We start from the raw sequence: 56667 nt of genomic DNA, 5'->3' as shown, positions 1-56667 counted from the left end.
CCACGCGCAGCAGCGCGTACTCGAAGACGTCCCGCTCGCTCACCTGCCCCCCTTGATGCCGTCGATGCCCTTGATCCGCTCGTGGATGACGCCGGCGCGTGCCAGGAGCGGCCGTGCGTAGGCGCGGCGCAACGCGTCCACGGAGTCGAAGCCCGGCTCGTCCACCAGCCAGGCCTCGGGGATCTCGGCGGTGACCTCGGCGAGCAGGTCCTCGGTGACCAGCGGGGCCAGCTCGGCGGCTGCCGAGGCGATGTCCGGCCCGAAGGGGGCGAGCGCGTGGTCGGAGATGTCGTACGGCTTGGCGGCGGAAGCCTCCGCGCCGGGCCAGTTGTGATGCCAGATCATCGTGGCGCCGTGGTCGATGAGCCACAGATCGCCGTGCCACATCAGCAGGTTGGGGTTGCGCCAGGAACGGTCGACGTTGTTGACCAGGGCGTCGAACCAGACGATCCGGCCGGCGTCCTCGGCGCTCACCTCGAAGGCCAGCGGGTCGAAGCCCATGGCACGGGAGAGGAAGTCCATCCCGAGGTTCGGGCCGCCGCTCGACTTCAGCAGTTCCTGGACCTCCTGGTCCGGTTCGGCGAGCCCCAGGACCGGGTCGAGGCCGATCGTCACCAGGCCGGGCACCCGCAGGCCGAGCCGGCGGGCGAGCTCACCGCAGACGACCTCCGCGACGAGCGTCTTGCGCCCCTGTCCGGCGCCGGTGAACTTCATGACGTACGTCCCGAGGTCGTCGGCCTCGACGAGTCCCGGCAGCGAACCGCCCTCACGCAACGGCGTGATGTAGCGAGTCGCGGCGACCTCTTTCAGCACTTTCCCAGGCCACCAATCTCTTCAACCTTGCAGTACATGGCCGACCTCGTAGGGGCTCAGCAGCGGGAATCACCTGTCAACAGGCCTGGGGAGAATCTGGGGAGTTTCGGCCGGCCTGCCGATCTCCACGCTCCCCAAGCAGTCCGTCGATTGCGGTGCGCCCCTTGCTGCCGGCCTCCGGCATGAAGTGAGCATAGTAACCGAGGGTGATCGCGGGCGAAGAGTGCCCGAGCCACCGTGCCACGGTCACCACGGACTCTCCCGCCTCCAGCATGATCGAGGCGTAGGTATGCCGCAGCACGTGGAAGCCGTCCTTCGGCGCCGCCTCCCACTGCCAGTTCTTCGCCCCCTCGGCGCGCGGCGGGATGATTCCTGCCTTGGCCAACGCGGGCTTCCAGGTGTAGGTGTTCCAAGTGTTCACCGCAATGGCGTTGCCGAATCGTGCAATGAGCAGCAGAGCGAACTTCTTCCCCTGCCCTCCGCCTCCGGCCTTCCCCACGGGAGCTCTGCCTTCACCGGCGGAAACGCCTCGACATGGCGCTTCAGCTCCTCGGCCACCGAGGAGGGCATGTCGACGACACGGGTCTTCTTTCCCCTTCGGCAGGGCGAAGTACAACCTGCCCCTGATCGCCTGGACTCGGCGGCGGACATGAACCACTCCTCTCACGTAGTCGACGTCCTGCGGGCTCAATCCGAACACCTCGCCCTGACGAAGCCCGCATCCCAGACCGAGGACGACGGTTATCCGATTGCGCGGGTTGATGACGCCGCGGACCCGCATCGCCGTCGCCGACGGCCAGGCATCGCGTCGCTCCTGTGGCGCCTTGGGCCACCGCACGGACTTCGCGTGCATGGGGTCCCCGGCGAGCCGCTTGTCATCAACGGCCGCCTCCAGAATTGAGGAGAGTCCGGACAGGATGCCGCGCTGGTGGTCGACCGAGGAGACGGTCGACTCCAATCGGACAGGGGGTGCGGACGGGCACGGCGGGCGAACCGATCGGCCGAAGTGGATCGCCGGTACCCGCAGCCTGCCCCGCCCGTCACCGCCCCGGCCCCCGCAATGACCGGTGCAAGAGGCCACTTGGACAGGGAAAACGCAACTTCGACATGGCTCGCAGAGGCAGCTACCTTCACCTGGTCTTCGGTGGTCGCCCACGGTCGCACAGGGGTTCCTTCAGGCTGAGCCAGCCGCGACGGGACGAGTCGGTCATGCCCCACAAACCCTCGCCCCCATGCGCAAGCCACCGAACCGGGTCCACGCCAGGCAGCCCCAACCAGGGAGAGACGCATGCCCCATCTTGCTCTGTACACATTCGGCGTCCTGAAGTCACCTCTCGCCGATCCCGCACCTCTCACGCGCGAGTTCTACGACATTGGTGAGGCCGTCTACCGGAAGATCAGTCAGCACCCCGGATACCTCGCTCGTGCCGAAGCGGCAGACGGTGACCGGGGCATGCTCTTCGAGGCGGACTGGGGTGCATGGGGAGAGTTCGCCGTACCGACCTGGTACGGCAAGGGCCGTACGGTGGAAACCACCGCCCTGGCCGCGACCCTCTCACTCTGGACCGACCTGCGCCCCGCCTTCGACGCCGTCCACACCGGTCTGCACCGTGAGGCACTGAACAGGCTTTACGACTGGTTCGAGAGGACAGGACACCCGAATTACGTGTGCTGGTGGGCCTCCGACGGCGTGACACCCACCTGGCAGGACGGGGTTTCCAGGCTGGAACACCTCCACGACCACGGCTCCGCGCCGCACGCCTTCACCTTCCACCACTCGTTCGCCCCGGACGGAACTCCGACCAGGATCAAAGGCATCGGGCCGAAGAGCGACCAGGTTCGCTGACAAGGAAGCCCGAACGACTGGGTTCGCTGTCAAACGCCTCGATTGAATGACGGCGAACAGATGCGTCCGCGCTACGGCGGATCCGCCAGTACCTGGGGGCTTCGCCCGCTACCTCGCGAGCACCGATGAGCACCAAGACGCCATCCTGCCCACCAGCGGCTTCGCCGGCACCCCCGAAGACGCCCTCGACTGCGCCTGCGGCCTCTACCTCACCGACCCCAGCATCTGACCCCGCACCACACACAACACAGGCTCCACAGTCAACCCCCGAAGGATTTACGGAGCCGACCACTGAGTGCCTCGAACATGGCGTGCCATCGCTCGCTGTCCATGTTGGGGCCCGCGGCCACGGGGTGATCCTTCATCGTCTTCACGAACCACGATGATCACCGGTGGCCGCACGCGTACCCGGCCTCGCAGGACCATGACTCACGCGGTGGGCATCGCCTCCACCAAGGCAAGATCACGATCTACGGCTGGAGTACTGGAACCGTTGGACGGCGTCGACGTTTCCGACGAATTCGAGAATGGCCTTCGCCAGTTCGTCGGGAGCCTCCATCGCGGCGTAGTGGCCGGCCCCGGTGAGAGATACCGAGCTGACCTCGGTCGCCGGCGCGGCCTGCGTCATGGTGACGGCCGTGAAGGAGCGTCCGCCGGCGCCGACCGCGAGCACAGGTACGGTCAGGCCCGGCGCGTCGGCGAGAGCCTTGATCTCGGAGCCCTCGCGCAGCATCGACCGGTAGAGGCCGATCGCTCCTCGCCAGCCGTCGGGCCGCGCGTAGCTGCGGACGAATTCGTCAATGTCGGCGTCGGTGCTCGCATCCGGGGTCGCGCTCGTCGCCGAGAATGCGAACTGTCCCAGGAACTCGCGCTCGCGACCGGCCAGCAGCATCTCGGGAATGCCGGGCGCGGCGAGAACGCCGATGTACCAGGCGCCACCGTGGGTGATGTCGGCCAGCGCCTCCACGCCGAACCCGGGCAGTCCCGTCTCGATCGCGATGAAGCTGAGCACGTCCGGCGGGTGCGTGGTCGCGAGTCGGAACACAGTCGCTCCGCTGATGTCCTGTCCGGTGAGATGGACCGGGCCGACGTCGAGTTGTTCGATCAGAAGGTGCAGGTCCTCGGCCGAGGTGGCGCTGTCGTACTCGCCCGGCCCGTTGCCGGAGTCGCCGAAGCCGCGCAGATCGACGGCGAAGACACGGTGGCGCTCGGCAAGCAGCGGGATGAGCCTGTGGAAGGCCCACCAGGTCTCGGGGAACCCGTGGACCAGCAGGATCGGGGTTCCGCTGGTTCCCGCCGCGACGTAGTGCAGCGTGGTTCCGTTGGCCTCGACGCGGTGGTGCGTGATCCCCGGGAGCGTGGCACCGGCCGGTGCGACCTTCATCGTGACCCCCTATTTCGACAACCTTGTTGTCTATGACATTAGCCAACCAGGTTGTCGTTGTCCAGTGGTCGTATTCTTCTTCCATGCCACGATCCGGCGCTGACCTCGCACTGCTCCTGCTCGGAGGCTTCCGCTCGCTGGCGGACGCCGCGCACGCCGAACTGGCCCGCCGCGGCTACGAGGACGTGCGTCCCGTCCACGACTTCGCCATGCGAGCCATCACCGCCGGCGCGGACAACGCTTCAGAACTGGGCCGACGCCTATCGGTCTCCAAGCAGGCGGCAGCGAAAACCATCGCGGTGCTGCAGGAGCGCGGATACGTGGCACGCGACACGGACCCCCTTGACGCCCGCCGCAAGCGCCTTCAGGTCACCGCACTCGGCTTCGAAGTACTGCGACAAGGCGAATCGATCTTCGACGAGTTGCGCGACCAGTGGGAACGGCAGATCGGTACCGCCGAACTCGCGAGCCTTGAGACGCACCTGGCCACACTGGTCGGCGCCCTGCCCGTGCGCCTGGATGCACCAGGCTGGATTGCGCACGACCTCGGCGGGCCGGCCTGAAGCGTGTTGCACAAGGCCGGGATATTGCAGGTCAGGGCCTGATCATGGTTGTTCTGGTCACGCGGTCAGGGCGAGGTTGTGCATGTGGGCGACCGCTTGGACTGCGTGGTGGAGGCCGTCACCGTGCTGTCGGCAGTCGCGGAGGATCTTGTAGTTCTTCAGCCGGCCGATCGCGTGCTCGACGCGGGCACGGACCCGGCGATGCTCCGTGTTGCCGGCTTCCTCGCCGGCCAGCAGGGGCCGGCCGGGTCGTTTGCGGTGCGGGACGACCAGGCCGGTGTTGATGTAGGCCCCGTCGCCCAGCACGGTGACGCCTTCGCAGTGCCGGGCCAGTCCGGAGCTCCGCCAGACCTGGGCGTCGGCCCGGTTCCCCGGGGCCGGCCGGGCGGTGGCCACGACCAGGCGGGTGTCGGCGTCGATGACGACCTGCACGTTCGCGGAGAACCGGTAGTTGCGGCTCGAGGCGCCGACCGTCCGGTCGCACCGAAGGCATCACCGGTGCCCACCGGGACCCGGCCGCTTCGACCGGATACTCGGCGCATCTTGCCGGAGCCGCTTCACAGCCCGTGCCCGTCAAGGACGGTCATCAGTTTGCGCCTGCGCTTCAGCTCCGCCCGCAGACCGGCGAGATACGGGGTGAACGCGTCCTCCGTCCCCAGCGCCCTGTGGCAGGAGCGGACGTCGAGCAACAGCCTCGCCAACCGCTCATAGACCCGTTCCCCGGTCGGTTCTTTCAGGAGCTCGACCAGCCGCAGGTACACCCCGAGCGCGTCGGCCGGTCGCGTCTCGCGCGACAGGTCGGCGAGCTGCTGCCACTGCCGGTCGTCGGCACGGCCGGATGCCTCCCGCCAAGCCGTGTCCAGGTCGCCGTCGTCGAGCAGCGCGTCGATCAGTACAGGCCCTCGGTGCCAGCCGCTGCGCTCCTGAGGAGCGTCCTCGCGCAAAGCGGCCAGCGCCGCCGCCCGTTCGGTCTCCCAGCGGCCCGCCGACCGGGCAGCAGCGCGCAGTTGCCGGTAGGCGGCAAGGGACCGCTCGGCCAGGAAGCGGTCCCGGCGGATCGCGACGGTCTCGGCCTCCCTGCCCGCGCGCGAGTAACGGGCGCACGCGTAGTCGACGAGGCGGCCGTCGACGTGAGCCTCGCCGGCTGTGTCCCGCAGTCCGCGTTCCGCCCACGCGAGCGCGTCCTCAGGGCGGCCGGCCGCATCCAGTTCCTCGGCGATGCGCAGATGCGTGGCACCGGACGGCACCAGGTCCTGCGCGTACAGAGCGACCAGCGCGTCCACATCGCCTTCGGCATGGACCAAGCGCTCCATCAGATATCTCTCCGCCCAGCCACGCGGGCTGCGCCGCCGAGCCTCGGCCGCCAGCTGCCGCAGGCGGGCCACCCCCGTGTGCCCCAGCACATCGGCGTAGTCGAGCGGATCGAGGTCCGTCGCATCGTTCCAGTCACCGAGCACGTGGCCGACCAGCCACTCGGCCAGCCTCTCCGGGTCGGGGCGCGCGACTGAGCAAGCTTCCAGATGGGCCTCGGCCACCGCGGCCACGGCCTGCCCGACCACGCCGTCCGAGTCGTCGATCTCCCCATACGCCTCGCCGAGCGCCCGGATCGCCTCCTCGGCCAGGCCGACCGCGCACGCCGACTGCCCACCGGCGCTCAGGGCGCGCAGCGCGTCCGCCGCCTCCTGCACCTGCCGCGCGTACCCAGGGGCGGCGTCGTACTCGACGTACCCGTAGCGGGCGAAGGGCCGCGGGTCGAGCAGAGCCAGGACCCGGTCCCGGACCGTGCCCAGGTCTGAGCGCGCGGCCGCGGCCCGCAACTCCAGCCGCCGACGCAACTCCCGGTCGCCGGCGACCTGTTCCCGCACCAGAGCGAGGAGTTCGTCCCGGGACAGCGCCGTGAGCCACGCCTCGAGGCCGGAGGCACGCGTCCGGGCGGCGGCCCGCTGACGCGGGATCTCCTCCGCCTGCCGCAGGACGGTCAGCCCCACCGCCACGCAGTGCTTGCAGAAGTTGCCCTCCTGCCCGTACGGGCAATCGCACCGCCCCAAGACCCCGATGTGTCCGCCGAGGGTGAGCTCCACCTCGTAGCCGTCCGTACCCTGGACCACGGCAGTGACCGAATCGTCGCCCACGTCCAGCCCGCTCACCGCGTCCAGATATCCCAGTCCCCGCTCGAAGGACCGGTCCCCGGCCAGGGCTCGCAGTTCGTCTTCACCGAATCCCACCGGTTTCCGTGCCATACCGGTATTCAACCGCTCCCCCAGCGCGGGCGGGGCAACATCCGCCGACCGCCGACGGTGATGACGAAGTGAACCTTCCCGCCCTGCTCCTGCCTCCGGCCCGCTCCCCGGCCTGGCCCGCTGCCGGCGACGGCGACCCAGGCCGAGCCGGGGCTGTACCCGCAGGCGGCCGTGGACGGCAGCCCGGCCACCGTCCGGTCACCCGCTCGGCGCGCGTCGTCCCCACTGTCGGTCTGGGACGCGGGGTGCACGTCGGCACGGTCCGGCCGGCTTGGCGGAAGCGGCCAGTGTCGTCCATCGTCGAGGTATCGGCGGACTGCCGGTCCTGGCACCGGACGGACCGGAGCCCGGTCCGTTGCGTGCGGGTGAGCATGCGCGGGGAGGCGGTGCGCCGACCGAACTGGACGTGAAGAAGTGACGGCCGTCTCGCCGACCCGGTTCAATGTGACGCTCGTTGCCATACCTTGGGCATATGGCGCTGCATCACCACAGTGACCGTCCGTGGCGTGTGAGGGTGGACGACGAGGAAGGCGCGCCCTGTGGCGCAGGAGTGCTGCTCGACGACCGGCATGTGCTCACCTGCGCACATGTGGTCCGGTACGCCGGAGCGGCACCAGGGGGCACCACGTCTCACGTGCGGATCAGCAGTGTGGCATGCCGCCCGGAGTGGACCCGCACCGCGCACGTGGCCCCGGACACGTGGGTGCACGACCACAGCACCCAGCGCGGCGACGTGGCGCTGCTCGAACTCGACGAACCGGCCGGCTGCGGCACGCGGACCAAGCTGTGGAAGGCACCCATCTCCGGTGGCACGGTCCAGGTGTACGGCTTTCCCCACGACGAACCGTTCGGCATGGGGGCGGACGCGCGGCTGGCGGGATCGGGCCACCGGCAGGGCGAGTGGGGCCTGCTGAAGCGGATGCGCGAAGGCGACCCGTGGATCGAGCGGGGGTACTCGGGCGCCGGGGCGATGGCGGTGGGCGGCGAGTTCGACGGTCGCGTCATCGGCATCGTGGTGGCCGACTACGTCAACGGCGACGCGAAGGCGGCCTGGATGCTGCCGACCGAGACGATACTGACCTATCTGCCCGGGATCGAGGAGTTCACCGACGGTAGCCGCAGCAACGAACTGAGGCCCTCGCCGCCTGAGTTGCCCGGAGACGTGCTGGGCGACCCGCTGCGCCTCGCGCTCACGCAGGAACTCACGCGACTGCTCGACAGCGACTGGTCCGGCACCGTCGTCGTCGGCACCGGCGGCACGACCGCCGTGGGCGACTCCTGGCTCGTCCGTCTGGTGCGCACGGCCGATCCGGCGGCCCGGGCCGGCGTCACCGACGCCGAGCTCACCGGCGCCCCCGGGGACACCGTCCTCGGGCTCGGCACCATCGACGCGGCCTACGACGCGCGCGGCAGGTCGGTCGCCGACGTCAGCGGGTACCTCACGGGCCGGTTCGGACTCCCCGGCGGGGACCCCCAGGAGGTGCGACGACAACTGCTGCGCCGCAAGCCGCCCGCCTGTCTGGTGGTGGGCGGCGTGGACCGGGCCCAGGACCCGGAGGCCCTCTTACGGGAACTGCTGGGGCAGTTGGCCACCCGCGCCCGGTCGCGCGGCGTCCGCCTCGTCCTCGGCTTCGAGAGCGTGCCACCGGCCGGCCTCTCCTTCGACGTCTCTCTCGACCCCGAACCGCTGCGCGGGGGCGCGGCCCGGGGCGTGACCGCCGCCGAGGTCCACGCGGTCGTCGGGCAGCTCGCAGCGGAGGAGGGTGCCGCGTCCGCGCTGCAACAGGAGTGGGGCGTACGGTTCTTCGCCGCGCCCCGACTGCCGCCCCGCGCCGCGCCCCGGTTACGGGTCCGGCTGGCCGTGGCCCGGGCGACGGAACCCGACCCCGAACTCACTGCGATCCACGACCTGGCCGTCGAGGCCCGCGCCGCCCTCGTCCTGTTCGATCACGACCTGCGCCGACTGATCACGGCTCACGAGGATCTCACCGCCGACCTGGAACTGCACCGCGTCAGAGCCGCGCGGCACTTCGGTGACGAGGACCGACGGCTCGCCGAGCGGCACGCCCCCGCCGCCCGCGCTCTACGGACCGAGCCGATCGACCTCGGGGCCGCCCGCACGCTGGTCAGGCGCTACATCGAAGAGGTCAACCGACGGTTCGAGGAGAGGTGACACATGGTAATAAGCGGTCAGATGTGCAACCGCCCCGACTGCGGGCGCGGCACGATCGACGAACAGGGCTTCTGCGACGCGTGCGACCGGCTGCCGCTGCCGCGGGACGAAACGGTGCCGGTGCCCCGCGACCCGGAACCGGAACCGGAACCGGAACCGCTGGTGTTGCCCGGTGCGAGCATCGGTGTGGCGCAGGTACGCCCGGACCCCTGGTACGGCCTCGGCCTGGTCGACTCCGATCAGGCCCCCGAGGTCCCGGACATGCCGCTGAGCTCGTCGGACCCTGTCGCCGAAGCACACCGCTTCTGCCCCAACCCCTCCTGCAGGCAGCCGGTCGGCCGCGGCCACGACAGCGAGCCGGGCCGGACCGCAGGCTTCTGCCCGCACTGCGGCACCCGTTTCGACTTCGCCCAGCCGAACAGCCTCACCATCGCGGGTCGCTACGACGTCGTACGCGTCGTCGGCTCGGGGGCCTACGGCGCCGCATACCTCGCCCACGATCGCAATCTCGCGACCGACGTCGTCCTCAAGGCCCTGCGCAAATCAGTCGCCAAGACCGCCCGGCACGAACGGGACGTCCTGGTCGGGCTCCGGCACGACAGCATCGTCCGCATCCTGGGCTACGAGCACGAAGGACCGCATCTCGTCCTCGAATACGTGCCGGGCGAACCGCTCTCGGCACGCGACGGCGACCGCCTCGAAACCCTCCTGGCGCACGGCGTCCGTGTCCTCCAGGCACTCGACTACCTGCACGCCCGGGGCCTGCTGCACTGCGACGTCAAGCCCCTGAACATCATCCGCTTCCGGGAGGAGGGCCCGGCGGGCGCGCTCGACCGGGTGCGGCTCATCGACTTCGGCGCGGTGCGCAGCGACACGAAGGACACCGGGCCGGTCGTGGCGTACACGAGGGCCTACGCGCCGCCGGAGACCGATCCGGAACATCTGCACCCCACCCCCGGCTTCGACCTCTACGGACTGGGCATGACCCTGCGCGAGGTCTGCCGCTCCCGCTGGACGGACCGCTCCGCACCGGGCGTCGACTCGCTCCATCTGCTGCTGGACCGTGCCACGGACCCCGAGCGGCCGTGGTGTCGGTTCGTGTCGGCCCGGCAGTTCGCGGAGCAGCTCAGCGGTGTCATCCGGCAGGTCGTGGCGGCCCCGCCGACGCGGCGTCAGGTGGCCCGTCCCTCAGCCCTGTTCGGCTCGGTGCCCGAACCGCTGCACGGCGGGCTGGGCGCGGCCCGGCCCCCTGCCCACTGGGTCCGGGCGCAGTCGGACGAGAACGCTCTGCTGAAGATGCCCGGGCCGTTCTCCTCACCGGACCCCGGCGACGTCGCGGCCGCCCTTCCGGCCCCCCTGTCCGATCCCGACGACCCGCGCGTCACGGGCTCGGCCGGCGGCGCGCTGGCGGAGAGCCGGCTCGCCCTGCGCAGAAAGGACGCCGTGTCGGCGGCACGACAGCTCGCGGCGGCGGGCCTGCCCGACTGGCACTGGCTGCCCGACTGGTACTGCGGCCTGATCGCGCTGGCCGACGGCTGCCCGAAGCGGGCCACCGTCGTGCTCACCCAGGTGCGCAGGGCACTTCCCGGTGAGCTGATACCGCACCTCGCCCTCGGCCTGTGCGCCGAGTTCCGCGGGGACCGCGCGGTCGCGCGGTCCCACTACGGCACGGTCTTCGACACCACCCCCGCGCTCGGTGCGGCCGGTTTCGGCCTGGCCCGCGTCCTGCTGCTGACCGGCGAGCGCGCGAAGGCGGTGGACGTCGCCGAACAGCTGGCCAAGGAGTTCCGCTACGAGCGCGAGGCACGCGTGGCAGCCGTACGCCTGCGCGTCATGGTCCTCTCCGAGCCGGGCCACCCGGCGCCGACCGAGGACGACGTGGCCCGCGCCAGGGCGGCTCTGCCCGGCCTCGACCTGGACGAGGCGGCGGCCACCGCGCTGCGTGCCGAGATCCAGTACGCGGAGTTCCTGTACACCCACGACCGGCTGAAGCTGTCCGACGCGATCCGCGCCCTCGGCCCGCACGCGCCCACCGAGCGCGAGTACGTCGCACTGGTGGACCTGGCGAACCGGCTTCGCCCGGCGCTGAGATGGAGATGGCCGGGAAAACGGGGCAGAACGAGTCAATCCCATTTCGGAGCAACACCCAGCAGGCTAGGCTCCTGACCCGTTCCGTCGAGGAAGCGGGCATGCTCCGCAGGAGAACACGCAGCGACACGGACGGGTGGTACCGGTGGGGGACAGATCACCGTTAGGGCTCAGCTTCACCCTGGAAGTGGACGCACCCTCGGATCTGCCCTACGACGGGCGACGCGCGGACGCCCTGATCACCGTCACGGCACAATCCGCCGCGGGTTCGGCCGCGCAGACTCCGAGTGCCGAGATCCTCATCATGGACCGCTCGTTGTCCATGTCCGGCTACAGGCTGGAAGAGGCGAAACGCGCGATGTGCGCGGCCATCGACACCCTGCGGGACGGCACCCTTCTGGGGATCGTCGCGGGCAACCACCAGGCCGACGTGATCTTCCCGACGACGGGCGGCCTGGCCCGCGTCGACGCCTGGACCCGGGAGGACGCCAAGCTCCGGGTCGCCGGCCAGCTCTCGGAGGGGGGCACGGCGATCGGCCAGTGGCTGGCTCGCGCCCACCGCCTCTTCGCCACGGTGGAATCCCCCGGCACCGTGCGCCACGCGGTGCTCTACACGGACGGCAAGAACGAGCACGAGACACCCGAACAGCTCGGCGAGATCCTCACGATGTGCACCGACCAGTTCGTCTGCCACGCAAGGGGCTTGGGCGAAGACTGGCACTACACCGAACTCCTCCGCGTCACCGAGGCCCTGCACGGCACCGCCGAGGCCGTCGTCACCATCTCCGACCTCACGCAGGACTTCACCCGCCTGATGCGCGAGGCGCAGCAGATCGTCGTACCCCGGGTGTATCTGGGCCTGCGCCTCAACAGCCGTTTCGAGCTCGCGTTCGTACGGCAGACCCGCCCCGTCCAGGCCGAACTGGCGGCACGTCAACAGCAGGACGGTGAGACGCACATCCCGCTGGGCTCCTGGCCCCCGGAGAGCCGCCAGTACCAGATCTCTCTCCGCTTCGAACCCGGCAGCCTGACTGTCGACGAGACCCTGCGGGCCGTCCGCGTCACACTGCACGCCGAGTTCCCCGACGGAGCCCGCCAACCCTGCTCCGAGAGCGCGGCCATGGTCGTATGCCGCCGCTCGACACCAGGCCCCGGCATCGTCCCCTCCCCCCACCTCACCCGCGTCGAGGACGAACGCGAACTCGGCATGGCCATACGCGCCTGCGCCGATGCCCACCGGCTCGGAGACCTCGACCGCGCGGACCGCGAACTGCGCCTCGCGATCGGCCTCGCAACATCCCTGGGGGACACCAAGCACCTGGAACAACTGCGCGAGGTCGCGGCCGACGGCCCCGACGGCCGGCTCCAGGTGCGGCGAAACGTCTCCCGAGGCCAGATCCAGAGAATGGGCATCGACTCGACCAAGACCACCGAAGGACCTGTCGACCCGCACGACCTCCCGCCCCACGACTCCGGGTTGCCGCGCGTGTGCCCACGGTGCGGTACGACGTCGACGTCGCCCACAGCCAAGTTCTGCGAGGAGTGCGGGCATCGGTTCGGTGACGCGGGTGCGGCCGGTGGGCCACTGGACGCGTCGTGACCGGCGTGCGGCTGCGCGTGCCCCATCCGATCGTGGTGCTGCGGTGGCTCAGGGCGGGCGTGCTGGGCATGGTGGCGGTGACGGCGCTGCTCTATCTGGTAGTGGCGAACCGGGCCGGAGAGGAGGTCGCCGCTGCTCACCGCACGACGACGGCCATCCAGCACATCGGCGCGGCGTACGACGAGGCGGGGAAGGCGAACGACGCGCTCCGCGCCGTCTCCCGGACCGGGGCGATCGACTTGACCGGCACCGGCAATGACTTCGCCAACGCCACCGGCCGCGTGGCCTCCCACCTCACCTCGGCGACGGAGGGCAACGCGGCCGGAGAGCAGGGGCTGAGCCACCTCCAGTTCGTCCAGGGCCAGTTGGCCACGTGTGTGCAGACGGTCAGCAGGGCGGTCCTCGACGGGGCACCGGCCGTGGCGAGGGCGCGGGACGCACTGGACAGCGCACCGGAGTACGACGGCAAGAACCCGGTCGCCTTCACGGGCGGCCTCAGGCGATCGCTCAGGGATCTCCAGGAACTGGAGATCCAGGCCCGCCATGACCAGCTCAGGTCGGGCTGGCGCGACCCCCATCTCCTCTGGCCCCTGTTCATGGGGCCGGTGGCGGTCATGCTGCTGCTGGTCTGTGCCACCGGCTGCATCGTCGCCCGCCGCTTCCGGCGATACCCCAGTCCGGCACTCCTCGTGGCCCTGCTGGCCACCGCGTCGATCGGCGTCATCATGTGCACGACCGACCCTCCCACCGCCGCGATCGCGCTGCCCGTGCTCGCCGCCGCCGGCGCGCTCGCGTATCAGGCCTATCGTCCCCGTCTTGCCGAGTACAGGTTCCCTCACTCATGAGAAGACTCACGGCACCACTCCTGCGCTGCGCCCTGGTCCTCGGGCTGCTCCTGGCGCCGGTCGCGTGCAGCGAACCGGAGAAGGACAAGGTGACGATCATGGTTCCCTGGTCCGGCACCGAGTTCAAGGCGTTCTACGCGGTCGTCAAGGACTTCGAGCGCGACCACGACATCGACATCGAACCGCAGGTCACCCGCGCCCTGACCCAACAGCTCGACGCCGCGGTGGCCGCGGACGCACAGCCCGACCTGGCGGTGCTGCCCAGTGTCGGAGCGATCGCCAAGTACCGCAAGGAAGGGGCACTTTCGAAACTCGACGTCGACACGGACGCCTACGTGCAGCCCTTCCGCGGGCTCGGCATGAACGGCAAGGACGTCTACGCCGTCCCCGTCAAGGCCGACGTCAAGAGCCTCATCTGGTACGACGCCAGGGTCACCCCACGGCCTCCCGAGAGCTGGAGCGCTCTGCGGACCCGTTCCGTCCGCTGGTGCCTGGGGCTGGAGTCCGGTCCGACCTCCGGCTGGCCCGGCGCCGACTGGATAGCGGACATCCTGCTGGCCGACGCGGGCGTCGGCCCGTACACCGCCTGGGCCTCGGGTGACGCGAAGTGGGACAAGGGGCCCGTCAAAGATGCGTGGACTGCGTGGGGAGACCTCGTGGCAGGTGCTCGCAAGGGCGCGGCCGCCTTCAACTTCCGCGCCGCCGCCGAGAAGATGACCAAGAGGGGGTGTTCCCTGAGCCACGGCGCCCTGTCCGCGATGGCTTTCGAGTCCGCCCAGGTGAAGGACGACGGGTACACGTACGTACCGTCCTCTCGTGAAGCGCTCCAGGTCTCGGCGGACTTCGTCGGAAAGTTCACCGGGAACAAGAGCGCCGACGAGTTCATCAAGTACCTGGCAAGTGCGCAGGCGCAGCAGGCATGGGTGAACGAACCCGGCTTCGCGCTCTCCGCCGACAACAGGGTGACGGAGTACGGCAACGCCACTCAGGGCCGGATAGCCGCAATGCTCCGCTCCCCCCGTTACACACTCTGCTTCAGCGCCGCCGACGCGATGGATCCCGACGTGTCCGCAGCCTTCTACCGAGCGGTCCTGGACTCCACGAACGGCAAAGACCTGACCCCGCTGCTGGCGGCACTCAACAGGGTCCAAAAGGAACTCGGATACGCGCACCCCGAATCCCCGCCACCGCCCGGACCGCTCTGCAGCCACCCGAACCAGCCCTGATCCATCCAGGAGCCTTCATGCCGGACGCCATCCAGTTCACCCTCGACGACGGCACCGTCGTCCTCGTAGCCCCACCCGCCCGCAGGGGCACCGACGCCGTGGGTCTGGGAACCCGTCTGGAGAGCGCGGGAAGCACCCTGCGCGCGGCACTGACGCCGATCACCTCCGCCGCCTCCGAGGTGATCGGCCAGTTCCGCAGTGTCGCCCAACGGCCCGACGAGGTGGAGGTCACCTTCGGCGTCGTCCTGGACGCCAAACTCGGCGCGGTCCTGACGAGCGCCAGTGCGAGCGCCCACCTCGATGTCACGCTCCGCTGGAGCGGCACAGAACCGACACCACCGAACTGATCCCGTACCCGGCGCCCACCGGCCGGCAGGTCGGCCGTCCACGAGCGGGGTCACATCTCTTGTCGTGGTTCCGCTACGGCAGGATCGCCCGAGGCATTGCGGTAATCCGTGTAGGTGTAGGGGTTGTCGAGCACCTTCGACTCAGGGATGTCCGGGTGCATACCGGCGACCCATTCTTCCTCGCCCAGGGTGCTGCGCAGGTACTCCACGGTGTCCTGGATCGCCTGACGGGCTTTCGGCAGGTCGGCGCCGACCAGGTGGCCGTCGTATTTCACGACCCGGCCGTTGACCAGGACCGTGTGCACGTCGCCGCGCTGAGCCTGGAGCACGACGTGACCGTACGGGTTGACCATCGGGAACATGGCGGGCGACTCGTCGTTCTTGATCAGTACGAGGTCCGCTCGCTTGCCGGGCTCGATGCTGCCGACGATCCCGTCCAGCCCGAGTGCCCGGGCGCCGCCGCGCGTGGCGTACTCGACGACGTCCTCGGCCCGCAGCCCGATGTGGGTCACGGTGTCGCCCTTCGCGTGCGCCTCGAGGTGCTCGCGGGTGCGGTCGGAGGACAGGGTCGCCCTCATCGCGGCGAACGCGTCGGCGCTCCACCACACGCTGGTGTCGACCGAGAGGGAGATCGGAATGCCGTGTCGGCGCAACGCCCAGCTCGAGGGATAGCCCTGACCGCAGGATGCCTCGCTCTCGGCTGAGACCGACGCGTGGCCGCCGGTGGCCGCGATCCGTTGGTAGGAGTCGTCCGAGAGTGTCGCGGCGTGGACGTAGACCGTTTCGGGGGTCATGAAACCGTGCTCGTGGATGAGCCGGATGCCGTTGTCGTTGGTGGCGCCCCACACGCCCGCGTGGGTGGTGACGGGGGCACCGAGTTCGCGGGCGGCCTCGAAGGCCGCCTTCTCCGGGAAGTCGGGGTCACCGGTGACGTCGAAGGCGAGCTGGAAGCCGAGCATCTCCGAGCGGGGCATGCGGCGCTCCACGAAGCTGCGGAAATCGCGAGAGGCGGTCCACTCCCACGGCGCGCCGTGGATGTTGCCGTAGGCGAGGACGAACCGCCCGGGCACCTCCTCGAGTGCGTCCACCGCGGCTTCGGCATGGTCGATCGTGGACAGGCCGTGCGACCAGTCGACGCTGGTGGTGACGCCGGAGTCGACCGCCTCGATCGCCGAGAGAAGGTTGCCTGCGTAGTAGTCCTCGGGGCGGAACTTCTTGCCGTGCTCGAGATAGTTCCAGACGAAGTACTGGGTGAGGGTCCAGTCCGCGCCGTACCCACGCATGGCCGTCTGCCACATGTGCCGGTGTGTGTCGATCATGCCTGGCATGACGATGCCGCCGGCCGCGTCGACTTCGACGGTTCCCTCGGGTACCTCGAGGTGTGGAGCGACCGCCTGGATGGTGTCGCCGAGGACGAGGACGTCGCCGGATTGCAGAACTGTGTGCGCGTCATCCATCGTCAGGACCAGGCCGCGACGGAAGACAACTGCTGGAGCGGTGGCGATCTCCTCCGGTGTCGGAGCGGTTGGGCTGCGGTCTGGCACGGCAGGTCCTCCGGTCGTTCGGGGCGGTGAAGGTCAGGTCGCTGTCAGGTGGCGATGTCGGGGTAGGGCTTCGCGAGGTGCGCCAGCTTCCTCGCGTACTCGAGCTGCATCCCGAGCGGTTCGCTGAAGTCCCTCTCGAACATGGCGATCCAGAGGGTGAGGGTGAGGAAGGGGTGGGCGCCGAGTTGAAAAAGGGTGACGTGGTCGTGGCCGGCGAGCGCGGCCCGTTCCTCGTCGGTGAAGGAGAGCCAGGTGCTCCTCTCGGCCCCGATGCAGTTGAGGATCCGGTTGGCTTCCTCGGCTTCCCACCACGCGAGGGTGCCGGCCGGGTCCTCGCGGTAGCGTTCGGTGAGCTCGTGGTCGCGGTCGATGGTGAACAGGAACTTGTCGACGAGGTACTTGCTCACAGCAGCGTTCCCTTCGAGGCCGGCGGCGGACCGGTGATCAGGCCGGGGTCGGGATACCAGGTGAAGTAGGCCTCCATGGTGTGGAAGAGGTCGAGGTTGGCGGCGTAGTCGGCCTTGCGGTAGCCGGCGATCCCCATCATCAGCATGAAGTCCATGAAGCCGTGGGTGGCGTTGCCCGGAGCGTGCAGGCTTTCGAGGCTGACTTCGGCCAGGCAGCCGTCGATGTCGCCGTCGGCGATCCAGCGCACCGCCCGTGCGTCGAACTCGGGATCGGGGCCGTGTGGGCCGAACTGGCGCGGACCACCGAGCTCGAGAGAGAGGTGGCCGGTGCCGATGACGGCGACGCGCAGGTCGCTCGGCCAGGCGTCGATGATCTCGCGGATCGTCTGCCCGAGCTGCACGAAGCGCTCGGGTTGCGGCAGCGGAGGGGCGAAGATGTTGGTGTAGACCGGCACGATAGGCAGGTCGTTCTGCGGGCGGACCGTGAAGATCGGGCAGGTGATCGAGTGGTCGACGCGCAGCTCGTTGGAGAACGCGAGGTCGAAGCCTCGGTCGATGCCTTCGCGGAGCATGTAGGCCGAGAGCTCCTCGTCGCCCTTGAAGAGGAGTTTGGGAAGACCGAACTCCCGTGTCTCGTTTTCCCAGTTGCCGTCGTAGTACGGCGCCTTGCCGATCAGGAACTGGGGCATGTTGTCGAGCCAGAGCTGGTGGAAGTGGTCGGAGCCGACCATCACCAGCACGTCCGGCCGGGCCCGGGTCAACGTTTCCCGGTAGGCCTCGACTTGCCGCACCCACTCGGCGGCGAACGGCGGCGCCTCTTCAGCCGGAATCCGGCTGGTCTTGTAGTAGAAGGGATGGTGCGTGGTCGCGAGGATCGCGACGAGCTCGGCCATCTGCTGTTCAGTCCCTCTCCTCGACGGGGCGGGCGGACCGGGATGGGTGGATCCGCAGTGCGCGCCGCCGGTTCAGCAAGGGCGGAACGGCGGCCAGCACGCCGATGACGATCGCTGCGACCGCTCCCAGGGCGCCGGCGTCCGGCAGGCCGGCGGCGTTGTCGATCGAGATGGAGCCGGGTCCCGTGAACGCGAGGCACGCGGCGATGGCGGCATACGTCACGGGGACTTCGCAGCCGCCGAGGTGAGCCCAGAGGCCGTTGACCGTGTTCGGTGCGGCGGCCACGATCATCGTCCCGATCACTGTCGCGCAGCCGACTCGGGTGAGCAGGCCGGTCGCGAGCGGTGTTGCCCCGAGCAGCTCGCAAGTGGCAGCGAGGCCGACCTGGAAGCGCCCGGGGTGGAAGCCCCACGACTCGAAGACCTCGGCGGTCTTGTTCAGTCCCATGCCGCGGAACCAGCCGATGGTCTTCTGCAGGGCGTGGCCTACGAGCAGTGTGGCCAGGAACAACCGCAGGGCGAAGAGCCCTATGTCGGCCTCACTCATCGTCACCTTCCAAAAGGGCGGCTGGATCGACGAACTCGGCGTTCTTCTCGACCATCAGGTACGCGTCCATGGCGACGGGCATCCGCAGCTCCTCGGCGAGCTGGCCCAGCAGTCCGGCGGCGCGGGCGAGCAGCGCGAATCCGCGCAGGAGTTGCATCGGGAGTCCCAGGTCGGCGAGCGCGGCGCCGACCACACCCGCTCCGTTGAGGACGAGTCGTCGTCCGAGGAACTCCTCGTGGACTCGGCCGATCGCCTCGAACAGCGCCAGGTGAGGGCCGTAGCAGCCCTCCTCGCGGGCGATCCGGATCAGGGCCGGGGTGCGCGGGTCGAGCTCCTTGTGGACCGGGTGGCCGAGCCCGGGGATGATCCGCTTCTCGGCCCGCGCCTCCTGCATCACGGTCCGGGCTGCCTCGTCCCAGCCCGCGTCGTCGGTGGGCAGGTCGGGGAGCTTGTCCATGACCGCGCCGAGGAACTGGCCGCAGTCCTCGGTGACGCCCAGGAACCGGGAGCCGCCCCCCAGCAGGCCGGCGGCCATCGCGCCCTGAACCGAGTCCGGGGCGGAGAGGTAGGTGAGCCGGGCTGCGATCGCTGTCGGAGTGAAGCCGTGATCGGCCAGCGCCAGCAGGCAGGCGTCGAGCATCCGGACCTGGCCGGGAGTGGGAACGCGAAGCGTGACCATCCGGTGGACGAGCTCGGTCAGGCTGACGTTGCCCATCAGGTCGTTGGCGAGGTCCTGGCCGAGGAGTGTGATGGTCGAGGTGGTCGACATCCCGAGTGAGGTCGGAAAACGGAGCTCGGTCATCGGTCCTCTTCCCGGGTCTTCAGCCACTGCCGCAGTTGTTCACTGTGCTGACCGACCGTGGGTGGGGCGAGGTCGTAGCGGATCTGCGAGCGTGAGAACCCGATCGGGTTGCGGACCAGCGGGACGGCATCGGTCCCGTCGCCCACCTGCACCACGGGTTCGAGCCCGAGGCTGTCGGCGAACTCGATGCCCTCCGCGATCGTGTTGATCGGCCCAGCCGGAAGTCCGGCACCGACGAGGATGTCGAACCACTCCGCACGGGTGTGTTCCTTCAGGAGCTCCTCCAGCAGGGGACGGAGCACCTCGCGGTTTTCCGTCCGGTCGCCGACCGTCTTGAAGCGTCGGTCCTCGGCCAGCTCAGGGGCTCCCAGCACTTGCATGAGAGTGGTGAACTGCCGGTCGTTGCCGGCGATCACGATCATCTCGCCGTCCGCGGTCCGCAGCGGTTCGTACGGGAACAGACTCGGGTGTGCGTTGCCCATCCGGTGCGGTACGACACCGCCGGAGACGTAAGCGCCCGTCTGGTTGACCAGTCCGGAGAGCGCCGAGGAGAGCAGGTTGACATCGACATGCTGGCCGAGCCCGGACTCCTCGCGTTCGTGCAACGCGGCGAGTATGCCGACGAGGGCGTGCATGCCGGTCATCACGTCGAAGACCGAGATGCCCGCCCGGTACGGCGGCCCGTCGGACGGGCCGGTCAGGCTCATCAGCCCGGAGATCGCCTGCACCATCAGGTCGTATCCGGGAAGGCGGGCACCGCCTTCGGAGCCGAACCCGCTGATCGAGGCGTAGATGAGGCTCTGGTTGTCCGCGGAGACGCTCGCGTAGTCGAGGCCGTATTTGGCCAGCCCACCGGGCCGGAAGTTTTCGATCATCACGTCAGCGCGAGCGACGAGCTCATGTGCGACCTCGAGGTCGTCGCGGTTCTTGAGATCGAGGGCGATCGAGCGCTTGTTGCGGTTGATGCTCAAGTAGTACGTCGACACATCGTCGCGCGTGGGCGGGATCCATGTGCGGGTGTCATCGCCACCGGGGCCTTCGACTTTGACGACGTCGGCGCCGAGGTCGGCGAGCAGCATCGTGGCGTAGGGACCGGCGAGGATCCGGGAGAAGTCGGCGACCAGCAGGCCGCTGAGCGGGCCGGCGGCAGAAGGCATCGAGTGGGCATCCTTTGGGGATTGTCCGCAGAGCGGTCAGTCGTCCGTTTCTCCACTGTGTGACGATCAGTCAGACCTGTCAAGGTTGCTCACAATGCCTTGTCCATCTCTCCGCGACCGCCTGTCCGGCGTGGTCGAAACAGCGGAAAGTCGCGACCATCTCAAGAAGCCCGCAGTTCAACGGTACTGACAAGGCCGACGATGAGCCTGCCGTCGGGCACGACGCGACCGAGGCGCCGGGGTATTTACGGACAGCCGTACGTATCGCGTCGAGGCGGGGGCGCCGAGGAGTGCTCGTGACGTCGTCGGATGCAGAAGCACGGCACCGTCGTGTCCCGGCGCAGCTCACGCCCGAGAGAACTCGGTCAGCCTCGGTAGGGGAACATCCCCTCCGCATGCCTCGATGCCCGCCCCGGCGGGTTTTGATGCTGCGGGTCGACCGGCGAGGCTATTTCCGGGTGGAGGAAACCTCGACGGACGGCCGCGAGTCCCAGATCGACCAGTCGGAGGAGATCTTGCTCGCGGCGTTCATCAGCAGGGGCAGGTAGTCCTCCGTGAGCACCTCGACGCTGGTTTCTGCGGCGTGGGTGCTGACGTTCAAAGCCGCGCGAACGACGCCTTCGCCGTCCCTCAGCGGCACCGCGATCGATCGGATGCCCGGCGCCAGCTCCTCGTCTGCCAGCGCCCAGCCTCGTGCGCGCACCGCCCTCAGCTCCTCGGTCAGCGCCTTGCGATCGACCGGTTTCGTCACCACCCAGGAAAGCGACGGTGTATCGAGCGCCTCGGCGAGCTCCTCATCGCCGAGCTGGGCCAGGAGCACCTTGCCCTGAGAGGTCGGAGCGGCCGGGAACTTCGTCCCGATGTCGACTCGGAGAGTGATGATCTTCGGCACCGCCACCCGCGCTGCGTACACGATGTCCGAGCCGTCGAGCTGGGTGATCGAAGAGGACTCATGGGTACGCGCCACGAGGCTCTCCATGTGCGGGCGTGCCATCTCCCATAGCCCGAGAGAGCTGGCGTACGCGATTCCCAGCCGGAGCACCTGCGGCGTCAGCACGAAGCTGCCCTCACGCGTCACACGGACGTAGCCCAACTCCTGCAGCGTCAACAGCAGTCGTCGCGCCGTCGGTCGGGCCAGGCCGGTAGCGGCGGCCACCTCGGACAGGCTCAGCTCGCGGCGGGTCGCGTCGAAACACGTGAGCACGTCCAATCCGCGTGCCAGCGCTTCGACGAAATCCGCACCCTTGCCTCGTCCTGCCATGTCATCCTCCGCTCGGCACCTCCCGCATCGTAGGCGCGCTACCCGCCACCCCTCCTCCACCACCACGGTAGAGACAAGCAGCCCCGAACACAGCCCCAAGCAGCCCGAAGCCCCAGCGATCGCGTCAGCCGATCACGGGCATCCCAGCTGCCGGCCGCCGTCGAGCACAGCCACAAGATTCTCAAGGATCCCAACGAACTCCACGGTTGGGATCTCCACCACGAAGACCTCGCCCGCATGCTCTGGATTCTTGATCAGGTGTTCCTCGCGCCAGAACTGAAGAGTGAGCACCAAGCGGTCCGCGTCGCGGAAGAGGTGAGCCGTCACGTTGTCCGTCGTGGGCCCCCAGCTCAGGACCCGGAACTGGTTGCGAAACTCGTAGTCGGCCTCGGTCTCGTCGTCAGCCCCGGCACGGTGCATGAGACGCCGGTGCGTTGCTTCCGGGGACAGATCGCCGAACGGCGGTGGGGAGCCCTGCCCGGAGCGCAGCCAGGCGGCCGTGTCCAGCACGTCACGGCGGAACTGGCTGACGAAAGCCGAGTTGTCGTCGCAGGTCAGCCACTTCCCCGCAGCCCACAGATCCACCCGGCACAGCGCGTTGTCCCACTCCCCGACCTCGGCGGCGAACCTGTTCCTGTCTCCCAGAAGCACGGTCACCTCGGGCCCTGACAGGCTCAGTGCTCATTCGCGAGCAAGCCCCCGCGGAGCACAACGGTACGTGTGACCTTCCTCGCCGCTGTCCACTTCAGAGGCGGTCGCTGAGCCGTAGACACCTTCATGACGTACGTCCCGAGGTCGTCGGCCTCGACGAGTCCCGGCAGCGAGCCGCCCTCACGCAACGGCGTGATGCAGCGGGTGGCGTTCACTTCCTTGAGCATCGCCCCAGGTTACTGGGGTGGTCCCGCCCGGCGGACGCAACCCGGGGGCGGTGGCCGGAGCGGCCCCGGGGATCCGCGGCCGGGGCGGATCGTGATCGCGGCGGCTCCGCTGTCGATCCGGTCAAGAAGTCTCCATTCCCTGAACAGCACGCGGGGCCGGGCCGTACTTCTGAGCAGATCCAGATCTTGTCCGCTGAAGGGAAAGCCAGCATGACCAGCGAATCGCTTCACCCCGCACAGGCTCCGGCCCGGCGCACCGTCGTGGCGGCGGTCGGCGCGGCAGGGATCGCCGTCGCGCTGACCGCGTGCGGGGCGGACGACAAGGCCTCCAACACCGTGGGCTCCGACAACGGCGCCGCCGGTAACGCGGGCGGCACGGAACTCGCCAAGACCAGCGACATCCCGGAGGGCGGTGGCAAGGTCTTCGCCGACAAGGGCGTCGTGGTGACCCAGCCGACGGCGGGTACCTTCAAGGCCTTCTCGTCCAAGTGCACCCACCAGGGCTGCGCGGTCAAGGGCATCGCGAACGGTGTCATCACCTGTCCCTGCCACCAGAGCCAGTTCTCCGTCACCGACGGCAGTGTGAAGAAGGGGCCCGCGACGAGCGCGCTCGCCGCCGCCAAGATCACCGTCGACGGGGACTCGATCAAGCTCGCCTGACCGTTGATCGCCGACCGCTCGGAACGTCAGCGTCGTCGCTTGAAGCAGGCGAGCACGTCGTCGGTGGTCGTGATCGTGGCGACCAGCGCGAGTGTGTTGCGGACCATCGCGGGGGTGTACTCGGAGGGCACCCCCGCGACGGCGTCCGCGGGCACGACGACGGTGTAGCCGCGGTTCACGGCGTCGAACACGGCGTTGGGGATGGCGATGTTGGCCGAGACTCCGGTCACGACGAGGGTGCGGCAGCCCAGGTTGCGCAGCAGCGGGTCGACATCGGTGCCCGCGATCGGCGACAGACCGTGCAGCCGGCGTACGACGAAGTCCTCCTCGGCCACCTCGATGGGCGGCGCGATCCGCACCGCCGTCGTCCCGGTCAGCTGTTGCACGGGCAGCCGCTCGGCCGCGCGGAACAGCCGGGCGTTGCGGTTCGCGCCGCGGCCGTCCGGGCGGCGCTCGGCGACCGCGTGGATCACCTGCACCCCGCTCTCGTGCGCGGCGTCGACCAGCCGGGCGACATGGGCGAGTGCTCCGGACGACCTTGCCTCCTTGGCGAGTTCGGGCAGCGCGCTGTCCTGGCCCACGACACCCTGTTGGCACTCCACGGTGAGCAGTACCGTGCCGGCGGGGTCGAGGAGTTCACTGAGTTGCTCGAACGACGGCATGGCTCTCCTTGTCGTCGCGGGTCGGGACGGGCGAGCGTAACGACCATTGCGTGAGGACGGAAGACGCCTCATGCTTTCCTGACGGAACGTCAGAAACCTTTACAGAAACCCTTGTCCGGGTACGGAACGGGCCTGCCCCGCGGACCGGCACGGGACACGGCCGGTACGAGGAGCGGCCCGGGACGGGCCGCCGACACAGCTCGGCACGGACAGAGCCGATACACAGAAGAAGAAGGGGACCGTATGGCCGTCACTCAGCGCAGAGGCCGGAAGATCATGATGACCCCCGGTGAACTCGACGAGTTCCTCACCACCCAGCGCACCTGCCGCGTCGCCTCCGTGTCGAAGGACGGAGTCCCGCACGTGAGTGCTCTCTGGTTCACCTGGGACGGCACCTCGCTGTGGTTGTACTCGGTGGTACGCAGCAAGCGTTGGGTACAGCTGCGGAACGACCCGCGGGTCGCGGTGGTGATCGATTCCGGCGAGGAGTACGGGGAGCTGCGGGGCGTCGAGCTGTCCGGCACAGTGGAGTTCGTCGGCGAGTTCCCGCGAACCGGGGAACTGTGCGCCGAACTCGACGTCCCGGAGACCCTGTTCGCCCGCAAGAACTTCGGCCTGGAGGAGATGCCGCACGACGGCCGGCACGCCTGGATGCGGCTGACACCGGACGCGATCGCCTCGTGGGACTTCCGCAAACTCCCCCCGCTGTAGGACCTGGCCGAACCACCCTTCTCCGCCCCTCACTCGACGGCCTCACCGGCCCTGCGCAAGGCGTCCACCGCCGCCCTGATCGACGGTCGGCGGTCGGCGTCGGCCCGCCACACGACGTAGACGTGGCGGCGCACACGCTGACGGACCGGCACCGTGACGACACCCTCGGGCATCGGACGGCGCCCGAGGAGCGGGGCCACACAGACACCGAGCCCGGCGGCGACCAGTCCGAGCTGGGTGTGCGTCTCCCCGGCGCGGTGCCCGATGTGCGGTTCGACGCCCTGGGAGCGCAGCGTGAGCATGAGCCACTCGTGGCAGAACTCGCCCTCTCCCCAGGTGATCCACTCGTCCTCGGCGAAGTCCCCGAGGTCCACCTCGGCGCGGCCCGCGAGCCGATGGCCGGCCGGCATCGCCACATCGGCCGGGTCGTCGAGGATCGACGCCTTCACCAGACCGTCGGGCAGCGGCATCGGCTTGTTGTACCAGTCGAGCACGACCGCCAGGTCCAGGTCCCCGCGCACCACCCCCGCGACGCCGGCCTCCGGCTCCAGCTCGCTGGAGCGCACCCGCAGTCCGGGATGCTCGGCGCGCAGCTCCGCGAGCGCCGCCGGGAACAGTCCGCGCGCCGCGGTCGGAAACGCGGACAGCCGCAGCTCGCCGACCACCTGACCGCGCTGCGCCTCCAGGTCGGACTGCGCCAGCTCGACCTGGGACAGGATGCGCGCCGCGTGCTCGGCGAGAAGCCGCCCCGCGTCGGTCAGGCGCACTCCCCGGCCGTTCTTGGCGAGCAGTTGCTGTCCCACCTCGCGCTCCAGCTTCGACATCTGCTGGGAGACCGCCGAGGTGGTCACATGCAGTCCCTCGGCCGCACCGCTCACCGAGCCGTGCCGGGCGAGAGCGTCGAGGGTGCGCAGTCGCTCCAGATTCAACATGTAAGCAATGCTACGAGATATCGCTTGAGTAATCTTGCTTGTGCTACGAGATTGTTCTGCCTCATTGTTGACCCCATGAGCACCGTCGCCTCCCCTCGACCCGTCACGCCGACCGGCGTCGCACCCCGCCGTCGCACCGCCCTCGACTGGCGGATCCGCTTCGGCGTCCTCTCGCTGATCTGGGGCTTCAGCTTTCTGCTGATCAAGGTCGGGACGGAGGGGTACGCGCCGTTCCAGGTCACCCTCGGGCGGCTGCTGTTCGGGACCGCGGTGCTCGCGGCGGCGATGGCGGTGAAGCGGGAGCGGCTGCCGCGCGGCGCGCGGACGTGGGGACACCTCACGGTCGCGGCCTTCCTGCTGAACGCTCTGCCGTTCTCCCTCTTCGCCTACTCCGAGCTGACCATCCCCTCGACGCTGGCGGGGATCTGCAACGCGACATCGCCGCTGTGGGGCATGGCGCTGTCCCTGGTCGCGCTCTCCGAGGACCGGCCGACCCGGGTCAGAGTGGCCGGTCTCGGCCTCGGCTTCCTCGGCGTCCTGACCGTGCTCGGTGTCTGGCAGGGCTTCCACGGCCTGGACGCCACGGGCACGGCGATGGCCCTGCTGGCCTCGCTGAGCTACCCGGTCGGCTGGATATACGTCCGCCGGACCCTGGCCGGCACCGGCCACTCACATCTGTCGATGACCGGCGCCCAACTCCTCCTGGCCACCGCCCAACTGGTGCTCGTCACCCCGCTGTTCACCACGCTGCCGAGCCATGTCGCATGGGTGCCGCTGCTCGCGATCGCCGCCCTGGGGGCTCTGGGCACCGGTCTGGCCATGCTCGTCCAGTACGGCATCGTCGCCGAGGTCGGCCCGACGACGGCCCAGATGGTCACGTACTTCATCCCGGTCATCGCCACCGCCGCCGGTGTCGCGATCCTCGGCGAGTCGCTGGCCTGGTCGACGCCGGTCGGCGCGGTGATCGTGCTCGCGGGCGCGGCCCTCACCCAGGCGAAGCCGCGCCGCTGACGCCCACGGCACCCGCCGAGGTCGGAGGACCCCACGGACCCCGCCGTCCCGGCCCTCACGACACCCGCCGCCAGGCCCCCGCCCACCACCCGTCGTACGGGCCCCACGACACCCGCCGTCCGGGCTCCGACGGTGGATACCGTGCGGGCTCCGGCGGCGGGTGCCGTGCGGCTCCTGGCGGGCTTGTCGCCGCCCACGGCGGGGGCTCCGCCGGGGGCGGCACCTCAGACGTACCGGCGCGCGGGTGCCGGCCCCACGGCTGAGGCGACGGCGTCCGCGAGCGGTTCGGTGTCCTCGGGCCGAAGCGTCGAGACGGTGATCCGGATACCCGGCGGCGCGTTCATCCGGAAGCGGGCGCCGGGCGCGACCGCCCAGCCGGAGTGCAGCAGCCGGGAGACGGCCCCCGTCTCGTCCGGAACGGGGATCCAGACGTTCATCCCGCTGCGCCCGTACGCCTCGACACCGCGCGCCTTCAGGGCGTCGATCAGCGTGTCGCGGCGCGCCCCGTACGCGGCCGCGACAGCGCCGACGTCGACCGCACCGGAGGTCCACAAATGGACCACGGCCTTCTGGAGCAGGCGGCTCACCCAGCCGGGCCCGAGCCGCTGCCGCCCGTGCACGCGGTCGACGGTGACGGGATCGCCGGTGAGCACGGCGAGCCGGAGATCGGGGCCGTACGCCTTGGCGACGGAGCGCACGAAGGCCCAGCTGTGCGTGACCCCGGCGAGGGGGTGCAGAGGCAGGTCGACGATCTGGTGTCCGTGGTCGTCCTCGATGAGCAGAGTCCGCGGGTACTCCCGGAGCACGGAACGCAGGGCACGCGCGCGGGGCTCGGTGACCGCGGCGCCGGTGGGATTCTGCGCCCGGTCGGTGACGATCAGGGCGCGTGCCCCGGCCGCCAGGGCACGCCGTACGTCCGCGGGAAGCGGACCCTCGTCGTCGACACCGACCCCGACCGTACGCAGACCGAGCGCCGGGACGAGGTCGAACAGGCTGCCCCAGCCGGGGTCCTCGATGGCAATGGCGTCGCCGGGTCTGAGATGGGCCATCAGGACGCGCTCGATGGCATCGAGCGATCCGGAGGTGACGACGACGGGCCCCTCCGGCACTCCGTCCGCGGCGAGGCCGGCGCGGGCAAGGCGCTCCAGCTCCGGTTCGACGGCGTCCTCCCCGTACTGCACGGGATGCCGGTCGGACTGCCGGGCCGCTGCCGCGAAGGCATCGGCGAGAGCGGGCAGCAGGGCGGGATCGGGATTGCCCTCACCCATGTTCCGCACGCCCTCGGGCGCCTCGACGCGAAGGTACTCACGCCCCGTGGTGGCGGGCTTCGGGCGCACCCGGCTGCCCCGCCGGCCGGCGGTCTCGATGACCCCGCGCTCGCGCAGGGTGCGATAGGCGGCCGCGACCGTGTTCGCGTTGACTCCGAGCTCTTCGGCCAACTCCCGCATAGGTGGCAGCAGTTGACCCGGCTCCAGGCCCCCGGACCCCACCGCCTGCTCGACGCTGGCAGCGATGTCGGCTGCGCGACGCCCTTCGATCCGATACTCTCCTAGCACAAAAGAGATTATGCACTAGTGCAATGGAGAAGGCAATGCCGGAGACGAACACCCAGCCGAGGACGACGGGGTCCGCTGCCTACACCCCGACCGACCGCACTGTCCCCACCCGCTCCAAGGAACGCGCCGCGTACGACCACGAGATGGTGCACGCGATACTCGACGAGGGGTACGTCTGCCACCTCGGCTTCGTCCGCGACGGCGCGCCGATCGTCCTGCCCACGCTGTACGCACGGGTCGGCGAGCGGCTCTACGTGCACGGCTCGACGGGTTCGCGCCCGCTGCGGATGACCGGCCAGGCCGATCCCGGGCTGGCCGTCTGCCTGACCGTGACCCACGTCGACGGACTGGTGCTGGCCCGCTCGGCCTTCCACCACTCGATGAACTACCGCTCCGTGGTGGTGCACGGCATCGCCCACCAGGTGACGGACCCCGACGAGAAGCGCCTGGCGCTGGACGCGCTGGTCGACCACGTCGTCCCCGGCCGGTCCGGCGACTCCCGTCCGGCCAACGCCAAGGAACTCGCGGCCACCGCCGTGATCAGCCTGGATCTGGACGAGGTCTCCGCGAAGCTGCGCACCGGCGGCCCGAACGACGAGCCCGAGGACCTCGCCCTCCCCCACTGGACCGGCGTGGTCCCGCTGATCAAGGGGCACGGCACCCCGGTCCCGGCGGACGACCTGGCACCGGGCATCGAACTGCCCGGCTACCTGACGGCGCCGTGAACGCGCGAGCGGGCCTGTATCCGGACCAGGACGAGGACGAGGGCGCGAACCAGGGCGTCGTCCAAGGTGAGGACTCGGGCGCGAACGGATGAGCCGGGTACGGGTCAGGGGTCAGGTACGGGTCAGGTACGGGTCCGTACCCAGCCCGCACGGACCCGTACAGGGTGCCTCGGGCCAGGACCGCGCACCTCCGACCGGCGCCGGGTGCTTCGGACCGGCACCGGCCCCTGCCCGGACCGGCGCTGGTCCTTCGCCACCTGAGCGCCACCGCCCCTCTCGGGTCACACACAGGCACCGCCGCCCGAGGGCCTCACACGAGAAGCGCGGCCTCGGGCACCGCTCGCCGTTCGGCCCCCGCGGCACGCGCCTCGGCCACCGCAAGGCCGGCGACCGAGCCGAGCATGAGCAGGGTGCCGACGAGCGTCGGCGGGGTGAGCCGTTCACCGAGCAGACCGACGGCCAGAGCGGCCGCGCTGACCGGCTCCAGGAGCATGATCACGGATACGGTCGCGGAGCGGACGACGGCGGCGCCGGCGAAGAAGAGGGCGTAGGCCAGTGCCGTGGGGACGGCGGCGATGTACGCCAGCAGGGCCAGCACATGGACCGGATGCGCGGCATGCGGGATCAGCCCCTCGGCGAGCCCGAACGGCAGCAGGCAGACGGTGGTGACGGCGAACGTCCACACGGTCGTGCCGGACCCGTCGACGCGGCCGTCGCGCCCCCACCAGCGGGTGAGCAGGGTCATCGCGGAGTATCCGGCCGCGGAGAGCACCGCGAGCGTGACACCCCCGGGGCGCACGGTGGCGCCCTCACCGCCCAGGACCAGCACGCCGAGCCCGGTCAGTGCCCCGACGACGGCGGCACTCCCGCCCCGGCCGAGCCGCTCCCCCATGGTCAGCCGGGCGCCGAGCGCGATGAGCACGGGCCCGGCTCCGAGGGTGACGACGGTCGCCACCGCGAGTCCGGTCGCCTCGACGGCGGCGAAGTAGGCGGTCTGGAATACGGCCAGCCCGAGGCCGGTCAGACCGATCCGGAGCGCTTTGCGGCCGAGCGGCTCCCGCCCGACGGCGCGGCCCGCGCGTCGGCCCGAGCGAAGGCCCGGGCGAGGGCACAGGCGTACGGCGAGGAGCAGGGCGAGTCCGCCCGCGCAGCGCCAGAAGGAGAGGGCGATGGGGCCCATGTCACTGGCCCGGTAGACCAGTGACGCGGCGGCGCCCGCGGTGCCCCAGGCGGCACCGGCGACGATCAGGTAGAGCAGGCCTCGCCCGACGGGCAGGCCGACAGCGGTGTTCGACACGTGTTCTCTCCGCAGTTCCGCAGAAGGTCAGAAGTTCGGGAAGGGACCGCGTCGCAGCTCGTGCCACGGGGGCAGGGGCGTACGGAAAGGTCCTCGGACTTCTTCTGCGGGCAGCGCCGTTCCGCCCGGCGCGGGGCCGGGCCGGTATTCCGGTACGCCCGCCTCAGGCGGCCGGAGGCGGAAGAACGAGCGTCGTAGGCATGATCAGCACCTTAGACGGCCGTTCCGTGGGCCGCCAACTCCCTTTCGGCGTCGTTCGGCCCATTCGCGTCCTGCTCCAGCGAGGGCTTCGACGGGGCCGACGACTGCGCGATGAACGCACCGAGCAGGACCACCGCGCCGCCGACGATCTGCGGCGCCGAGAGGTGCTCGCCCAGCAGGACCCAGGCCAGAACGGTGGCGATCACCGCCTCGAGACAGGCCACGACGCCCGCGACCTGCGGGGAGAGCCTGCGCACGGAGAGGACTCCGGTGACGTAGGCGACGACGGTGGCGATGAAGACGATCCAGCCGAGGAGCAGTGAGGCGAGCACGGACGTCCCGTTCATGTCCGCGCTGCCGCCGAGGACGGACCAGTCCATGGTCCAGGGGCGCGCGACCGCGGTCAGCACAAGGGTGCCTACGAGCAGCCCGTACGCGATCACGCCCAGCGGGTCGGGCGCTTCGTCCCCCGCGTCGCTGCCCTGGTCGGACAGGACGAAGTAGCCGACCTGGCAGCAGGCGGCGCCCAGCGCGAGCAGGAGTCCTACGACGTCGAAGCTCAGCCCCGACCACACCTCCACCACGCAGGCGAGTCCGCCGACCGCGAGGACGACACCGAGGGCCGCGCCGCGCGAGACGGGCCGGCGCTGCACGAAGCGCACCCAGCCGAGCACCAGCGCGGGGGCGAGGTACTCCACGAGCAGGGCGACGCCGACGGGGATGCGCGAGATCGCGGCGAAGTAGAAGGCCTGGACACCGGCCACACCGAGAAGTCCGAACCCGGCGAGCAGCGCGGGGCGTCGCTTCACCAGCGCCCGGTGCCGCACGGCCAGCGGCAGCATGACGAGGGCGGCGCCCGCCACCCGCAGCCACACCACGTGGAGCGGATCGAGCCCTGCCTCGATCAGCGGCTTGGCCGCGACACCCGATCCGCCGAACGCGACCGCCGACACGAGCGCCAGGCCCAGCCCGACGCCTCTTCCGTGGTTGCCCTGACTCCCCTGAGACGTATGCACCGGCACATGATGACAGGCGACGACATGACCGTCACCCCCGATGACACCTGTCTCAACGGCTGGACTCCGGCACCGGCCGTCGACGACCGCCGGACCGCAAGATGGAACACAGCGTCCGGGCTCCCGGGCGCCCACTCCGGCCCGCCACTCCCCATCCGGCCCGCCGCTCCCCCTCGGCCGCGCCCGCTCCCCCTCCGGCGCGCCTGCTCCAGGCACCCTCCGGGACGGACCTCAGCAGCCCGCGTCGCCGCCGCTCACGCACTCCGCGCAGCCGCTCTCGATCCGCTCCAGCAGTGGCGGGAGCTCGACACCGGCGCGTCCAAGGACCTCGACGGCCCGCGACCGGGGATCGGCGACGAGCGCCGCGAGCATGTCGAGACCACGGGCCCTCTCATCGCCCCGCAGCACGGCGCGCTCGTACGCCTCCTCCATGGCACCTGCCGCCATCGGGGACCATCTCCCGCCGGCCACCACCGGTCCGGCACCCGAGTCCTCGACGGCGCTCTGCCAGCGGAGCCCGTAGCCGATGCTGCGCTGCACGAGGTAGCCGAGCAGCCGGGCGACCTGCGGCCCGCCGTCGAAGACGGCGCGTACCTCGGGGTCGGACTCCAGCAGGGAGTGCAGCAGATGGGCCGTGTCGATCTGCCGGTCCCCGTCGCGCAGCGCCCTTCTGCGCGCACCGGAGACCACCGAGGCCAGCTCAGCGCTGAGTCCGGCATCGATGCCTGGACGGTTCGGGCCGCTCGCGGCGGCGGGCTGCTGGGGGATACGGGATGGCACGACCTCTACCCCATCAGCCTCGTGGCGCCGGGTCATCCACGGCGGGCAGCATCTTCAGGTCCGACACAGGGTGGGCATCCCCGTGCGGGTTCTCCTCCTTACGGATGACTTCGCGCCGATTTCCCCCTGAGGCGCGCGTCGCCTTGCCTCACGCCCCCTCGGCCGGCCGGGCCGCACCGCGCCCGCCCGTCGGACCTCAGCCCGCGGCCACCCCACAATCCTCCGCCCACGCCCGCTCCCGACCTCCGCGAATGCCCGCCGCCGGACCTCCGCCCACGCCCGTCGCCGGACCTCCGCGCAAACCCGCCCCGACCTCCGCGAGTGCCCCAGCACGGGACGGCCGACCGCGCCGACGGGCTCTGTTCCCCACCCCGAGTCCCCGGGCCCGCTCCCCGGGCCGCCCGTCCCGGTGCTCGACCCGCCACCCCTCCACAATTCCTGACGGTTCATCAGTATTGAATGTTCCAGGGCCTGGGGCTACGTTCCGCGACACCGTAGCTGCGCCGGGCGCAGCGCCCGACACGAAGGGGTGGTCGCATGGCCGAAGTCAGCGCGGAAGCACGTATCGAGGCGCCCGCGGAGAAGATCTGGGCCCAGCTCACGGACTGGTCCGCCTACGGCGAGTGGAACGCGACACACACCAACTTCCCGAAGGGCGGCCCGGAAAAGCTCGAAGTGGGCGGCACCTTCGCGGAGAACATGAAGCTCATGGGCTTCCCGGCCGAGGTCACCTGGACCATCGAGGAACTGGAGTCCGGCCGCACCCTGGCCATCCGCGGCAAGGGTCCGATGTCGGTGAACGTCTCCACGCGCTACACGCTCATCCCCGACGGCGACGCCACGTCGGTGCGCATCGACGGGGAGTTCACGGGTGCGGCCGTCTCGTTGATGGCCGGCAAGCTCAAGGACTCGGCGACGGCCGCCCTCGACGAGTCGCTGCGCAAGCTGGCCGGGCTGGTGGTCTGAGCCCCGCACGTCCCCGCGCCGCACGAGGCGGCGCCCGGCGCTCCGTATGCGGAAAGGCGCCCCGCGGAAACACTTCCGCGAGGCGCCGGCAGGTACCACAGCACGCCGTCAGTCCTCGTCGGCGAGGATCAGGTACAGCTTCTTGCGGGCTTCGTTGATGACCGCCAGCGCCTTGTCGCGCTGACCCTTGCTGCCGGTCTTCCAGACCTGGCCGAAGGCCTCCATGAGACCGAAGCCGGCCTGCCGGATCTCGTGCAGCGTCTCCCAGTCGACCCCGCGCCCGGCCTCTTCCCAAGGCGCGTCGGGACCCTCGTCGGCCGCGCTGCGGCCGGACTCGGTGAGCGAGAACAGCTTCTTGCCGCCCTCGGCCTCGCTGGTGATCAGGCCCTCGTCCTCCAGCAGCTGAAGGGTCGGGTACACCGAACCCGGGCTGGGCTTCCATGCCCCGCCGCTGCGCTCGGCGATCTCCTGGATCATCTCGTAACCATGCATGGACCGGTCCTTGAGCAGGGCGAGGATCGACGCGCGTACGTCACCGCGTCGCGCCCTCCCCCGCGGTCCGCCCCGGCCGCCGCGCCCACCCCAGGGACCCGGGCCGAAGCCGGGTCCTCCGAAGCCGGGGCCGCCGGGACCACCCGGCCCGAAGGGCCCGAAAGCCCCCCGCAGTCCCTCGAAGCCGCCCCGACCTCGATGTCCGGGTCCGCCGTGGTGTCCATGTCCGTGTTCGTGCTCGTATCCGAAGTCTTCTCCACGGGAACGCATCGCAATCACTCCATTCCATCGTTGATCGGTCGCGATGCGTCAACGATATATCGGAAGCCTTCACGTGACAACCCCTTGGAGAAGGGCAGGCTGTCCTGTTTCGGCGAAGATGCACCGGTCTCACCGAAGATTGACGACCGGCCTGTTCGTCTCATCGAAGTTTCACCGGACGGGACCGACGAGCCGGGCCTGGATGATGGCGGCAGCGTGCCACCAGCGGCTGTTGGACGGCCCGGGGAAACCCTGTGCGGGTGCTCGCTAAGCTCGCGCCATGTCTAACGATCTCGGTTTCACGTGCTCAGGCTGCGGCGACCACCATGCAGAGCTCCCCATGAGCTACTCGACCATGGCCCCTGACGTCTGGGAGCCCAGTTTCGAGAGCGATCCGGACAGCATGCTGTCGTCCGACCAGTGCGTGATCAAGGGCCGGCACTTCTTCATCAGGGGGCTGATCGAGATACCTGTGATCGGCAGCCAGGACGTCTTCTCCTGGGGCGTCTGGGTCTCTCTGAGCAAGGACAGTTTCGCCCGTGCTCTTGAGGTGTGGAACACGGAGGGCCGCGAGGCCGAGAGGCCGTACTTCGGCTGGCTCAGCACCGAGCTCGCGCTCTACTCCGAGGGCACCACCGACCTGAAGACCAACGCCCACACGCGACCGGTCGGCAAGCGGCCCCTCATCGAGCTGGAGCCCACCGACCACCCGCTCGCCGTCGAACAGCGCACCGGGATCACGCAGGACCGCGTGCGTGAGATCGCCGTGGCTGTGCTGCATCCTGCCTGACCGGCAGCGTCGGTCAAACTTCACTGAGACTGGTCAAACTTCACTGAGACAGGACAAGGCACTGTCCCGCTTGCCAGAAGGCTTCCTCGGACACGCCGATGCAGCCTTCCGGCAAGCGGGACAGTGCCACTGCCGTTCGTGCCACGCATGGCTCCCGTGCGACCGGTGGCGCGCGAGGCGGCGGTGCCACCGTGCGAGCCGCCCGCCCGCGCAGCCCGCCCATGGGCTCGCCCGCGCCGGCAAGAGGCCAGATCCCCCGGATTGGCCTTGGCCGGTGGCTTCCCGGGACCACTAGCTTCGGGGTATGCGCATTCGTATCGTCGACGCCTTCACCGACCGCCCCTTCGCCGGCAACCCGGCAGGGGTCCTCCTCCTCGACTCCTTCCCGGACGACGCATGGCTCCAGAGCGTGGCCATGGAGGTCAACCACGCGGAGACGGCGTTCACCCACCGTCTCCCCGAAGGCGGCGAGGCCGACTGGGCGCTGCGCTGGTTCACCCCCGCCACCGAAGTCGCCCTGTGCGGACACGCGACCCTCGCGGCGGCGCACGTCCTGCACACCACGGGCGCCCACCGGGGCCCGGTGCGCTTCGCCACCCGCAGCGGTGTTCTCATCGCCACCCCCGACTCCGACGGCTCGATCACCCTGGACTTCCCGACCGCGCCGCTCACCCCGGTCGAGACCCCCGACGGTGTCGCCGGGGCACTCGGCGCCGAGCCGCTCCGCGCCCTCGACACCGGCCCGAACACCGGTGACCTGCTCGTCGAGGTCGCCGACGAGAAGACGGTCCGCGCTCTCGCCCCGGACCACAAGGCGCTCGCCCGCTTTTCCGAGCGCGGCATCATCGCGACCGCCCGCGCCGAAGACCCCTCCCAGGGCTACGACTTCGTCTCCCGCTGCTTCTTCCCGAATGTCGGCATCGACGAGGACCCGGTCACCGGCAGCGCCCACACGGCCCTCGCGCCGTTCTGGTCCGAGCGCCTCGGCCGCCCCGCTCTCACCGGCCTGCAGGCCTCCCCGCGCTCCGGCCTGGTCCGCACCGAAGTGCGCGGCGACCGCACCCTTCTCTCGGGGCACGCGGTCACGGTCATCGAGGGCGAGCTGCTCGCCTAGGCCGGCCAGGGACTCGCGCAACAGCCACGGGATCCACACGAGAGCGCGCTGCACTCGCGCGACAGCACACGAAAGGGGCGTACGAGATGTTCGTACGCCCCTTCGGGGTCAGTCCCCGCCGCTCAGCCGTCGCGAGCGCCGCTCACGCCGTCGGGAGCCATCCCACCTTCCCCGCGAGCAGCGCGTACCCCACGAAGGCGCCGATGTCGAGCAGCGAGTGCGCGACCACGAGCGGCCCGACGCGGCCCCAGCGCCGGTACAGATAGACGAAGACCACGCCCATCACCATGTTGCCGACGAACCCGCCGATGCCCTGGTAGAGGTGGTACGAGCCGCGCAGCACCGCACTCGCGACCAGCGCGGTCCCTGGTGTCCAGCCCAACTGCCCCAGCCTGCGCAGCAGATACCCGACGACGATGACCTCCTCCAGCACGGCGTTCTGCACCGCCGAGAGGATCAGCACCGGGAACTTCCACCACACGTCCGGCAACGCCTCGGGCACCACCGTGAGGTTGGCGCCGAACCCACGCGCCGCCAGGTAGAAGGCGATGCCCGTGCTGCCGATCACTGCCGCGACCATGGCTCCACGGCCGAGGTCCGGCCAGGGACGCGTACGGTCGAAACCGATCACGCGCATCCCCTGCCCCTCGCGCATCAGCAAGTGCGCGACGAGCGCGACCGGCACCAGAGCCGACGCGACACCGAAGAGCTGCCAGGCCAGGTCGAGCCAGGGCCGGCCCGGCGCCGCCGAGGCGTTCAGGGTGGCCGCCTGGTCCTTGAGACCTCCCGGTTTCGTCACCGATCCGACAAAACTGATCAGCGCGGACACTCCGCTCGCGCCGAGCGACAGCGCCAGGACAAGCAGCGTCTCGTCCCGGAGAATCCGTCGTGTCAGCCTCTCCTTCGGAAAGGAATCGGCCACCGATCCCGCCTCCACCTGCACTCCCGCCTCCAGTTGGGTATTCCCGCCGCATCCCCGTCGTCGCCCCGCTAGGGTCTCGAAAGAAGTTACGAAGATCGTGCGCGACAGGCCGTCGGGGGACGGGCGCCGAATGGGGCGTACTTCCCCCTTCGCCTGTTCTACGGCTGTCTCACGGCTCAGGCTCACCTGGGAGGGACCTCACCGTCATGGGACGTCACAGCTTGCCCGACGCGCCACGGGCGGGCTCCGCCGACCCCCGGATCCGCGCGCACCGCCGCAATGTGGCCCTCGCGACGGCACTCGTGCTCACCGTCGCCGGAGGTACGGCCGCCGCCGTCCATGGAGGCCTGTTCTCCTTCGGGGGCTCGTGTCAGGACGACGCCGTGCACATCGAGGTGGCCGCCTCGCCGGACATCGCGCCCGCGCTCAGGGCCGCCGCCGAGGACGCCCGCGAGAAGAACATCACCTCCGACGGCCGCTGCCTCGACGTCAGCGTGACGGCGCGCGAGTCGTACGAGGTCGCCGCCACGCTCCGGTCGGGCAGGAAGTCCGACGTGCAGGTGTGGGTGCCGGACTCCGACGCGTGGGTGGAGCGGGTCAGCGACACCACCACCGCCACGCAGGTCACCAGCCTGGGCAACGTCGCCTCGACACCCGTCGGCGTCGCCATGGTCCCGTCGGCCGCCAGGACGCTGGGCTGGCCCGAGAAGACGTACACCTGGAGCGAGTTGGCCGGGGAGGCGATACGGGACAAGAAGATCGAGCTGGGCACGGTCGATCCCGCCCGCAGCTCGACGGGACTGCTCGCGCTCGCCCGGATCAGCGAGACCGCCTCCCGGGTCAAGGGCGGTGACGTGCGGGCGGCCGCCATGGCCAAGGCGCTCTCGCAGCGCACGTCCGACAGCGGCACCCAGCTCCTGGACACCCTGCCCCGCGACTTCTCCGGCTCCGGGCAGGACAGCCCCGGGCGCAATCAGGCGCTGATCCTCTCCGAGCAGGCGGCGTTCGCCCACAACACCTCGGAGGAGGGGGGCGATGACCTCGACCTCTTCTACCCCAAGGACGGCACGCCGCTGCTCGACTACCCGTACACACTGGTCGACGAGCCGCGGCTGGGCACGGACCAGAGCCGTGCGGCCCTGCGGTTCATGACCTTGCTCGGAGAGGCGGCGCCCCGGCAGTTCCTGCGGATGTCCGGTTTCCGCACGGACGCGGAGAATCCGTCGGACACGCTCGTCACCGAGGCCGGCGGGAGGTACCCGCAGCCGTACGCGCGCATCGTGGCCGCGCCCTCGTCGAAGGAGACGGTCCAGGAGGCCCTCGGCATGTGGACGATCACGGTGGAGAGCGCCCGGATCACCACGGTCGTCGACGCCTCCTCCTCCATGGCGGAACCGCTGCCGGGCAGCGATCGGTCACGCATGGACGTCACCAAGGAGTCTCTGCTGCAGGCGCTCGCCACGTTCACCTCCGAGGACCAGATCGGGCTGTGGAAGTTCTCCACGAAGCTCGACGGCGACAAGGACTACCGCGTCCTCGTACCGACCGAGCGGCTCGGCGACGTCAAGGGATCCGGCACCCAGCGCCAGAAGCTTTCCAGGGCCTTCAGGTCCTTGAAGCCGGTCCCGCACGGAGCGACCGGTCTGTACGACACCACCCTCGCCGCGTACAAGGCTGCCGTCGCCTCCTACGCGAAGGGCCGGTTCAACGCGCTGGTCATCCTCACGGACGGGGTCAACCAGGACCCCGGCAGCATCTCCCGGTCCGATCTCGTCGCCGAGCTGCAGAAACTGGCCGACCCCGAACGCCCGGTGCCGCTGATCGCCATCGCGGTGGGCCCCGACAGCGACCGGCGGGAGGTCGACCAGATCGCCAGGGCGACCGGCGGCTCCGGCGAGCGGGTCAACGAGCCCTCACAGATCCACGCGGCGATGCTCAAGGCGATCACGGCGGCCGGCGCGGGCAACCCGAACTGACCACCCCGGCCATGGCCGGCCCTGCCTCCGTCGTACCGGCACCCACACCCCTCATACGCCCGACCGGCACCGCTCCAGTGGCATCGGCCCGACGGGCACCTCGCCCCACGGCCTCAGCCCGACCGGCCACACGCCCCACACCCTCCGTCCGACGGCCGCACGCCCACGCACCCACACGGCCCGTCGGCCGGATCGCCGACACGCACCGGTCACAGTGGGACGCCGGTCCTGGTACCGGTTCTCCGTCCCGAGGCACCCGCGCCGCCTCCGGCTGGGGCTGGGCGCCCCGCATGAGACCGAACCGCAACGAGCACACCGCCCCGCCACCCGACCGGCCACAGGCGGACACATCGACACGTCGGCACGACCCGCCGACCGGATCGGCCTGCGCACACCGGCCACGCGGGAACGTCCGGCCCGGGTTCCGCCCCCGGCATCGACCCGGGCGCCACCGCATCAGCCCGAGTGCAGCAGCCGCGCACGGCCCGAGTCACCCCAGTGGAACCGGCTCCGGGAGCCCCACCGGCCAGGTGTGCACCGGCTCCCCGAGATGCATCAGCTCGCCGTACCGCCTCGTCGTCGCGGCCAGCGCGGCATCGCGCCCGAGTCCCTTCTCCAGGGCCCGGTGGAAGGTCGCCGCCTGCCAGGTCGCGCCGTTGACACGCAGCCTGCACCGGTCCTCGATCACGCCCAGGTAGAAGTCCCGGTCGGCGGGCTCGACACCCCACGCGTCCAGCCCGGCCGCGGCGAGCGGCAGCAGCTCGTCGCGCACCAGGTTCACGGCATCCACCTGCGCGGTCCCGCCGTAACGGCCGCGCCGCGGCCACTCCAGGCGCGCGTCGATGCCGTACCGGCAGGCCGCGTCGAAGTTGGCGGCGGCGGCCTCGAAGGACAGCCTCGTCCACACCGGACGCGGCTCCTCGGCGAGCGCGCGGATCAGCCCGTAGTAGAAGGCGGCGTTGGCGATGACATCGGTGACGGTCGGGCCGGCGGGCAGCACCCGGTTCTCGACGCGCAGATGCGGGACGCCGTCGGCGATGCCGTACACAGGCCGGTTCCAGCGGTACACCGTGCCGTTGTGCAGCACCAGTTCGGCGAGCTTGGGTACGCCCCCGGCGTCGAGGACTCCGAGCGGATCCTCCTCGTCGCAGATGGGCAGCAGGGGCGGAAAGAACCGCAGGTTCTCCTCGAAGAGGTCGTACGCCGAGGAGACCCACCGCTCGCCGAACCAGGTGCGCGGCCGGACTCCCTGCGCCTGCAGCTCAGGCGGCCGCGTGTCGGTGGACTGCTGGAACAGCGGAGGTCTCGACTCCCGCCACAGCTCGTGCCCGAACAGGAACGGCGAGTTGGCCCCGACCGCGACCTGCACAGCCGCGACCGCCTGCGCCGCGTTCCACACATCGGCGAACCGGCCCGGGGTGACCTGGAGGTGCAACTGCACGGAGGTGCAGGCGGCTTCGGGCGCGATGGATCCCGACCTGCAGACCAAACGCTCCACACCGTCGATGTCGAGTTCGAAATCCTCTCCGCGCGCGGCCACGATCTGATCGTTGAGCAGCGTGTAGCGGTCGACGTCCGAGAGGTTCGAGGACACCAGATCGTCCTGGCCCAGCGTCGGCAGGATGCCGATCATCACGATTCCGGCGTCGACCTCACTGGCTTTCCGGTGCGCATACGCGAGCGAGGTGCGGATCTCCTCGGCGAGCCGGTCGAATACCCGGCCGCCCAATCGGTGTGGGGCTATGTTGACTTCCAGGTTGAACATGGCGAGTTCTGTTTGGAAATCGCGGCTCGCAATCCTTTCGAGCACTTGCCCATTCATCATTCTGGGCATGCCGTCGGGCCCTGCGAGATTCAATTCGATCTCCAGACCCATCAGGTTCTTCGGGCGGTCGAACCGCTTCTCCTCCAGCAGTCGCTCCAGCCCCGCCAGACACTGTCGGAGCTTGTCGCGGTAGTGCTGCCGATCAGACAGGCCGAACGTCCCTGCCACGACCTTCTCCCCCATCGAAGTGTCCCTCCTCGGATGGGCAGGCCGACACTCCGGCCCTGGCGTCCCGGGTCACGGGGGATGATGCCCAGGCAACGCGATCCATAACGTCCCGCGCGCGCTCTTCGAACGCTACGCTGGACATCGGCCCCGGGCACATTCACCAGGCATGGAGCAATAAGCAAGTTTACCGCCCGACATGATCTCGTGAAAAACACCGACGAGAATCGGCCGACCGCTCCGGCGGAATATTCCGAGGTCACCGCGGTTCGACCGCGCAGAACCGGGATGAATCCCTCGTTTCATCGACCGAATAGCGCCTTGTTCTTCGTATTCGGGACGACTAGACGAAACACCGTCTGAACACGCGTCGTATAAACTCCGCTACCGAGGCAGAGAGTTGGCGCTCGCGGTCCTAGGTCCTGTCGTCACGGTGACGACGGCAGGCGACACCCTGTCGGCGGATCCAGACCCCTCGCCCCTCTGACCCGAGAGCTGACAGCGCCGTCCGCCCCCGCCCTCGCGCCACTGTGCCTGTCGAATGAGAGGCGACCCACCATGCCGCTGCACGTACCCCCGGCTCCCGCGCCCGCCCTGCGCACCGTTCTCACGGCACTCGGTTCCCCCACCGCTGTCCGCGAAGCCCGCACCCCGTCCCTGCGCCTGGCGCAGGGTCCCGCCACCCCCGAACTCCCGCTGCCCGTCCACGTCCTGGATCGCATCACTCCCGCGGGCGCCTCCGCCACCCGGCTCGCCGGGTGGCGTTTTCTGATCCGTTGCGGTGACCGTGCGGTGGCCGCGGCCGACACCATGCTGACCCCGGACGGCTGGGCCTTCTCACGCTTCTTCGAGGGCCCCTACATCGCCGCGACGGAACGCGCCGTACGACAGGCCGAGACCATGCAACAGCCCTACCAGGCGCGCCTGTTGTCCGTGCCGGAGCTGTACATGCTGACCCTCTGGCTGCACGGCGACTGCACGGCGGACGGCGCCACCGGCCATCCCGCCGCCACCGACCTCCTGGTCCCGCTCGCACCCGCACCGCCCGGCATCGCCGCGCACCGTCCGTACCACGTCGCCGAACTGCTGCCGGTCCTCACCCACCGGGTCACCCCCGCGCCCTTGCTCGGCTCACCCGCCTGAGCCTCGGTATCCGTGCCCCGCGGCCGTCCCCCGGCCGCGGGGCACATCGTTGTCAACACCCCGGAGAACCTGCTCGCTCGTTAGGGCCCGAGGGCGCTCGTACGAGGGGAAACGCGCTCCGGACCGACCGGACTAGCCCCATTCGGTCACCTCGAACCACCCGAAAGGACAGCGCAGTTGAGGTGAACCCTCCGCACGGGTGATGCGTCATCAACCTGTGAGAAGCGGTGCCCTCAAATCCCTGCGGATTGACGCCCGTGGGGCAACACTGGGGTCAGACCACACACCAACGGGGGGCGGCCATGAGTATCTCGAGCCGCAAGACAGACACCACAGCCATCACTCACATCTCGACCCAGCGAAAGATCCCATCCATGTGCCAGCACCAGCCACCGTGTCCGTCAGCCGAATCAGCCGACCGGGAGTCCGCCCGTCTTGCGGCGCACCATCCGGAGCAGGGATGGAGCCTGCTGTGCAACGGCGTTCTGCTCTTCGAGGACACCGGTGAGCTCCTGCCGGACGGCCAGATCATCGCCCCGCACCGCCCGCTGGGCGGCGCGCCGGTGATGACGGCCGCCTGAGCCGCACGACCCGGGCGGCCGTGGCAGGCCGCCCAGACACACGAGGGGCCGGCCCGGAGACGTACTCTCCGAACCGGCCCCGACGCATGTCCGAGGGTGATCACTCCCCGTAGCCGTCCACGTGCCGAGCGCTGATCAGTCCTCGTAGGCGTCCAGCGGCGGGCAGGAGCAGACGAGGTTACGGTCGCCGTACGCCTGGTCGATGCGGCGCACCGGCGGCCAGTACTTGTCGGCGGCCGAGACACCGGCCGGGAAGACCGCCTCCTCGCGGCTGTACGGGTGCTCCCAGCCGCCGCCGAGCGCGGCGGCGGTGTGCGGCGCCCCACGCAGCGGGTTGTCGTCCACCGCCCACTCGCCGGAGCCGACCTTCTCGATCTCCGCGCGGATCGCGATCATCGCGTCGCAGAACCGGTCGAGCTCGCCCAGGTCCTCGGACTCGGTCGGCTCGATCATCAGCGTGCCGGCCACCGGGAACGACATCGTCGGCGCGTGGAAGCCGTAGTCGATGAGGCGCTTGGCGATGTCGTCGACGCTCACGCCGGTCGCCTTGGTGAGCGGACGCAGGTCGATGATGCACTCGTGCGCGACCAGGCCGCCGGGACCGGTGTACAGCACCGGGTAGTGCGGCTCCAGGCGCTTGGCGATGTAGTTGGCGGAGAGCACGGCCACCTGCGTGGCGCGCTTGAGGCCCTCGCCGCCCATCAGCCGGACGTACGACCAGGAGATGGGCAGAATGCCGGCGGAGCCCCAGGGAGCCGCCGAGATCGGGCCGACACCCGTCTCGGGACCGGCCTCGGGCTGGAGCGGGTGGTTCGGCAGGTACGGCGCCAGGTGCGCGCGCACACCGACCGGGCCGACGCCGGGGCCGCCGCCGCCGTGCGGGATGCAGAAGGTCTTGTGCAGGTTCAGGTGCGAGACGTCGCCGCCGAAGTGGCCCGGCTTGGCGAGGCCCACCAGGGCGTTGAGATTGGCGCCGTCGACGTAGACCTGGCCGCCGGCCTCGTGCACCTGGGCGCAGATGTCGGCGACGTGCTCCTCGAACACACCGTGCGTCGAGGGGTAGGTGATCATCAGCACCGACAGTTCGTCGCGGTACTGCTCGATCTTGGCCCGCAGGTCCTGGACGTCGATCTCGCCGTCGTCCGCGGTCTTCACGACGACGACCTTCATGCCGGCCATCACGGCGCTGGCTGCGTTGGTGCCGTGCGCGGAGGACGGGATGAGGCAGACGGTGCGCTGGTCGTCGCCGTTGGCACGGTGGTAGCCGCGGACGGCCAGCAGACCGGCCAGCTCGCCCTGCGAACCGGCGTTGGGCTGGAGCGACACCTTGTCGTAGCCGGTGACCTCGGCGAGCTGGTCCTCCAGCTCGTGGATCAGGGTCAGATAGCCGCGCGCCTGCTCGGCGGGCGCGAAGGGGTGCAGCTGCCCGAACTCGGGCCAGGTGACCGGCTCCATCTCGGTGGTCGCGTTGAGCTTCATGGTGCAGGAGCCCAGCGGGATCATGCCGCGGTCGAGCGCGTAGTCGCGGTCGGAGAGCTTGCGCAGGTAGCGCAGCATCGCGGTCTCGGAGCGGTGCTGGTGGAAGACGGGGTGCGTGAGGTAATCGTCGGTGCGCAGGAGCGCGGCCGGCAGCGTGTCCTCGGCGCTCGCGTCCAGCGCCTCGATGTCACCGTCGACACCGAAGGCGGTCCACACGGCGGCCAGCTGATCGCGCGTGGTCGTCTCGTCGCACGAGATCGACACCTGGTCGGCGTCGACGCGGTGGAGGTTGACGCCATGGTCGCGGGCGGCGGCGACGATCTCGGCGGCGCGGCCCGGGACCCGCACGGTGAGGGTGTCGAAGTACGCGCCGTGCACGAGCTCGACGCCGCCGGCGGTGAGCCCCGCGGCAAGGACGGTGGCGTAGCGGTGGGTACGCCGTGCGATGGTCCGCAGGCCGTCGGGACCGTGGTGGACGGCGTACATGCCGGCCATCACGGCGAGCAGCACCTGAGCCGTACAGATGTTGCTGGTCGCCTTCTCGCGGCGGATGTGCTGCTCACGCGTCTGCAGGGCGAGGCGGTACGCCTTGTTCCCGTCGGCGTCCACGGACACACCGACCAGCCGGCCGGGGAGGCTGCGCGCGAACTTCTCGCGCACCGCCATATAACCGGCGTGCGGTCCGCCGAAGCCCATCGGCACACCGAAGCGCTGCGTCGTACCGACCGCGATGTCCGCGTCGAGCTCGCCGGGCGAGGTGAGCAGGGTCAGGGCGAGCAGATCGGCCGCGACGGTGACGACCGCGCCCAGCTCGTGCGCCTGCTCGACGATCGGCTTGATGTCGCGCACGGCACCGGAGGCGCCCGGGTACTGGATCAGCACGCCGTTGATCTCGCGCCCGGCGAGGTCGGCCGGGATGCCTTCGGAGAGGTCGGCGACGACGATCTCGACGCCGGTCGGCTCGGCGCGGGTCTCTATGACGGCGATGGTCTGCGGAAGGGCGTCCGCGTCGACCAGGAAGAGGCCCTTCTTGTTCTTGCCCATGCGGCGGGACAGCGCCATCGCCTCGGCGGCGGCCGTGCCCTCGTCGAGGAGCGACGCGCCGGAGGTCGGCAGGCCGGTCAGCTCGGCGACGACGGTCTGGAAGTTCAGGAGTGCCTCGAGACGGCCCTGCGAGATCTCCGGCTGGTACGGCGTGTACGCGGTGTACCAGGCCGGGTTCTCCATGACGTTGCGCAGGATCACCGGCGGCGTGAACGTGCCGTAGTAACCGAGGCCGATCATCGAGCCGAGCACCTCGTTGCGGTCCGCGAGGGAGCGGAGCTCGGCCAGTACCTCGGCCTCGGTGCGCGCGGCCGGCAGCTTCAGGGCCTCGGCGTTCTTGATCACGTCCGGCACCGCGGCGGCCGTCAGCTCGTCGAGCGAGCCGTATCCGACCTGCGCGAGCATCTTGGCCCGTGCTTCGGAGTCGGGCCCGATGTGGCGCTGCTCGAAGGGAATTCCCTGTTCGAGCTCGGAAAGCGGAATGCGAGGGGCGGTCATGGCGGAGGCCTCCTGGTCTGACGCGACCTTCGAGGGGCACCCCGGCACGGGTACCCCGACGGCCTCCCCCTCTGTCATCTCAACCTGAGAGCTTCACCGGACCGTCCGCGGACGGTCCGACTTTCACCGTCGGTGAGAGCGGAGGCCATCGACACCCGCTCTGCTTTCCAGAGTGACCTCGTCCGTGCGGTACGTGAGCCTGAGAGATTCCGGGGAGGATTTGCTCCTTCGGCGCCTCCGGTGAAATCTGGAGGACTCTCCCGCACGGGATCAGCAGCCGCCTGCCAGCCTACCAGCGAGGACTGGACATCAGCCTTCGAGTGGCCGCCTTCACAAATCTGCTCTTTTGTAGTACTTACGGATGAGTTTGCGACCACGTGGAGGGACCGTGCAGACCGACATCGATCCGCGCAACCTGATCGGCCGCAAGGCGTTCGACAGCAATGGCACCAAGATCGGCACGATCGACGAGGTCTACCTCGACGACGCGACCGGTGTGCCGGAGTGGGCGGCCATACGCACCGGGCTGTTCAGCAGGGACGCCTTCGTGCCCCTGGAGCCCAGCGAGATCGTCGAGGGGACCCTTCGCATCCCCTTCGACCGAGCGCTGATCAAGGACGCCCCCGACTTCGGCGTCGGGCGTCACCTCTCCCCCGAACAGGAACTCCAGCTCTACCACCACTACGGCCTCGACGTGGCGTCCCCTCCACCGCCGGACCGGGACTTCGGCCGGCTCGCGGGCACGGAGGACGCCTGAGCGTCCCGGACGGCCGGTTCCGCGCCGGCACCCAGGTCCGGGCCCGGGCCCACAGCCCGGTCCGGGTCCACGTCCAGGCCCGTGGCCCGGCCCACACGCCGGTCCGGGCCCGGACTCGTGTCCAGGTCCCCGCCCGCGCGTGGGTCGGGGCCCACGCGCGGGCCCCGCGTCACGGCCTGTGACCCCGACGGCCCGGCACCCGCCGGGAACGCGTCGGCGTCCTCGGGTCCTCGCTCCACCAGGGGCAGCGGGTCCGCCGGCTCCAGCCGCGGATCGTCCGTCCGGAAGGTCCGCACCCGGCCGGGCTCGGAGTACGGCGTCTCGAACCGCACCGTGACCCTCCCCAGCCCGCTCCCCTGTACCCATCCGTGCCCGTACTCGGCATGACACACGTCGTGCCCGGAGGGCCACCGCCGCTCCGGGGGCGCCACCGCCTCCGCGGCGGCCTCTTCGGCCGGCTCGTCCGCGGAACCCTCCTCGGCCGCCGCCTCCCCCACGGCAGCGGCCTGCGCCTGTGCGAACAGGTCCTCCTGCGTGTAGTCGGCAAGCCCGGAGACACCGACCCCCAGCAGGCGCACGCCTCCGGTCGTGTCCACGCCCTCCAGCAGCCGGGCAGCGGCCTCCCGGACGACGCCGGGGTCGTCCGTGGGCCCCCGCAGCGTCTCGGACCGGGTCAGCGTCGAGAAGTCGTACTTGCGCACCTTCAGCACGATCGTCCGCCCCGACAACCCGGCCCGGCGCAGCCGCCGCACACACCGGTCCGCGAGCCGCTGCACCTCCAGCTCCACCCGGACCCGGTCGTGGATGTCCACGTCGTACGTGTCCTCGACCGACACCGACTTGGTCTCCCGCTCGGCCACCACCGGCCGCACGTCGTGGGCCAGCGCCATCGCGAACAGCGCGTGCCCATGGGCCTTCCCCAGCAGCCGTACGAGTTCGTCCTCGCCCGCCTCGGCGAGCTCCTCGACGGTGGCGATGCCGGCCCGCCGCAGATGGTCGCCGGTGGCCGGCCCCACACCCGGCAGCGTCCGCACCGGCATCGGCCCCAGCAGCGCACGCTCGGTGCCCGGCTCGATCAGCACCAGACCGTCGGGCTTGGCCTGCTCAGAAGCGATCTTCGCCAGCATCTTGGAGGCGGCGAGCCCCACCGATCCCGTGAGCCCCGTGACCGCCCGGATGTCCGCGCGCAGCTTGGCACCGGCCAGCCGCGCCGAGGCGTCGTCCCAGGCCGTCCCGCCCGCCTCCAGGTCCACGAACGCCTCGTCCAGGCTCAGCGGCTCCACCAGCGGCGACAGAGCCCGCAACAGCCCCATCACCTGTTCGCTGACCTCTCGGTAGAGCCCGAAGCGCGGCACGAGATAGGCGGCGTTCGGCGCGCGCCTGCGGGCCTGCGCCATGGGCATCGCCGAGTTCACCCCGAAGACGCGCGCCTCGTACGAGGCGGTGGCGACTACTCCGCGGGGTCCGAGCCCGCCCACCACGACGGCCTTCCCGCGCAGGCTCGGCTTGGACGCCTGCTCCGCCGAGGCGAAGAAGGCATCCATGTCGAGATGCAGGATCGTGGGTGTGGTTCTCACATCTCCGATGCTGCCCTACGCCACTGACAATGCCCCGGCACGCCGGGGCATCACGTCATCGAAAGGCGCGCGTCACACCGCGCGGTTACGCCTGCGCGCCAGCTCGTCGGCGGGATTGTGCCCGAGGAGCGTCTCACCGGTGTCCACGCGCTCCCCGTGCAACTGCGACAGGGCGCTCTCGACATCCCGCCACACCACGCCCACGGCGATGCCGAAGACACCCTGGCCGCCCTGCAGAAGCGCGTGCACCTCGTCGGGCGACGTGCACTCGTAGACCGTCGCGCCGTCGCTCATCAGCGTCATGCGCTCCAGGTCCTGGAAGCCGCGTTCCCTCAGGTGCTGGACCGTGGTGCGGATGTTCTGCAGCGCCACCCCGGTGTCGAGGAACCGCTTGACGATCTTCAGGACCACCACGTCCCGGAAGCTGTACAGACGCTGCGTCCCCGACCCGTAGGCGGGACGCACGCTGGGCTCGACCAGTCCGGTCCGCGCCCAGTAGTCCAGCTGCCGGTAGGTGATGCCCGCCGCGGCGCACGCCGTGGGCCCTCGGTAACCGACCTCCTCGGGAACAGTCCCTCCCTCACCGGGCACTGCTGTCGGCCGCCGCGGAACGTGATCGACCGCGCTGCCATGCTGGGGACGCCCCCCGCTCGAGTCGAGCCGAGAGCTTGGGGGAGGGTACGGGCCGCTCTCCCCCGGACCGCGTCCGGGAGCACCCCCAGCCGTACCGTCGCCGCTGCTTCTCACGCCGACCTCCGTCCTTGACCTGCCTTCTCGACGGTAGGCAGTCACCAGGGGCGCGTCAACGATCGCCACACTCGGCACGCCGAGTGATAATCACCCTAAGGGTGGTTTCCCGTGCCCTACCGCGGGGAAAGGCTAGCCGAATGCTCCCGGCACGGGCCGCGGCACACCACACTCGCCGCGGGCAAATGCCGCCCGGAGCGGTCCTCTTCTCGCCCGCGTCACTGGCTGTTGGTGCCGAAGTCCTCGGGCGAGATCTGGTCGAGGAACTCTCGGAACTTCTCCACCTCGTCCTCCTGCTCGTCGGGAATCGCGATACCCGCGTCGTCGAGCACCCCGTCGCTGCCGTAGATCGGCGTTCCGGTGCGCAGGGCAAGCGCTATGGCGTCGGACGGCCGGGCACTCACCTCGACCCCGCTGGCGAAGACGAGCTCGGCGTAGAAGACGCCCTCGCGCAGGTCCGTGATACGTACTTCGGTGAGCTCCTGGCCGACGGCCTCCAGCACGTCCTTGAACAGGTCGTGGGTCAGCGGTCGCGCGGGGGCCATGCCCTGCTGAGCGAAGGCGATCGCCGTCGCCTCCCCCGGTCCGATCCAGATGGGGAGGTAGCGATCGCCTCCCACTTCACGCAGAAGCACGATCGGCTGGTTGGAGGGCATTTCGACCCGGACACCTACGACATCGAGCTCGTTCACACAGCAACCCTAGGCCGTGCTCGGGACGTTTGGGTAGTCGGGCACAGAACGGGTGGGCGATCCAGAGCCCGCGCCGGCCCCCGGGTCAGCGCAGCCGCACACCCAGCGCGGTCTGCACGAGTGCCGCGTGCAGCTTCACCGTGAGGCCCGCGAGTTCCTTCGTGCGGGCCTCCGCGTGCGCCCGGGTCTGCGGATTGCGGTGGCGCCGCAGAGGGGCGACCACCTGGTCCACCAGTCCCGCGTCACGCTCCGCCGCGGCCTTCATCGCCCGCAGATGGCGCGGCTCGATCCCGAAGCGCCCCAGCTCGACGACGAGCGCGGCGACCGTCACCGCCTCGGCGTCGTAGACCCCGTCGGGCAAAGGGCCGATCAGTCCGTACGACTCCCACTCCTGGAGCTGCTGCTCACCGATCTCCGCGGCGGCCAGCAGCTCGGCACGGCCCACCCGGGCCGCCGTGGGCCCCTCGGGCTCGCCGTAGAGCTCGCCGAGGGGTTCTCCCTCACCCGCGTCGCGCTGGCGGCCCACGGAGGGCAGACGCACCTGCTCACCGCGCGACAGGGCGTCCAGGTGCTCGCGGATCACCTTCAACGGGAGGTAGTGGTCGCGCTGCATCCTCAGGACGTGGCCGAGGCGTTCGACGTCGTTCGCGCTGAACTTGCGGTACCCCGAAGGGGTCCGCCGCGGCTCGACGAGCCCCTCCGACTCCAGGAACCTGATCTTGGAGATGGTGACTTCGGGGAACTCGTCGCGCAGCGAGCTCAGCACCGCGCCGATGCTCATCAGCCCGCTGTCCGCGGCGGCGGTACCACTGCCGGCACCGCCGCTCGGTGTTTGAAGCATGGACATTCCCTCGGTGTCCCCCCGGACGGAGTTGGGGGAGGGTTCAGATGCCCTGCTGGCTCGCGTAGAACACCAGCCGGTACTTGCCGATCTGCACCTCGTCACCGTTCGACAGCGGGACCTGGTCGATCCGCTCCCGATTGACGTACGTGCCGTTCAGGCTGCCCACATCGGCGACCGTGAACGAACCGTCCGCGACACGACGGAACTCCACATGCCGACGCGACACCGTCACGTCGTCGAGGAAGATGTCGCTCTGCGGATGACGCCCGGCCGTGGTCAGCTCACCGTCCAGCAGGAAGCGGCTGCCCGAGTTGGGGCCACGGCGCACCACCAGGAGCGCCGAGCCGACCGGCAGCGCGTCGACGGCCGCCTGAGCCTCCGGGGAGAGCATCGGCGAGGGCGTCTGACCCGTCACCTCGGCGTCGTAGGCCTCGATGCCGGAGATGGAGATCGTCGACGTCTGCTCCGACGGACGCTCCGGTCCACCCCGCAGCGGCGCACCGCAGTTGGAACAGAACCGGCTGTTCTCCGCGTTCCGGTTCCCGCACCTCGTACACACCTGGGCCGACATGGACGGATCCTCCTGCCGCGGCTGCCCACCTGGGGCATGGGACGCATACGGATCGGAGGCGAACCCTCCACCCGTGCTTGAGGCTGACGGTTCCCCGAAACCTATGCGGCCGGACTGGGCAGGGTCAACAGACGACGCGCCAGGACCACCGGGACCGGTGACCTGGTCCCGGAACAGCGGGCGGTCGCCGCTCTGGGCCTCCGCGTCTCCCTGGCGCGGTGCACGATGACGGGCAGTCGCGTTGTCGCCACTGTCCTCTCGCGTGCTCTTGCCGAACAACTTCGCAAACAACTTCACGGGCGATTCCCCTTGACCGAAACAGACCCGCCCGTGGGGCAGGACGAACCCTGATTGAACACACCGGTCGACCCGGACATCCTCACAACGTCCGTATCCACCAGACAGTTTCCACCACGCACCACCCATTCGGTGCGCCGACCCCCCGCAACCTCCTGCCCGCGCCCGGCGACCCCCATGCGACCGCCGTTCACCGGGAGGACGACTGAGCGTAGTCAGGCCGCTCCGCCGGTCGCAAGGCATCGACGACGATCTTCGTCGAGCGGTCCACCGTGACGATGGCCTGCTCCTTCTCCAGTGTCTGCACCACGCCTCCCGGAATGTTCAGCGCCGGCTCGAGGTCCTGCGGCTTGCCGATGACCTTGAAACGATAGGGCTGGGTGATCTTGTTCCCGTCGACCTTCACTCCGCTTCCGGAGTCGGCCAGATAGGTACCGGCTACCACGCGCACGCCGTTCACCTGGATCGCCTCCGCGCCGGCGGCGCGCAGCTCCTGGATCGCGTCGAGCAGCATGTCCGCCTTGACCGCCCCCTTCGCGTCGTCGATCGTCAGGGTGATGCCGGGGCCCTGAGCGGCCACGGTGCCCGCCAGAATGCCGAGTTGCTTCTCCTTCTCGACCGTCTGCTTGCGGGCCTCCTCGGCCTGGTTCGAGCTGTTCTCCAGCTCGGTGCGCTGATCCTCGAGACCCTGCTTCTCGTCCTCAAGACGCTGAGTACGGCTGTCGAGTTCATCGAGAATGCGCACGAGATCTTCCTGACGCGCGCCGCGCAGGGCGCTGTCGCCGTCGCTGTTGGACGCCACCTGGACGGCCAGGCCGAAGCCGAGGCCGAACAGCAGCACGGCGACGATGAGTTGGGCACGCGACACCCGCGGCGGCCACAACCCCTTGCCCAGCCTCTGACGGCCGGACAGCGACGGCACGCCGTTCTCCTCGGCCGCCTCCGGCTCGGGCTCCTCCGCGGCCGCGGGGACCTCTTCCGGCAGCTCTTCGCGCAGCGGGTTCTCGGGGGTTTCGTCTTCGTTCTCGTTGCTCATCGGCCTCACGCCCGGAACACGTGCCGGCGGATCGCCGCGGCATTGGAGAAGATCCGGATGCCGAGGACGACCACGACACCCGTGGACAGCTGGGCACCCACGCCCAACTTGTCACCCAGGAAAACAATCAGCGCGGCGACGACCACGTTCGACAGGAACGAGACCACGAAGACCTTGTCGTCGAAGATGCCGTCGAGCATCGCGCGCAGACCGCCGAACACGGCGTCGAGCGCCGCCACGACGGCGATCGGAAGGTAAGGCTCGACAACCGCCGGAACCTCGGGCCGGACCAACAATCCAGCCACGACTCCCACGACGAGGCCCAGTACGGCGATCACGGTGTACCCTTCTCTGTTCTCGGCTCTGCTGTACGTACGATCACGCTCGGTGCGGCGGACAACCGGACATCGCCCTCGGCGGAGATGCTGGTCCTGATGCCGTAGTTCTCCTGCAGGGCATGCAGATACAGCCCGTCGGCGCTGTTCTGGAACCTGGTGCTGAGCCGCTGGCCGTCCCCCACCGCGAGCACCGTGTACGGCGGCACCAGCGGCTTGTTGTCGACCAGTATCGCGTCACCCGCGGCCCTGATGGCCGACAGAGCGGTCAGCCGCTGTCCATTGACGGAGACGGCCTCGGCGCCCGACTCCCAGAGGCCGTTGACCACGCGCTGCATGTCACGGTCCCGCACCCGTCCGGTGTCGGAGAATCCCGAGGTCTCCCGCGGATTGGTGCCGTCACCGCCCGTGCTGGCTTCCTTCGCGTCGTTGACGACGAGCTTCACGCCCGGTCCGTGCACGTCGGTGGCACCCGACAGAATGCTCACGAGGTCGGCCTGCTCACCGCCGCCGTCCTTCTTCAGCGCCACCCGCTGGCGTGCGCTCACATCGGCGCGCAGGGTGTCGACGCCGTTCTCCAGCTTGTCCGCGGCCGTCGTCTCGCGCTCGATGCGGTCGATGAGCTCCTGGCGCTCCTTGGCGACGACCGGGGCCGCCAGCCGAGCGTTCGCCGCTCCCACGGTGACCACGAGCGCCGCGAGCACCAGACCCGCGGCAAGACCCAGCTTGGCCCGGACCGTCTTCGGCATGCCGACGGCGCCCTCGGCCTCCCTGCGGGCGGCCGCCTCGGCGTACCCCTCGTCGAGGCTGTGATCCATGACGTTGGTGAGCAGCGACATGGAGGCGTCCGGGCGCGGGGGGCGCGGAGCGCTGCTCCGAACGGGGGGCTGCTGCGGCATGCCGCACATCGTCGCACGTCGCGGGTGCTACCTCCGAATGGCCCCACCAACGTGCCGGACAGGCCCCCTTGGGGACACTTGTCCGACACGTACGAGTGAAGATCGTTTCAGCGGCCGGCGCTGTCCACCACAGCCGCCCACTCGTCGAGCAGAGCCTCCGCGGAGGCGTCGTCCGGGCCCTCCGCCCACAGATGGGTCACCGCCTCGGCAGGGTCCGGCAGCACCATCACCCAACGCCCGTCCGTCTCCACGACCCGTACGCCGTCCGTCGTGTCCACGAAGCGGTCTCCCGCCTCCTCCACGACCCGGCGCATCACCAGTCCCTTCACGGCCCACGGAGTCGCGAGATCCCGCTTGAGGACATGCGCCCGCGGAATCCGCGCGTCGATCTGGCTGAGCGTGAGCTGCGTCCGCGCCACCAGACCGATGAGCCGCACGAACGCGGCCGCGCCGTCGAAGACGCCGCTGAACTCGGGAATGATGAAGCCGCCGCGTGCGTCGCCGCCGAAGATCGTCGTCTCTTCGCGGCCGACCCGCGTCAGGTCGTCCGGAGACGTGGTCGTCCACTCCACCTGCGTGCCGTGGTACGCCGCCACCTGCTCGGCGATCCGTGTCGTGGTGACCGGCAGCGCCACTCGCCCACTGCGCCGCTCGGCGGCCACCAGGTCGAGCATGACGAGCAGGGCCCGGTCGTCCTCGACGATCCGCCCCTTCTCGTCGACGAGCGAGAGCCGCTCGCCCACCGGGTCGAAGCGCACTCCGAACGCGGCCCGCGCGGACGCGACGATCTCGCCCAGCCGCACCAGGCCGGCCCGCCGCGTCTCCGCCGTCTCGGTCGGCCTGGACTCGTCGAGACCGGGATTGATGACCAGGGAGTCCACACCGAGCTTGCCCAGCAGGCTGGGCAGCACCAGTCCGGCACTGCCGTTGGAGGCGTCGACGACCACTTTCAGCCCGGAATCAGCGATACCGGTGGTGTCGACATTCCGCAGCAGTGATCCCGTGTACGAGTCGAAGACGCTGGCGGGGAAGTGCAGGTCCCCGATCTCGCCGGGGAACGCGCGCCGGTACTCCTGTCGTGCGAACACCCGGTCCAGCTTCCGCTGACCGCCCTGCGACAGGTCGGCGCCCTGCCCGTCGAAGAACATGATGTCGACGGAGTCGGGCACTCCGGGTGTCGTCCGGATCATGATTCCGCCCGCACTGCCACGGGCCGTCTGCTGCCGGGCCACGGGCAGCGGTACGTTCTCCAGGTCGCGCACGTCGATGGCGCTGGCCTGCAGCGCCGAGATCACCGCGCGCTTCAGCGCACGGGCACCTCGGGAGTGGTCGCGGGCCGTGGTGACGGTGGAGCCCTTCTTGAGGGTCGTCGCGTAGGCCCCCGCCAGACGCACGGCCAGCTCCGGGGTGATCTCGACGTTCAAAATCCCGGAGACGCCACGAGCGCCGAAGAGGTGGGCCTGACCGCGCGACTCCCAGATCACCGAGGTGTTGACGAAGGCGCCGGCCTCGATGGTCTTGAACGGATAGACGCGGACGTTGCCCTGAATGATCGATTCTTCGCCGACGAGGCACTCGTCGCCGATCACGGCGCCGTCCTCGATGCGGGCGGCGCGCATGATGTCGGTGTTCTTCCCGACCACACAGCCACGCAGATTGCTGTGCTGCCCGATGTACACGTTGTCGTGCACGACGGCCCGGTGCAGGAACGCGCCGGTCTTGACGACGACGTTGGAGCCGACGACGGTGTGCTCGCGGATCTCGGCGTCCGCCTCGACCTTGGCGTAGTCCCCGATGTAGAGCGGCCCGCGCAGTACGGCGTCGGGATGTACCTCCGCGCCTTCGGCCACCCATACGCCCGGGGAGATCTCGAACCCGTCGAGTTCGACGTCGACCTTGCCCTCCAGGACGTCGGCCTGGGCCTTCACATAGCTCTCGTGCGTGCCGACGTCCTCCCAGTAGCCCTCGGCGATATAGCCGTAGACGGGCTTGCCTTCCTTCATCAGCTGGGGGAAGACGTCGCCGGACCAGTCGACGGAGACATCGGCCTCGACATAGTCGAAGACCTCGGGCTCCATGACATAGATGCCCGTGTTCACGGTGTCCGAGAAGACCTGGCCCCAGGTCGGCTTCTCCAGGAACCGCTCGACCTTGCCTTCTTCGTCCACGATGGTGATACCGAATTCCAGCGGATTGGGGACGCGCGTCAGACAGACGGTGACGAGGGCGCCCTTCTCCTTGTGGAAGTTGATGAGTTCGGTGAGATCGAAGTCGGTAAGTGCGTCGCCGGAGATGACGAGGAAGGCGTCGTCCTTCAACGCCTCCTCGGCGTTCTTGACGCTCCCGGCAGTACCGAGTGGCTTCTCCTCATTGGCATAGGTGAGCTCCATGCCGAGCTCTTCACCGTCACCGAAGTAGTTCTTGACCATTGAGGCCAGGAACTGGACAGTCACGACAGTTTCGTTGAGCCCATGCCTTTTGAGCAGCCTGAGCACATGCTCCATGATCGGGCGGTTCACCACCGGCAGGAGCGGCTTGGGCATGCTCGAGGTCATTGGGCGAAGGCGTGTGCCTTCGCCTCCGGCCATCACGACGGCCTTCATGTCGGAAGCGTCCTCCTTGAAGAGACGACGGTACAGCCGACTTCACCCGTCCTGATTGTCCCGCAGTTTTCGAGCGCGGGCCATCGGGGCACTGCAGCCGCCCAATCGGGCCGAGCTCAATCGGCCATGGTGTCCGCCCGGACCAACCGGCGGACCTGCACCACGTAGAGGACTCCTGCCCACCAATAGAGGGTTGTACCCCATCCGGCGAACGCCCATCCGAAAATAGCGCCGAGTGTCGCGATCCAGCCGCTCGCGTCGCTGAGCAGCAGCAACGGGAAGGCGTACATCAGGTTGAAGGTGGCTGCCTTCCCTAGGAAGTTCACCTGCGGGGGCGGATAGCCGTGACGCCGGAGGATCCACACCATCACCAGCAGAACCAGCTCGCGTGCGAGAAGCGCGGCCGTCAGCCAGATCGGAAGAATCTCACGCCAGGTGAGCCCGACAAGCGTCGACAGAATGTAGAGCCTGTCGGCAGCGGGATCCAGTAGCCGGCCGAGGCTGCTGATCTGGTTCCAGCGCCGGGCGAGCTTCCCGTCCAGATAGTCGGTGATACCGCTCAGCATGAGGATGAGCAGGGCCCAGCCGTCGCTCTTGGGACCACCGAACTCCGGCCTGAGGATCAACCACAGGAAGATGGGTACGCCGAGCAGACGCGCCATGCTGAGGATGTTCGGGATGGTGAGGACCCGGTCCGTCTGAACACGGGTCTCCTGGACCTCCACCCGGGGGCCTCCTGTGGGAAATGAGCCAACGATGCCCCCTGACCATACCCGCAGCCCCGGCGCCACAGCGCAGAGGGGGAGGCAAGGGAGAGGCGCCATCGGGAAAATTTTGTCGGAAAACAAAAAAGCTCCGGCTCTCGGGAAGAATTCCCGAGAGCCGGAG

At 69.8% G+C, this 56667-nt stretch carries 53 protein-coding genes, 2 pseudogenes and 1 riboswitch (1 of these 56 only partly in view); of the genes and pseudogenes, 20 read left to right on the top strand and 35 right to left on the bottom strand.

Going from position 1 to position 56667, the window contains the following annotated elements:
* The 3 genes from N4G66_RS12600 to N4G66_RS12590 all read right to left on the bottom strand — a co-directional run.
* Window positions 1-43 carry the start of a DUF3037 domain-containing protein gene (locus N4G66_RS12600; protein WP_261704137.1) on the bottom strand. The gene continues 341 nt to the left of window position 1, outside the view, so the window shows 43 of its 384 coding nt (coding positions 1-43); its start codon is at window positions 41-43; its stop codon lies beyond the left edge, outside the window.
* The gene (locus tag N4G66_RS12595; RefSeq protein ID WP_261704136.1) at window positions 40-813 is read right to left on the bottom strand and encodes a HipA family kinase; all 774 of its coding nucleotides are present in this window, start codon (window positions 811-813) and stop codon (window positions 40-42) included. The genes N4G66_RS12600 and N4G66_RS12595 overlap by 4 nt, the downstream gene beginning before the upstream one ends.
* Window positions 814-889: 76 nt before the next feature.
* The gene (locus N4G66_RS12590; protein WP_261704135.1) at window positions 890-1771 is read right to left on the bottom strand and encodes a tyrosine-type recombinase/integrase; all 882 of its coding nucleotides are present in this window, start codon (window positions 1769-1771) and stop codon (window positions 890-892) included.
* A 330-nt stretch (window positions 1772-2101) separates the two neighbouring features.
* Between N4G66_RS12590 and N4G66_RS12585 the strand changes: the two genes are divergently transcribed.
* Together N4G66_RS12585 and N4G66_RS12580 are read left to right on the top strand one after the other, a co-directional pair.
* Complete coding sequence (locus tag N4G66_RS12585; protein ID WP_261704134.1) at window positions 2102-2659, top strand: DUF3291 domain-containing protein; 558 nt, start codon at window positions 2102-2104, stop codon at window positions 2657-2659.
* 46 nt (window positions 2660-2705) lie between these two features.
* Window positions 2706-2888 (top strand): hypothetical protein, encoded by a 183-nt coding sequence (locus tag N4G66_RS12580; protein ID WP_261704133.1) that lies wholly within the window; start codon window positions 2706-2708, stop codon window positions 2886-2888.
* Window positions 2889-3122: 234 nt separating this feature from the next.
* Here N4G66_RS12580 and N4G66_RS12575 read toward each other — a convergent pair whose 3' ends face one another.
* Window positions 3123-4043 (bottom strand): alpha/beta fold hydrolase, encoded by a 921-nt coding sequence (locus N4G66_RS12575; protein WP_261704132.1) that lies wholly within the window; start codon window positions 4041-4043, stop codon window positions 3123-3125.
* 83 nt (window positions 4044-4126) lie between these two features.
* On the opposite strand from N4G66_RS12575, the gene N4G66_RS12570 reads away from it, so the two are divergent.
* The gene (locus N4G66_RS12570) at window positions 4127-4606 is read left to right on the top strand and encodes a MarR family winged helix-turn-helix transcriptional regulator (protein ID WP_261704131.1); all 480 of its coding nucleotides are present in this window, start codon (window positions 4127-4129) and stop codon (window positions 4604-4606) included.
* A gap of 57 nt (window positions 4607-4663) precedes the next feature.
* On the opposite strand, the pseudogene N4G66_RS12565 reads toward N4G66_RS12570, so the two are convergent.
* A pseudogene (locus N4G66_RS12565) lies at window positions 4664-5086 on the bottom strand (transposase family protein); the annotation flags it as partial.
* Between the two features lie 77 nt (window positions 5087-5163).
* Window positions 5164-6846: an SWIM zinc finger family protein gene (locus tag N4G66_RS12560; RefSeq protein WP_261704130.1), complete on the bottom strand. Its 1683-nt coding sequence runs from the start codon at window positions 6844-6846 to the stop codon at window positions 5164-5166.
* Window positions 6847-7318: 472 nt separating this feature from the next.
* Here N4G66_RS12560 and N4G66_RS12555 point away from each other — a divergent pair, with 472 nt between their 5' ends.
* The 6 genes from N4G66_RS12555 to N4G66_RS12530 all read left to right on the top strand — a co-directional run bounded on the left by N4G66_RS12555 (window position 7319) and on the right by N4G66_RS12530 (window position 15125).
* Window positions 7319-9019 carry a S1 family peptidase gene (locus N4G66_RS12555; RefSeq protein WP_261704129.1) on the top strand — a complete coding sequence of 567 codons (1701 nt, stop codon included), beginning with the start codon at window positions 7319-7321 and terminating at the stop codon, window positions 9017-9019.
* A gap of 3 nt (window positions 9020-9022) precedes the next feature.
* The gene (locus N4G66_RS12550; RefSeq protein WP_261704128.1) at window positions 9023-11185 is read left to right on the top strand and encodes a tetratricopeptide repeat protein; all 2163 of its coding nucleotides are present in this window, start codon (window positions 9023-9025) and stop codon (window positions 11183-11185) included.
* Window positions 11186-11294: 109 nt separating this feature from the next.
* On the top strand, window positions 11295-12707 hold the full coding sequence (locus tag N4G66_RS12545) for a VWA domain-containing protein (RefSeq protein WP_261704127.1): 1413 nt from the start codon (window positions 11295-11297) through the stop codon (window positions 12705-12707).
* The gene (locus N4G66_RS12540; RefSeq protein WP_261704126.1) at window positions 12704-13552 is read left to right on the top strand and encodes a hypothetical protein; all 849 of its coding nucleotides are present in this window, start codon (window positions 12704-12706) and stop codon (window positions 13550-13552) included. Before N4G66_RS12545 ends, N4G66_RS12540 begins: the two co-directional genes overlap by 4 nt.
* A complete protein-coding gene (locus N4G66_RS12535) occupies window positions 13549-14778 on the top strand; it encodes an ABC transporter substrate-binding protein (protein WP_261704125.1) in 1230 nt (409 codons plus the stop codon). Before N4G66_RS12540 ends, N4G66_RS12535 begins: the two co-directional genes overlap by 4 nt.
* A 17-nt stretch (window positions 14779-14795) precedes the next feature.
* Entirely contained in the window at window positions 14796-15125 is a 330-nt protein-coding gene (locus N4G66_RS12530; protein WP_261704124.1) for a CU044_2847 family protein, read from the top strand.
* A 50-nt stretch (window positions 15126-15175) separates the two neighbouring features.
* Here N4G66_RS12530 and N4G66_RS12525 read toward each other — a convergent pair whose 3' ends face one another.
* The 9 genes and pseudogenes from N4G66_RS12525 to N4G66_RS46205 all read right to left on the bottom strand — a co-directional run.
* Window positions 15176-16669, bottom strand: a complete 1494-nt coding sequence (locus tag N4G66_RS12525; RefSeq protein ID WP_261704123.1) for an amidohydrolase family protein — start codon at window positions 16667-16669, stop codon at window positions 15176-15178.
* Window positions 16670-16713: 44 nt separating this feature from the next.
* Window positions 16714-17076, bottom strand: a complete 363-nt coding sequence (locus N4G66_RS12520; RefSeq protein WP_261704122.1) for a hypothetical protein — start codon at window positions 17074-17076, stop codon at window positions 16714-16716.
* Window positions 17073-17969 (bottom strand): DODA-type extradiol aromatic ring-opening family dioxygenase, encoded by an 897-nt coding sequence (locus N4G66_RS12515; RefSeq protein ID WP_261704121.1) that lies wholly within the window; start codon window positions 17967-17969, stop codon window positions 17073-17075. Before N4G66_RS12515 ends, N4G66_RS12520 begins: the two co-directional genes overlap by 4 nt.
* A gap of 7 nt (window positions 17970-17976) precedes the next feature.
* The gene (locus tag N4G66_RS12510; protein ID WP_261704120.1) at window positions 17977-18516 is read right to left on the bottom strand and encodes a DoxX family protein; all 540 of its coding nucleotides are present in this window, start codon (window positions 18514-18516) and stop codon (window positions 17977-17979) included.
* Window positions 18509-19318 carry a citryl-CoA lyase gene (locus N4G66_RS12505; protein WP_261704119.1) on the bottom strand — a complete coding sequence of 270 codons (810 nt, stop codon included), beginning with the start codon at window positions 19316-19318 and terminating at the stop codon, window positions 18509-18511. The genes N4G66_RS12510 and N4G66_RS12505 overlap by 8 nt, the downstream gene beginning before the upstream one ends.
* A complete protein-coding gene (locus N4G66_RS12500; RefSeq protein ID WP_261704118.1) occupies window positions 19315-20475 on the bottom strand; it encodes a CaiB/BaiF CoA transferase family protein in 1161 nt (386 codons plus the stop codon). Before N4G66_RS12500 ends, N4G66_RS12505 begins: the two co-directional genes overlap by 4 nt.
* A gap of 448 nt (window positions 20476-20923) precedes the next feature.
* Window positions 20924-21736: an IclR family transcriptional regulator domain-containing protein gene (locus tag N4G66_RS12495; RefSeq protein ID WP_261704117.1), complete on the bottom strand. Its 813-nt coding sequence runs from the start codon at window positions 21734-21736 to the stop codon at window positions 20924-20926.
* Window positions 21737-21868: 132 nt separating this feature from the next.
* Window positions 21869-22387, bottom strand: coding sequence for a hypothetical protein (locus N4G66_RS12490; RefSeq protein WP_261704116.1), 519 nt, complete (start codon window positions 22385-22387; stop codon window positions 21869-21871).
* Between the two features lie 110 nt (window positions 22388-22497).
* A pseudogene (locus tag N4G66_RS46205) lies at window positions 22498-22614 on the bottom strand (HipA family kinase); the annotation flags it as partial.
* Between the two features lie 210 nt (window positions 22615-22824).
* Between N4G66_RS46205 and N4G66_RS12480 the strand changes: the two are divergent.
* Window positions 22825-23274 carry a Rieske (2Fe-2S) protein gene (locus N4G66_RS12480; protein WP_261704115.1) on the top strand — a complete coding sequence of 150 codons (450 nt, stop codon included), beginning with the start codon at window positions 22825-22827 and terminating at the stop codon, window positions 23272-23274.
* Between the two features lie 26 nt (window positions 23275-23300).
* Here the strand turns inward: N4G66_RS12480 and N4G66_RS12475 are convergent, their stop codons facing one another.
* The gene (locus N4G66_RS12475; RefSeq protein WP_261704114.1) at window positions 23301-23936 is read right to left on the bottom strand and encodes a cysteine hydrolase; all 636 of its coding nucleotides are present in this window, start codon (window positions 23934-23936) and stop codon (window positions 23301-23303) included.
* Between the two features lie 243 nt (window positions 23937-24179).
* Here N4G66_RS12475 and N4G66_RS12470 point away from each other — a divergent pair, with 243 nt between their 5' ends.
* Window positions 24180-24647 carry a pyridoxamine 5'-phosphate oxidase family protein gene (locus N4G66_RS12470; protein WP_261704113.1) on the top strand — a complete coding sequence of 156 codons (468 nt, stop codon included), beginning with the start codon at window positions 24180-24182 and terminating at the stop codon, window positions 24645-24647.
* A gap of 29 nt (window positions 24648-24676) precedes the next feature.
* Here N4G66_RS12470 and N4G66_RS12465 read toward each other — a convergent pair whose 3' ends face one another.
* Window positions 24677-25579, bottom strand: coding sequence for a LysR family transcriptional regulator (locus tag N4G66_RS12465; RefSeq protein WP_261704112.1), 903 nt, complete (start codon window positions 25577-25579; stop codon window positions 24677-24679).
* 75 nt (window positions 25580-25654) lie between these two features.
* On the opposite strand from N4G66_RS12465, the gene N4G66_RS12460 reads away from it, so the two are divergent.
* Window positions 25655-26590, top strand: a complete 936-nt coding sequence (locus N4G66_RS12460) for a DMT family transporter (RefSeq protein ID WP_261704111.1) — start codon at window positions 25655-25657, stop codon at window positions 26588-26590.
* A 224-nt stretch (window positions 26591-26814) separates the two neighbouring features.
* Here N4G66_RS12460 and N4G66_RS12455 read toward each other — a convergent pair whose 3' ends face one another.
* Window positions 26815-28146: an aminotransferase class I/II-fold pyridoxal phosphate-dependent enzyme gene (locus N4G66_RS12455; RefSeq protein ID WP_261704110.1), complete on the bottom strand. Its 1332-nt coding sequence runs from the start codon at window positions 28144-28146 to the stop codon at window positions 26815-26817.
* Window positions 28147-28181: 35 nt separating this feature from the next.
* Between N4G66_RS12455 and N4G66_RS12450 the strand changes: the two genes are divergently transcribed.
* Entirely contained in the window at window positions 28182-28871 is a 690-nt protein-coding gene (locus N4G66_RS12450; RefSeq protein WP_261704109.1) for a pyridoxamine 5'-phosphate oxidase family protein, read from the top strand.
* Window positions 28872-29181: 310 nt separating this feature from the next.
* On the opposite strand, the gene N4G66_RS12445 is transcribed toward N4G66_RS12450, so the two are convergent.
* The 3 genes from N4G66_RS12445 to N4G66_RS12435 all read right to left on the bottom strand — a co-directional run bounded on the left by N4G66_RS12445 (window position 29182) and on the right by N4G66_RS12435 (window position 32165).
* Window positions 29182-30168, bottom strand: coding sequence for a DMT family transporter (locus N4G66_RS12445; protein WP_261704108.1), 987 nt, complete (start codon window positions 30166-30168; stop codon window positions 29182-29184).
* A 212-nt stretch (window positions 30169-30380) separates the two neighbouring features.
* Window positions 30381-31391 (bottom strand): EamA family transporter, encoded by a 1011-nt coding sequence (locus N4G66_RS12440; RefSeq protein WP_261704107.1) that lies wholly within the window; start codon window positions 31389-31391, stop codon window positions 30381-30383.
* A 225-nt stretch (window positions 31392-31616) separates the two neighbouring features.
* Window positions 31617-32165: a Clp protease N-terminal domain-containing protein gene (locus N4G66_RS12435; RefSeq protein WP_261704106.1), complete on the bottom strand. Its 549-nt coding sequence runs from the start codon at window positions 32163-32165 to the stop codon at window positions 31617-31619.
* Window positions 32166-32702: 537 nt separating this feature from the next.
* Between N4G66_RS12435 and N4G66_RS12430 the strand changes: the two genes are divergently transcribed.
* On the top strand, window positions 32703-33131 hold the full coding sequence (locus N4G66_RS12430; RefSeq protein ID WP_261704105.1) for a type II toxin-antitoxin system Rv0910 family toxin: 429 nt from the start codon (window positions 32703-32705) through the stop codon (window positions 33129-33131).
* Between the two features lie 108 nt (window positions 33132-33239).
* Here the strand turns inward: N4G66_RS12430 and N4G66_RS12425 are convergent, their stop codons facing one another.
* Window positions 33240-33893, bottom strand: a complete 654-nt coding sequence (locus N4G66_RS12425; RefSeq protein WP_261704104.1) for a PadR family transcriptional regulator — start codon at window positions 33891-33893, stop codon at window positions 33240-33242.
* Window positions 33894-34224: 331 nt separating this feature from the next.
* On the opposite strand from N4G66_RS12425, the gene N4G66_RS12420 reads away from it, so the two are divergent.
* On the top strand, window positions 34225-34674 hold the full coding sequence (locus N4G66_RS12420) for a DUF2199 domain-containing protein (protein WP_261704103.1): 450 nt from the start codon (window positions 34225-34227) through the stop codon (window positions 34672-34674).
* A gap of 304 nt (window positions 34675-34978) precedes the next feature.
* Window positions 34979-35788 carry a PhzF family phenazine biosynthesis protein gene (locus N4G66_RS12415; RefSeq protein ID WP_261704102.1) on the top strand — a complete coding sequence of 270 codons (810 nt, stop codon included), beginning with the start codon at window positions 34979-34981 and terminating at the stop codon, window positions 35786-35788.
* 142 nt (window positions 35789-35930) lie between these two features.
* On the opposite strand, the gene N4G66_RS12410 is transcribed toward N4G66_RS12415, so the two are convergent.
* Entirely contained in the window at window positions 35931-36731 is an 801-nt protein-coding gene (locus tag N4G66_RS12410) for a CPBP family intramembrane glutamic endopeptidase (protein WP_261704101.1), read from the bottom strand.
* 185 nt (window positions 36732-36916) lie between these two features.
* Here N4G66_RS12410 and N4G66_RS12405 point away from each other — a divergent pair, with 185 nt between their 5' ends.
* Window positions 36917-38686 (top strand): substrate-binding domain-containing protein, encoded by a 1770-nt coding sequence (locus tag N4G66_RS12405; protein ID WP_261704100.1) that lies wholly within the window; start codon window positions 36917-36919, stop codon window positions 38684-38686.
* A 490-nt stretch (window positions 38687-39176) separates the two neighbouring features.
* On the opposite strand, the gene N4G66_RS12400 is transcribed toward N4G66_RS12405, so the two are convergent.
* Entirely contained in the window at window positions 39177-40694 is a 1518-nt protein-coding gene (locus tag N4G66_RS12400) for a glutamate-cysteine ligase family protein (RefSeq protein ID WP_261704099.1), read from the bottom strand.
* A 540-nt stretch (window positions 40695-41234) separates the two neighbouring features.
* Between N4G66_RS12400 and N4G66_RS12395 the strand changes: the two genes are divergently transcribed.
* Together N4G66_RS12395 and N4G66_RS12390 are read left to right on the top strand one after the other, a co-directional pair.
* Window positions 41235-41819, top strand: coding sequence for a hypothetical protein (locus N4G66_RS12395; protein WP_261704098.1), 585 nt, complete (start codon window positions 41235-41237; stop codon window positions 41817-41819).
* A gap of 374 nt (window positions 41820-42193) precedes the next feature.
* Entirely contained in the window at window positions 42194-42400 is a 207-nt protein-coding gene (locus N4G66_RS12390) for a DUF5999 family protein (RefSeq protein WP_261704097.1), read from the top strand.
* Window positions 42401-42535: 135 nt separating this feature from the next.
* On the opposite strand, the gene gcvP is transcribed toward N4G66_RS12390, so the two are convergent.
* A complete protein-coding gene (gene gcvP, locus N4G66_RS12385; protein ID WP_261704096.1) occupies window positions 42536-45421 on the bottom strand; it encodes an aminomethyl-transferring glycine dehydrogenase in 2886 nt (961 codons plus the stop codon).
* 177 nt (window positions 45422-45598) lie between these two features.
* Window positions 45599-45694: riboswitch (glycine riboswitch) on the bottom strand.
* 115 nt (window positions 45695-45809) lie between these two features.
* Here gcvP and N4G66_RS12380 point away from each other — a divergent pair.
* Window positions 45810-46178, top strand: a complete 369-nt coding sequence (locus N4G66_RS12380; RefSeq protein ID WP_206301111.1) for a PRC-barrel domain-containing protein — start codon at window positions 45810-45812, stop codon at window positions 46176-46178.
* Here N4G66_RS12380 and N4G66_RS12375 read toward each other — a convergent pair.
* From N4G66_RS12375 to N4G66_RS12330, 10 genes are all read right to left on the bottom strand, one after another.
* Complete coding sequence (locus N4G66_RS12375) at window positions 46103-47755, bottom strand: DNA polymerase IV (RefSeq protein ID WP_261704095.1); 1653 nt, start codon at window positions 47753-47755, stop codon at window positions 46103-46105. The genes N4G66_RS12380 and N4G66_RS12375 overlap by 76 nt on opposite strands.
* A 72-nt stretch (window positions 47756-47827) precedes the next feature.
* Window positions 47828-48502, bottom strand: a complete 675-nt coding sequence (locus tag N4G66_RS12370) for a MerR family transcriptional regulator (protein ID WP_261704094.1) — start codon at window positions 48500-48502, stop codon at window positions 47828-47830.
* 218 nt (window positions 48503-48720) lie between these two features.
* Window positions 48721-49194, bottom strand: a complete 474-nt coding sequence (locus N4G66_RS12365; RefSeq protein ID WP_006123076.1) for a bifunctional nuclease family protein — start codon at window positions 49192-49194, stop codon at window positions 48721-48723.
* 85 nt (window positions 49195-49279) lie between these two features.
* Window positions 49280-50035 (bottom strand): transcriptional regulator FtsR, encoded by a 756-nt coding sequence (gene ftsR / locus N4G66_RS12360; protein ID WP_261704093.1) that lies wholly within the window; start codon window positions 50033-50035, stop codon window positions 49280-49282.
* A 43-nt stretch (window positions 50036-50078) separates the two neighbouring features.
* Window positions 50079-51035 (bottom strand): zinc-ribbon and FHA domain-containing protein, encoded by a 957-nt coding sequence (locus N4G66_RS12355; protein WP_261704092.1) that lies wholly within the window; start codon window positions 51033-51035, stop codon window positions 50079-50081.
* Window positions 51036-51096: 61 nt separating this feature from the next.
* Entirely contained in the window at window positions 51097-51942 is an 846-nt protein-coding gene (locus N4G66_RS12350; RefSeq protein WP_261704091.1) for a DUF881 domain-containing protein, read from the bottom strand.
* Between the two features lie 5 nt (window positions 51943-51947).
* Complete coding sequence (locus tag N4G66_RS12345) at window positions 51948-52280, bottom strand: small basic family protein (RefSeq protein WP_003988855.1); 333 nt, start codon at window positions 52278-52280, stop codon at window positions 51948-51950.
* Window positions 52277-53185, bottom strand: a complete 909-nt coding sequence (locus tag N4G66_RS12340; RefSeq protein ID WP_261704090.1) for a DUF881 domain-containing protein — start codon at window positions 53183-53185, stop codon at window positions 52277-52279. The genes N4G66_RS12345 and N4G66_RS12340 overlap by 4 nt, the downstream gene beginning before the upstream one ends.
* 98 nt (window positions 53186-53283) lie before the next feature.
* A complete protein-coding gene (locus tag N4G66_RS12335) occupies window positions 53284-55779 on the bottom strand; it encodes a mannose-1-phosphate guanyltransferase (protein ID WP_261704089.1) in 2496 nt (831 codons plus the stop codon).
* 116 nt (window positions 55780-55895) lie between these two features.
* Window positions 55896-56504, bottom strand: a complete 609-nt coding sequence (locus N4G66_RS12330; protein ID WP_261704088.1) for a CDP-alcohol phosphatidyltransferase family protein — start codon at window positions 56502-56504, stop codon at window positions 55896-55898.
* Window positions 56505-56667: the final 163 nt, after the last annotated feature.

This window comes from Streptomyces rhizosphaerihabitans (assembly GCF_025399795.1).
Classification (GTDB): domain Bacteria; phylum Actinomycetota; class Actinomycetes; order Streptomycetales; family Streptomycetaceae; genus Streptomyces; species Streptomyces rhizosphaerihabitans.
Note: the sequence above shows the minus strand (reverse complement) of the source record. Positions and strands in the feature narration are given on the sequence as shown.

Coding starts and splice junctions, on each gene's coding strand:
- N4G66_RS12585 (WP_261704134.1), top strand. CDS start 2,102: ATGCCCCATCTTGCTCTGTACACATTCGGCGTCCTGAAGTCACCTCTC.
- N4G66_RS12580 (WP_261704133.1), top strand. CDS start 2,706: ATGACGGCGAACAGATGCGTCCGCGCTACGGCGGATCCGCCAGTACCT.
- N4G66_RS12575 (WP_261704132.1), bottom strand. CDS start 4,043: ATGAAGGTCGCACCGGCCGGTGCCACGCTCCCGGGGATCACGCACCAC.
- N4G66_RS12570 (WP_261704131.1), top strand. CDS start 4,127: ATGCCACGATCCGGCGCTGACCTCGCACTGCTCCTGCTCGGAGGCTTC.
- N4G66_RS12560 (WP_261704130.1), bottom strand. CDS start 6,846: ATGGCACGGAAACCGGTGGGATTCGGTGAAGACGAACTGCGAGCCCTG.
- N4G66_RS12555 (WP_261704129.1), top strand. CDS start 7,319: ATGGCGCTGCATCACCACAGTGACCGTCCGTGGCGTGTGAGGGTGGAC.
- N4G66_RS12550 (WP_261704128.1), top strand. CDS start 9,023: ATGGTAATAAGCGGTCAGATGTGCAACCGCCCCGACTGCGGGCGCGGC.
- N4G66_RS12535 (WP_261704125.1), top strand. CDS start 13,549: ATGAGAAGACTCACGGCACCACTCCTGCGCTGCGCCCTGGTCCTCGGG.
- N4G66_RS12530 (WP_261704124.1), top strand. CDS start 14,796: ATGCCGGACGCCATCCAGTTCACCCTCGACGACGGCACCGTCGTCCTC.
- N4G66_RS12515 (WP_261704121.1), bottom strand. CDS start 17,969: ATGGCCGAGCTCGTCGCGATCCTCGCGACCACGCACCATCCCTTCTAC.
- N4G66_RS12510 (WP_261704120.1), bottom strand. CDS start 18,516: ATGAGTGAGGCCGACATAGGGCTCTTCGCCCTGCGGTTGTTCCTGGCC.
- N4G66_RS12505 (WP_261704119.1), bottom strand. CDS start 19,318: ATGACCGAGCTCCGTTTTCCGACCTCACTCGGGATGTCGACCACCTCG.
- N4G66_RS12500 (WP_261704118.1), bottom strand. CDS start 20,475: ATGCCTTCTGCCGCCGGCCCGCTCAGCGGCCTGCTGGTCGCCGACTTC.
- N4G66_RS12495 (WP_261704117.1), bottom strand. CDS start 21,736: ATGGCAGGACGAGGCAAGGGTGCGGATTTCGTCGAAGCGCTGGCACGC.
- N4G66_RS12480 (WP_261704115.1), top strand. CDS start 22,825: ATGACCAGCGAATCGCTTCACCCCGCACAGGCTCCGGCCCGGCGCACC.
- N4G66_RS12475 (WP_261704114.1), bottom strand. CDS start 23,936: ATGCCGTCGTTCGAGCAACTCAGTGAACTCCTCGACCCCGCCGGCACG.
- N4G66_RS12470 (WP_261704113.1), top strand. CDS start 24,180: ATGGCCGTCACTCAGCGCAGAGGCCGGAAGATCATGATGACCCCCGGT.
- N4G66_RS12465 (WP_261704112.1), bottom strand. CDS start 25,579: ATGTTGAATCTGGAGCGACTGCGCACCCTCGACGCTCTCGCCCGGCAC.
- N4G66_RS12460 (WP_261704111.1), top strand. CDS start 25,655: ATGAGCACCGTCGCCTCCCCTCGACCCGTCACGCCGACCGGCGTCGCA.
- N4G66_RS12450 (WP_261704109.1), top strand. CDS start 28,182: ATGCCGGAGACGAACACCCAGCCGAGGACGACGGGGTCCGCTGCCTAC.
- N4G66_RS12430 (WP_261704105.1), top strand. CDS start 32,703: ATGGCCGAAGTCAGCGCGGAAGCACGTATCGAGGCGCCCGCGGAGAAG.
- N4G66_RS12425 (WP_261704104.1), bottom strand. CDS start 33,893: ATGCGTTCCCGTGGAGAAGACTTCGGATACGAGCACGAACACGGACAT.
- N4G66_RS12420 (WP_261704103.1), top strand. CDS start 34,225: ATGAGCTACTCGACCATGGCCCCTGACGTCTGGGAGCCCAGTTTCGAG.
- N4G66_RS12415 (WP_261704102.1), top strand. CDS start 34,979: ATGCGCATTCGTATCGTCGACGCCTTCACCGACCGCCCCTTCGCCGGC.
- N4G66_RS12405 (WP_261704100.1), top strand. CDS start 36,917: ATGGGACGTCACAGCTTGCCCGACGCGCCACGGGCGGGCTCCGCCGAC.
- N4G66_RS12400 (WP_261704099.1), bottom strand. CDS start 40,694: ATGGGGGAGAAGGTCGTGGCAGGGACGTTCGGCCTGTCTGATCGGCAG.
- N4G66_RS12395 (WP_261704098.1), top strand. CDS start 41,235: ATGCCGCTGCACGTACCCCCGGCTCCCGCGCCCGCCCTGCGCACCGTT.
- N4G66_RS12390 (WP_261704097.1), top strand. CDS start 42,194: ATGTGCCAGCACCAGCCACCGTGTCCGTCAGCCGAATCAGCCGACCGG.
- gcvP (WP_261704096.1), bottom strand. CDS start 45,421: ATGACCGCCCCTCGCATTCCGCTTTCCGAGCTCGAACAGGGAATTCCC.
- ftsR (WP_261704093.1), bottom strand. CDS start 50,035: ATGCTTCAAACACCGAGCGGCGGTGCCGGCAGTGGTACCGCCGCCGCG.
- N4G66_RS12355 (WP_261704092.1), bottom strand. CDS start 51,035: ATGGGTGGTGCGTGGTGGAAACTGTCTGGTGGATACGGACGTTGTGAG.
- N4G66_RS12350 (WP_261704091.1), bottom strand. CDS start 51,942: ATGAGCAACGAGAACGAAGACGAAACCCCCGAGAACCCGCTGCGCGAA.
- N4G66_RS12340 (WP_261704090.1), bottom strand. CDS start 53,185: ATGTGCGGCATGCCGCAGCAGCCCCCCGTTCGGAGCAGCGCTCCGCGC.
- N4G66_RS12335 (WP_261704089.1), bottom strand. CDS start 55,779: ATGAAGGCCGTCGTGATGGCCGGAGGCGAAGGCACACGCCTTCGCCCA.